This is a genomic window from Bacillus sp. BS98, assembly GCF_008432245.1.
Lineage (GTDB): Bacteria > Bacillota > Bacilli > Bacillales > Bacillaceae_G > Bacillus_A > Bacillus_A toyonensis.
Genome location: NZ_CP043830.1, coordinates 2,254,258 through 2,311,928, shown reverse-complemented (window position 1 = coordinate 2,311,928; position 57,671 = coordinate 2,254,258). Strand labels below are relative to the sequence as shown.

The 57,671-nt window shown below is 32.4% G+C and carries 53 protein-coding genes and 1 pseudogene (2 of these 54 only partly in view); 16 read left to right on the top strand and 38 right to left on the bottom strand.

Going from position 1 to position 57,671, the window contains the following annotated elements:
- Both F0362_RS11965 and F0362_RS11960 read left to right on the top strand, forming a co-directional pair.
- Positions 1–403 carry the 3' portion of a LysE family translocator gene (locus F0362_RS11965; protein ID WP_001121301.1) on the top strand. 182 nt of this gene lie to the left of the window's left edge, so only the last 403 of its 585 coding nucleotides appear in the window; the start codon falls outside the window, past its left edge; the stop codon is at positions 401–403.
- Positions 404–862: 459 nt separating this feature from the next.
- Positions 863–1,123, top strand: coding sequence for a hypothetical protein (locus F0362_RS11960; RefSeq protein WP_149889774.1), 261 nt, complete (start codon positions 863–865; stop codon positions 1,121–1,123).
- 247 nt (positions 1,124–1,370) lie between these two features.
- Here the strand turns inward: F0362_RS11960 and F0362_RS11955 are convergent, their stop codons facing one another.
- The 6 genes from F0362_RS11955 to gabT all read right to left on the bottom strand — a co-directional run bounded on the left by F0362_RS11955 (position 1,371) and on the right by gabT (position 8,938).
- Positions 1,371–3,167 (bottom strand): ABC transporter ATP-binding protein, encoded by a 1,797-nt coding sequence (locus F0362_RS11955; RefSeq protein WP_149889773.1) that lies wholly within the window; start codon positions 3,165–3,167, stop codon positions 1,371–1,373.
- The gene (locus F0362_RS11950) at positions 3,160–4,914 is read right to left on the bottom strand and encodes an ABC transporter ATP-binding protein (protein ID WP_000834798.1); all 1,755 of its coding nucleotides are present in this window, start codon (positions 4,912–4,914) and stop codon (positions 3,160–3,162) included. Before F0362_RS11950 ends, F0362_RS11955 begins: the two co-directional genes overlap by 8 nt.
- Before the next feature lie 222 nt (positions 4,915–5,136).
- A complete protein-coding gene (locus tag F0362_RS11945; RefSeq protein ID WP_000858459.1) occupies positions 5,137–5,733 on the bottom strand; it encodes a DUF1349 domain-containing protein in 597 nt (198 codons plus the stop codon).
- 33 nt (positions 5,734–5,766) lie between these two features.
- Positions 5,767–6,651 carry a GNAT family N-acetyltransferase gene (locus tag F0362_RS11940; RefSeq protein ID WP_000528654.1) on the bottom strand — a complete coding sequence of 295 codons (885 nt, stop codon included), beginning with the start codon at positions 6,649–6,651 and terminating at the stop codon, positions 5,767–5,769.
- A 257-nt stretch (positions 6,652–6,908) separates the two neighbouring features.
- Positions 6,909–7,601, bottom strand: coding sequence for an MOSC domain-containing protein (locus F0362_RS11935; RefSeq protein ID WP_002038647.1), 693 nt, complete (start codon positions 7,599–7,601; stop codon positions 6,909–6,911).
- A gap of 11 nt (positions 7,602–7,612) precedes the next feature.
- Positions 7,613–8,938 (bottom strand): 4-aminobutyrate--2-oxoglutarate transaminase, encoded by a 1,326-nt coding sequence (gene gabT, locus F0362_RS11930; RefSeq protein ID WP_000920471.1) that lies wholly within the window; start codon positions 8,936–8,938, stop codon positions 7,613–7,615.
- A gap of 130 nt (positions 8,939–9,068) precedes the next feature.
- Between gabT and F0362_RS11925 the strand changes: the two genes are divergently transcribed.
- Positions 9,069–9,971 carry a LysR family transcriptional regulator gene (locus F0362_RS11925; RefSeq protein WP_079519513.1) on the top strand — a complete coding sequence of 301 codons (903 nt, stop codon included), beginning with the start codon at positions 9,069–9,071 and terminating at the stop codon, positions 9,969–9,971.
- 122 nt (positions 9,972–10,093) lie between these two features.
- Here the strand turns inward: F0362_RS11925 and F0362_RS11920 are convergent, their stop codons facing one another.
- Complete coding sequence (locus tag F0362_RS11920; RefSeq protein ID WP_000039425.1) at positions 10,094–11,137, bottom strand: aspartate-semialdehyde dehydrogenase; 1,044 nt, start codon at positions 11,135–11,137, stop codon at positions 10,094–10,096.
- A gap of 105 nt (positions 11,138–11,242) precedes the next feature.
- Between F0362_RS11920 and F0362_RS11915 the strand changes: the two genes are divergently transcribed.
- A complete protein-coding gene (locus F0362_RS11915) occupies positions 11,243–12,133 on the top strand; it encodes a LysR family transcriptional regulator (protein ID WP_002038649.1) in 891 nt (296 codons plus the stop codon).
- A 71-nt stretch (positions 12,134–12,204) separates the two neighbouring features.
- Here F0362_RS11915 and F0362_RS11910 read toward each other — a convergent pair whose 3' ends face one another.
- The 3 genes from F0362_RS11910 to F0362_RS11900 all read right to left on the bottom strand — a co-directional run bounded on the left by F0362_RS11910 (position 12,205) and on the right by F0362_RS11900 (position 14,621).
- A complete protein-coding gene (locus tag F0362_RS11910; RefSeq protein ID WP_000853589.1) occupies positions 12,205–12,810 on the bottom strand; it encodes a PRK06770 family protein in 606 nt (201 codons plus the stop codon).
- Between the two features lie 255 nt (positions 12,811–13,065).
- Positions 13,066–13,725, bottom strand: coding sequence for a DEAD/DEAH box helicase family protein (locus F0362_RS11905; protein WP_000862575.1), 660 nt, complete (start codon positions 13,723–13,725; stop codon positions 13,066–13,068).
- On the bottom strand, positions 13,725–14,621 hold the full coding sequence (locus F0362_RS11900) for a CPBP family intramembrane glutamic endopeptidase (protein ID WP_149889772.1): 897 nt from the start codon (positions 14,619–14,621) through the stop codon (positions 13,725–13,727). The genes F0362_RS11905 and F0362_RS11900 overlap by 1 nt, the downstream gene beginning before the upstream one ends.
- A gap of 381 nt (positions 14,622–15,002) precedes the next feature.
- On the opposite strand from F0362_RS11900, the gene cspD reads away from it, so the two are divergent.
- Both cspD and F0362_RS11890 read left to right on the top strand, forming a co-directional pair.
- Positions 15,003–15,206 (top strand): cold-shock protein CspD, encoded by a 204-nt coding sequence (cspD, locus tag F0362_RS11895; protein WP_000176365.1) that lies wholly within the window; start codon positions 15,003–15,005, stop codon positions 15,204–15,206.
- 86 nt (positions 15,207–15,292) lie between these two features.
- Positions 15,293–15,478: a cold-shock protein gene (locus tag F0362_RS11890; RefSeq protein ID WP_000286203.1), complete on the top strand. Its 186-nt coding sequence runs from the start codon at positions 15,293–15,295 to the stop codon at positions 15,476–15,478.
- Positions 15,479–15,515: 37 nt separating this feature from the next.
- Here F0362_RS11890 and F0362_RS11885 read toward each other — a convergent pair whose 3' ends face one another.
- Complete coding sequence (locus F0362_RS11885; RefSeq protein WP_000231763.1) at positions 15,516–16,067, bottom strand: GNAT family N-acetyltransferase; 552 nt, start codon at positions 16,065–16,067, stop codon at positions 15,516–15,518.
- A gap of 338 nt (positions 16,068–16,405) precedes the next feature.
- On the opposite strand from F0362_RS11885, the gene F0362_RS11880 reads away from it, so the two are divergent.
- Entirely contained in the window at positions 16,406–16,954 is a 549-nt protein-coding gene (locus tag F0362_RS11880; RefSeq protein WP_000275259.1) for a hypothetical protein, read from the top strand.
- Positions 16,955–17,014: 60 nt separating this feature from the next.
- On the opposite strand, the gene F0362_RS11875 is transcribed toward F0362_RS11880, so the two are convergent.
- From F0362_RS11875 to F0362_RS11860, 4 genes are all read right to left on the bottom strand, one after another.
- The gene (locus F0362_RS11875) at positions 17,015–18,415 is read right to left on the bottom strand and encodes a protoporphyrinogen oxidase (protein WP_149889771.1); all 1,401 of its coding nucleotides are present in this window, start codon (positions 18,413–18,415) and stop codon (positions 17,015–17,017) included.
- Between the two features lie 209 nt (positions 18,416–18,624).
- Complete coding sequence (locus tag F0362_RS11870) at positions 18,625–18,774, bottom strand: aspartyl-phosphate phosphatase Spo0E family protein (RefSeq protein WP_000424361.1); 150 nt, start codon at positions 18,772–18,774, stop codon at positions 18,625–18,627.
- Between the two features lie 169 nt (positions 18,775–18,943).
- On the bottom strand, positions 18,944–19,891 hold the full coding sequence (locus F0362_RS11865) for a hypothetical protein (RefSeq protein WP_000428913.1): 948 nt from the start codon (positions 19,889–19,891) through the stop codon (positions 18,944–18,946).
- Between the two features lie 33 nt (positions 19,892–19,924).
- Complete coding sequence (locus tag F0362_RS11860; protein ID WP_306472061.1) at positions 19,925–20,518, bottom strand: helix-turn-helix domain-containing protein; 594 nt, start codon at positions 20,516–20,518, stop codon at positions 19,925–19,927.
- A 138-nt stretch (positions 20,519–20,656) separates the two neighbouring features.
- Between F0362_RS11860 and F0362_RS11855 the strand changes: the two genes are divergently transcribed.
- Positions 20,657–21,544, top strand: coding sequence for a DMT family transporter (locus F0362_RS11855; protein ID WP_000842529.1), 888 nt, complete (start codon positions 20,657–20,659; stop codon positions 21,542–21,544).
- 42 nt (positions 21,545–21,586) lie between these two features.
- Here the strand turns inward: F0362_RS11855 and F0362_RS11850 are convergent, their stop codons facing one another.
- The 3 genes from F0362_RS11850 to catA all read right to left on the bottom strand — a co-directional run bounded on the left by F0362_RS11850 (position 21,587) and on the right by catA (position 24,069).
- Positions 21,587–22,096, bottom strand: coding sequence for a GNAT family N-acetyltransferase (locus tag F0362_RS11850; protein WP_000405100.1), 510 nt, complete (start codon positions 22,094–22,096; stop codon positions 21,587–21,589).
- A 159-nt stretch (positions 22,097–22,255) separates the two neighbouring features.
- Positions 22,256–23,200, bottom strand: a complete 945-nt coding sequence (locus F0362_RS11845; RefSeq protein WP_002043377.1) for a GNAT family N-acetyltransferase — start codon at positions 23,198–23,200, stop codon at positions 22,256–22,258.
- A 221-nt stretch (positions 23,201–23,421) separates the two neighbouring features.
- Complete coding sequence (catA, locus tag F0362_RS11840; RefSeq protein ID WP_149889770.1) at positions 23,422–24,069, bottom strand: type A chloramphenicol O-acetyltransferase; 648 nt, start codon at positions 24,067–24,069, stop codon at positions 23,422–23,424.
- Between the two features lie 303 nt (positions 24,070–24,372).
- On the opposite strand from catA, the gene F0362_RS11835 reads away from it, so the two are divergent.
- On the top strand, positions 24,373–24,555 hold the full coding sequence (locus F0362_RS11835) for a DUF4021 domain-containing protein (protein ID WP_000543745.1): 183 nt from the start codon (positions 24,373–24,375) through the stop codon (positions 24,553–24,555).
- Between the two features lie 47 nt (positions 24,556–24,602).
- Here F0362_RS11835 and F0362_RS11830 read toward each other — a convergent pair whose 3' ends face one another.
- Positions 24,603–26,834, bottom strand: coding sequence for an MMPL family transporter (locus tag F0362_RS11830; protein ID WP_149889769.1), 2,232 nt, complete (start codon positions 26,832–26,834; stop codon positions 24,603–24,605).
- 121 nt (positions 26,835–26,955) lie between these two features.
- Between F0362_RS11830 and F0362_RS11825 the strand changes: the two genes are divergently transcribed.
- Positions 26,956–27,579, top strand: a complete 624-nt coding sequence (locus tag F0362_RS11825) for a TetR/AcrR family transcriptional regulator (RefSeq protein WP_053446411.1) — start codon at positions 26,956–26,958, stop codon at positions 27,577–27,579.
- A 123-nt stretch (positions 27,580–27,702) separates the two neighbouring features.
- Here the strand turns inward: F0362_RS11825 and F0362_RS11820 are convergent, their stop codons facing one another.
- Both F0362_RS11820 and F0362_RS11815 read right to left on the bottom strand, forming a co-directional pair.
- Entirely contained in the window at positions 27,703–28,356 is a 654-nt protein-coding gene (locus tag F0362_RS11820; protein WP_000401505.1) for an MBL fold metallo-hydrolase, read from the bottom strand.
- Between the two features lie 66 nt (positions 28,357–28,422).
- Positions 28,423–28,830 carry a GNAT family N-acetyltransferase gene (locus tag F0362_RS11815; RefSeq protein ID WP_001065229.1) on the bottom strand — a complete coding sequence of 136 codons (408 nt, stop codon included), beginning with the start codon at positions 28,828–28,830 and terminating at the stop codon, positions 28,423–28,425.
- A 533-nt stretch (positions 28,831–29,363) separates the two neighbouring features.
- On the opposite strand from F0362_RS11815, the gene F0362_RS11810 reads away from it, so the two are divergent.
- Together F0362_RS11810 and F0362_RS11805 are read left to right on the top strand one after the other, a co-directional pair.
- Positions 29,364–29,804, top strand: coding sequence for a MarR family winged helix-turn-helix transcriptional regulator (locus F0362_RS11810; RefSeq protein WP_000018437.1), 441 nt, complete (start codon positions 29,364–29,366; stop codon positions 29,802–29,804).
- A 33-nt stretch (positions 29,805–29,837) separates the two neighbouring features.
- The gene (locus F0362_RS11805; RefSeq protein WP_000237906.1) at positions 29,838–30,659 is read left to right on the top strand and encodes a class I SAM-dependent methyltransferase; all 822 of its coding nucleotides are present in this window, start codon (positions 29,838–29,840) and stop codon (positions 30,657–30,659) included.
- Positions 30,660–31,088: 429 nt separating this feature from the next.
- Here the strand turns inward: F0362_RS11805 and F0362_RS11800 are convergent, their stop codons facing one another.
- The 12 genes from F0362_RS11800 to F0362_RS11740 all read right to left on the bottom strand — a co-directional run bounded on the left by F0362_RS11800 (position 31,089) and on the right by F0362_RS11740 (position 50,660).
- Entirely contained in the window at positions 31,089–31,586 is a 498-nt protein-coding gene (locus F0362_RS11800) for a DM13 domain-containing protein (protein ID WP_000824730.1), read from the bottom strand.
- Between the two features lie 76 nt (positions 31,587–31,662).
- Complete coding sequence (locus tag F0362_RS11795) at positions 31,663–32,742, bottom strand: sensor histidine kinase (protein ID WP_001239398.1); 1,080 nt, start codon at positions 32,740–32,742, stop codon at positions 31,663–31,665.
- On the bottom strand, positions 32,739–33,452 hold the full coding sequence (locus F0362_RS11790; RefSeq protein WP_000746049.1) for a response regulator transcription factor: 714 nt from the start codon (positions 33,450–33,452) through the stop codon (positions 32,739–32,741). Before F0362_RS11790 ends, F0362_RS11795 begins: the two co-directional genes overlap by 4 nt.
- A 292-nt stretch (positions 33,453–33,744) precedes the next feature.
- Complete coding sequence (locus F0362_RS11785; RefSeq protein WP_000811547.1) at positions 33,745–35,961, bottom strand: binary toxin-like calcium binding domain-containing protein; 2,217 nt, start codon at positions 35,959–35,961, stop codon at positions 33,745–33,747.
- A 266-nt stretch (positions 35,962–36,227) separates the two neighbouring features.
- A complete protein-coding gene (locus F0362_RS11780) occupies positions 36,228–38,633 on the bottom strand; it encodes a PAS domain S-box protein (RefSeq protein WP_000584266.1) in 2,406 nt (801 codons plus the stop codon).
- A gap of 270 nt (positions 38,634–38,903) precedes the next feature.
- Positions 38,904–39,311, bottom strand: a complete 408-nt coding sequence (locus F0362_RS11775) for a hypothetical protein (protein WP_000866988.1) — start codon at positions 39,309–39,311, stop codon at positions 38,904–38,906.
- A gap of 477 nt (positions 39,312–39,788) precedes the next feature.
- Positions 39,789–41,603: an acyltransferase family protein gene (locus F0362_RS11765; protein ID WP_000165414.1), complete on the bottom strand. Its 1,815-nt coding sequence runs from the start codon at positions 41,601–41,603 to the stop codon at positions 39,789–39,791.
- A gap of 831 nt (positions 41,604–42,434) precedes the next feature.
- Positions 42,435–43,832 carry a hemolysin BL regulatory component HblB gene (locus F0362_RS11760; protein ID WP_149889768.1) on the bottom strand — a complete coding sequence of 466 codons (1,398 nt, stop codon included), beginning with the start codon at positions 43,830–43,832 and terminating at the stop codon, positions 42,435–42,437.
- Between the two features lie 325 nt (positions 43,833–44,157).
- Entirely contained in the window at positions 44,158–45,285 is a 1,128-nt protein-coding gene (gene hblB / locus F0362_RS11755; RefSeq protein WP_000977258.1) for a hemolysin BL binding component B, read from the bottom strand.
- 36 nt (positions 45,286–45,321) lie between these two features.
- Positions 45,322–46,542: a hemolytic enterotoxin HBL lytic component L1 gene (hblD, locus tag F0362_RS11750; RefSeq protein WP_000714444.1), complete on the bottom strand. Its 1,221-nt coding sequence runs from the start codon at positions 46,540–46,542 to the stop codon at positions 45,322–45,324.
- Between the two features lie 61 nt (positions 46,543–46,603).
- Positions 46,604–47,923: a hemolytic enterotoxin HBL lytic component L2 gene (gene hblC / locus F0362_RS11745; protein ID WP_002105282.1), complete on the bottom strand. Its 1,320-nt coding sequence runs from the start codon at positions 47,921–47,923 to the stop codon at positions 46,604–46,606.
- A 1,507-nt stretch (positions 47,924–49,430) separates the two neighbouring features.
- Positions 49,431–50,660, bottom strand: a complete 1,230-nt coding sequence (locus tag F0362_RS11740; RefSeq protein ID WP_001097923.1) for a helix-turn-helix domain-containing protein — start codon at positions 50,658–50,660, stop codon at positions 49,431–49,433.
- Between the two features lie 511 nt (positions 50,661–51,171).
- Between F0362_RS11740 and F0362_RS31395 the strand changes: the two are divergent.
- A pseudogene (locus F0362_RS31395) lies at positions 51,172–51,315 on the top strand (hypothetical protein); the annotation flags it as partial.
- Positions 51,316–51,954: 639 nt separating this feature from the next.
- On the opposite strand, the gene F0362_RS11735 reads toward F0362_RS31395, so the two are convergent.
- The 4 genes from F0362_RS11735 to F0362_RS11720 form a co-directional block, all read right to left on the bottom strand.
- A complete protein-coding gene (locus F0362_RS11735; protein WP_149889767.1) occupies positions 51,955–52,425 on the bottom strand; it encodes a DMT family transporter in 471 nt (156 codons plus the stop codon).
- Positions 52,426–52,441: 16 nt separating this feature from the next.
- A complete protein-coding gene (locus F0362_RS11730) occupies positions 52,442–53,137 on the bottom strand; it encodes a Crp/Fnr family transcriptional regulator (RefSeq protein ID WP_000431587.1) in 696 nt (231 codons plus the stop codon).
- Positions 53,138–53,156: 19 nt separating this feature from the next.
- On the bottom strand, positions 53,157–53,582 hold the full coding sequence (locus F0362_RS11725; RefSeq protein ID WP_000676419.1) for a DMT family transporter: 426 nt from the start codon (positions 53,580–53,582) through the stop codon (positions 53,157–53,159).
- A 175-nt stretch (positions 53,583–53,757) separates the two neighbouring features.
- Positions 53,758–54,240 carry a DUF2798 domain-containing protein gene (locus tag F0362_RS11720; RefSeq protein ID WP_001143399.1) on the bottom strand — a complete coding sequence of 161 codons (483 nt, stop codon included), beginning with the start codon at positions 54,238–54,240 and terminating at the stop codon, positions 53,758–53,760.
- Between the two features lie 223 nt (positions 54,241–54,463).
- Between F0362_RS11720 and F0362_RS11715 the strand changes: the two genes are divergently transcribed.
- A complete protein-coding gene (locus F0362_RS11715; RefSeq protein WP_001001042.1) occupies positions 54,464–55,066 on the top strand; it encodes a DUF2441 domain-containing protein in 603 nt (200 codons plus the stop codon).
- 33 nt (positions 55,067–55,099) lie between these two features.
- Positions 55,100–56,041, top strand: a complete 942-nt coding sequence (locus tag F0362_RS11710; RefSeq protein ID WP_002093760.1) for a nucleoside hydrolase — start codon at positions 55,100–55,102, stop codon at positions 56,039–56,041.
- A gap of 166 nt (positions 56,042–56,207) precedes the next feature.
- Here the strand turns inward: F0362_RS11710 and F0362_RS11705 are convergent, their stop codons facing one another.
- Positions 56,208–57,074, bottom strand: a complete 867-nt coding sequence (locus F0362_RS11705) for an MBL fold metallo-hydrolase (protein ID WP_001184102.1) — start codon at positions 57,072–57,074, stop codon at positions 56,208–56,210.
- 155 nt (positions 57,075–57,229) lie between these two features.
- On the opposite strand from F0362_RS11705, the gene F0362_RS11700 reads away from it, so the two are divergent.
- Positions 57,230–57,671 carry the 5' portion of a ZIP family metal transporter gene (locus tag F0362_RS11700; protein ID WP_000440622.1) on the top strand. Its footprint extends 296 nt past the window's final position, so only the first 442 of its 738 coding nucleotides appear in the window; its start codon is at positions 57,230–57,232; its stop codon lies beyond the right edge, outside the window.

Sequence of the window (57,671 nt, the reverse complement as noted above, 5' to 3'; positions counted from 1 at the left end):
ACTTAATATCTTACCCATAATCGAATTCCCTTTAAAAGTTTTAGGTGTAACATACATGTTATATTTAGCTTTTAAAATACTCACTAGTAAAGGCAGTACGAATCCCAGTGAAAAAGATAATAAAAACTTATTTACAGTGGGGATTTCTCTTCAATTCGTTAACCCTAAAGGGATATTATTCGGACTGACTGTAGTATCGACTTTCATACTCCCTTACTACAATTCATATTCAAGTTTTCTACTTTTTTCATTATTTCTAGGTGTAGTCGGTTTAATGAGTACATGTAGTTGGAGTTTATTTGGTTCAATATTCCAAAAATTATTAATAAAACATAACCAATTATTTAACATCATTATGGCCGTTTTATTAGTCTTCAGTGCCGTTTCAATCGTTATACACTAGTTCAATGCTCATTCTAATTTTAGATTTTTGTACTTTTTCATACCAATCTATATTTCCTAATCTTTGTCCTTAATGTCATAAATATTTAGTTTCCACACCCATCTGTTTTTTATTCACATACTGCCCTTAACTAACTACTTTTCTCTAGTAGAACTTTGATATGGGAATATTGTTGTACACAGATCCGCCCTTATTTATTCTCGTATTACCAGCCTATAACCTTTCATACCGTTTCATTGAGCACCTGATGCTGGATCGGAAATAAAGTATGGTAATCCCTTTAAAGTTTTTTCAATTCTAGATTATCTATCTTCTAAAACAAAGTACTCAAAAAAGAAAACCACAACTTAAAACATTAGTTGTGGTTTTCTTTTTTCGTAATATTCACTTTAAAGTCTATTTATAATAATACTGAAAAATACGGTATAATATAAGTTACTGTTCTTTGGGAGGGTTATAATGTCTGATAAGTATAAAATTTTCATTCTTATTGTTACCGCATTTTTTTCTTTCTTTTCCTTAATAAAAGATTTCCGCAACACTTCAAAAAGTTTCTTTTGGGGTAGTTTTGTAATTCTTACAAGCTTCATAATACTTTTAACACTCGTTTTAGATTTAACTCAAATACTCCTATATTCAACGCAGATAGCGCTTGAGATTATTACAATACCACGTAAACTATTTCTACCATCTGTCACTGAGGCCGCTAGTTTTTACTAACAACTCGTAATTCTAAAAAAACACATAAATTACATACCTGAACAACTGTATATTCTACCCTTTTTGTAACTTAACTATGTTTAATCCGCATTTTTGCAACCTCAAACGCTATTCATATGTTTTACCAGAGATTCAAGGTGATACTGTCAAAGTATTTAATGAAAGACTATTGGGTTTAGCAATGTTTACAATCATTAAAAATGCGGTTTCTCTTTTCTACAGAAACCGCACCACATGAATATTATTATTAAATTTTAAACTGACTCGTATACAATTCAAAGTAAAATCCTCGATCTTCCATGAGAGATTCATGATTCCCTCTTTCTAAAATACTCCCATCCTTTATAACTAGGATTTGATCTGCCTTTTCAATCGTTTTGAGTCGATGAGCGATTACGAAACTCGTTCTACCTCTCATTAAATTGTTTAATCCTGCTTGAATTTGCAATTCTGTTCTCGTATCAATATTAGATGTCGCTTCATCAAGAATTAATATGTCCGCATCTGCTAAAATTGCCCTTGCAATCGCAAGAAGTTGTTTTTGTCCTTGACTTAAATTCGATCCTTCTGAAGCAATCTCTGTTTCATATTGTTTCGGTAAATGTTTAATAAAAGAATGTGCCGATGCAGCCTTTGCTGCATTGATTACTTCTTCATCACTTGCATGTAATCGTCCATAACGGATATTATCCATAATTGTCCCAGCAAATAAATACGTATCTTGTAAAACTACTCCTATTTTACTTCGTAAAGAATTGATATCATAATCTTTTATATCTTTTCCATCAATATGAATTTGTCCTTGCTGTATATCATAAAATCGAGTTAATAAGTTTATGATTGTTGTTTTTCCCGATCCCGTTGGACCAACTAAAGCAATTGTCTCTCCAGGCTGTGCCTTAAGACTTACTTCTTTTAAAATTGTTTTATTCTCCACATAACCAAACGAAACATTCTCAAGTTCAACATGCCCATGTATATTTTGTACAACGAATGCGTCTTTTTTATTTTGAATTTCTGGTACCTCATCCATAATTTCAAAAACACGTTCTCCACCCGCAACTGCCGCTTGAATCGTATTCATTAACGTTGCAAATTGACTTAGTGGTCTTGAAAATTGACGAGAATAATTAATAAACGCCGCAATGACACCTACTGTTGTCATACCGTTTAATACCATAACGGATCCAGTCCCAATTACAAGCCCCATTCCTAAGTTATTAATAAAGTTCATACTCGGAAAAATAAAAGCTGAAAATGTATCAGCCTTCGTTGCTGAAATTCTTAGTTGTTCATTAATTTTATTGAAATTTTGTACGGTTTCTTTTTCTTTCCCGTATAACGTTGTAACATCCGCGCCTGTTATAGCTTCTTCAATAAAACCATTTAATTCTCCTAAATCTTTTTGACGCTTTGCAAAGTTTTTACCACTATATGCAACAAGTTTTTTTGTAACGAAAAACATAATAGGTACTGTAATTAAAGTTACAAGTGCCAAAATCCAATTTAATGAGAACATCGCAATCGTCACACCTATAAAGGTTAACGCTGATGAAATAATCTGTACGACACTTTGCGTCAACGCTTGATTTAAATTGTCAATATCATTTGTCACACGGCTCATTAAATCACCTTGAGAACGTACATCAAAGAACCGTAAAGAAAGCGTTTGGATTTTCTCAAATATATCTTGTCGTATTTTTTGAATTGTCTTTAATGCAACATTAATCATGACATACGTTTGTAACCACGTTAAAAGCACCGTTACACCGTAAATTGCAATAAGTAACATACATATTCTTGCCGTACCGTTTAAATCTTTCGGTACAATATATTGATCTATAATTACTCCCATAAAATATGGACCTAATAACCCAAGTAATGTCGTAACAAATACTAGAAATATAACGAACATTAGAGCAGCCTTTTCATACCCCATATAGTTCCAAATCCGCTTTACAGTACCTTTAGTATTTTTAACTTTTCCACTCTTAGGCGAGTTACGTCCACCTTTATTAGCAAATTGTCCTTGAAAATTACGCATGTTCTTTCCCACCTTCTTTATGCAAATTACCACCTTGGGAAAGATAAATTTCCTGATATACCTCACATTGTTCTAGCAGTTGTTCATGTGTACCATCACCAACTAATTCACCATTATCTAATACGAGAATTTTATCAGCATCTATTATAGATGAGATTTTAGAAGCAATTAATAATGTCGTTGTTCCTTTATATTCTGTTCTTAATGCCGATTGAATGTTCGCTTCTGATTTCGCATCAACTGCTGATGTAGAATCATCTAATATAAGAATAGATGGTTTTCTCACAAGCGCTCTCGCAATGGATACACGTTGTTTTTGTCCACCTGATAAATTCGTCGCACCTTGTGTTAAGTTATAATGATACGATTCTTCCAACTTGTTAATAAACTCAGTCGCACACGCAGATGAAGCTGCTGTTTCCAATTCATCGTGTGTTGCATCTTCTTTACCGTAACGTAAATTCTCTTCTATACTTCCTGAGAACAACAATGCCGTTTGAGGTACAAAACCTATTGAAGCACGCAATTTTTGTAAATCGTACCTCTTAACATTTATTCCGTCAATACAAATTTCACCTTGCTCAATATCATATAAGCGTGGTAGCAGTTTAGCTAAAGTAGACTTACCACTCCCTGTAGAACCGATAATTCCTACTTTTTCACCTTTACGTATGCTGAATGAAATATCTTTTAAAACGTATTCATTATTTTTCGTATAACTATAACTAACATCTTTAAAATCAATATTTCCTTCGATTTTCTCAGGTTCAATTGCGTTAGCTTCGTTCATAATATCAACTTCAGTATTTAAGACTTGTTGTACACGATCCGCAGATGGAAAAGCTCGAGCAATTTGAATAAATACCATACTAATAGACATAAGTGCCATTAAAATGATATTCAAATAGTTTATAAATGCTAAAATCGCACCTACTTGAAGAGTTCCATTAAATACTTTTTCTCCACCAATCCATAGTGTTGCGACAATCCCACCACTTACAACTAGCATAATAATTGGCATCATTAAGGAAATAAGTTGCACAGCTCGAATATTTATCTTCGTTAAATTTGTATTCACATTTCCAAACTGAGAAATTTCATATTTTTGTCTTACATACGCTTTTATAACACGTACACCAGATAAATTTTCTTGTAACTTTGTATTCACTTTATCTAATGCTTCTTGCACCTTTTTAAACGTTCCACTCGCTTTACTTGCAATTAAAATAATCGCAAGTAATAAAATTGGTACAACTACAAGTAATATTGGAAATAACTCCCTCGCTGTTACAAAAACAATAATTATACTTCCGATAAATAACAAAGGGCCACGAACGAGAACACGTAAAGTCATCGTCATCGCCGATTGAATTGATGTAATATCATTTGTCACAATCGTTAATAATTTTCCGGTTCCAAATGTATCCCGATTTTTACTAGAAAATGTTTCTATTTTTGTAAACACATCTTTTCGTATGTCTGTAGCGAAATTTACAGCTGCTTTTGTAGAATACATCATACACCCAAGTCCTCCAACTAACCCAAGTGCCGCTGCTCCTATCATAAGAAGCCCCATTTTTATTACATAATTCAAATCCCTATTTGCAATCCCAACATCAATAATATGTTGCATAATAGTCGGTTGAATTAAGTCCATCGCAACCTCAAGTACCATAAATAGCGGTCCAATAATAGCGAAGAACATGTATGGTTTTAAATACTGTAATAGCTTGCGAAATGATTTCATACATAATCTCCTTTTTCCATGAAATTACCACTGAGTAATTCATACCCCTCCTTATTTAAACCCTATAGTTTGTAATTTCTTCTTTACTTTTATTATATTATGCAAATTAATATTTAACATTATTAAATGATAAGCATTAATGACTTTTCGGTCAATAAATGTGCTTTATAAATATACAAATACAAAAACCGCATTCTTAATGAAAAGAATGCGGTTTTTTATCTATATTTCTTCAATTGTAAAATCGAAAAACTCAGTCTCAAATCCTTTATTTTTAGAAGGACTACACGTGTAAAAGCCTATTTTAACAGGCTCATTCCCTATATCCTCCATTAAATGAGCGATTCTTATTTGTTCCCATCGCTGACTTATTTTCACATATATTGAATAATCACCGCGTTTTCGAATAATTCGAAAACGCAGTTGTTGCTTAGCTGCTTCAGTTGGATAATCTTGCGTTGACCAGTCAGAATATCCATTATTCGTTACGACAGCACCTAAATGAGATGGCCCCTCAGGGATATACTCTAAAGAAGTTTTTAACCAACAGTTCTCCGAAATCATAACAAAAAGACCTGCTTGATCGTATGTCGCATTTGGACTCATACGTAACTGAACTTCAGCCTGAAAATCTGTCATAATCTCATTATAAAATACATGACCATTCATTATTTCAAAGCCATAATGTGTTTTCAGCCAAAAATCTGTTTCTGCCTTCGAATGGACAATGAATGTATGATTTTCTTCCAGTTTGTAATATTTAGGTACATTCATTACGGTAAGTTGCTCAATATGATTTGGTATATATGATGTTTTCATAATTCTTCCATAAAAAAGCAATTAAATTAATATTTAAAACTCGGTTAACACCGGGAATTTATAACCTTTAAAATCTAATTCCTTATTACTTCGAACCATTAAATACTTACTAGTCTGTAATTCTGTATATTGTACATCATCAATTCCTAATTGATCTGGGCAAAAATAAAATTCAATCTCCTTAAATTCCCCAGAGATTTCCTCACATAATTCATCTAAAATCGGAAGTACCGGAGCAAACACTCCATATAATTTTAGTTTTTGATTTTCTATTGTAAAAACAATCAACGTATCTAATTTCTCTGAATAATATAGGTTTTCATTCCATGTTGAATCATACATATTTAAATAAAACGAAGAGCGGTAATTTAACGTTGAAAATGTATTAGAAAGCCTTTGGCCATTTTCAATCATCTCATGTATTAATTGTCTATCCTCTTCATTATAAAAATCTAACTTTTTAAGTTGAGAATCTTTATCACTCTTGTTTTCGTATGATAGTTCCATCAAATATTCTTGCACAATTTGAAAACCAAATGGTTTATATAGTTCTGGATTTTCAGTAAATAAAAGCGCACACTCACATTGCTCATCAATTTCTTCTATCATCTTACTAAACAATTGTTTCATTAACCCATGTCGACGATGATTCGGATGTGTCATTACCGATTGAATACCCACTGCATTTATTTTTTCACCATTCATTAAAAGCGGAAGTGAAAATGCAGCAACATTCGCAATCACTTTGTTATCTTGTAAAAATGATAAAGCTTTATATGTATAATCCCAATATCCTTTCTCCGTAAAATCACGTAATGTTTGACTCTCAATACCAAACACTTCTTCAAATAAAGGAAATAACTGCTCTCTTTTCGGTTCTTCTATTAGAAGATTTGCAAATTTTTCAACATTCCCCATGTTGTCCCTCCATACTTCAATTCCATAAAATTATATATGGTTATATGACCTGACCTTAAAATAATAGGTCTTACAAATCAATATACTATCATAAAATATAAAAAAATAATCCAATTAATTTTATGTTTTCACAATTAGAAAAAAAGTCGAATAAAAAAATATTAAGATTTTTTTATATTAATAAGGTTATTATATAAAAACAGTGCTTTCTAGTTAGTTTTTACTATTAGAAATGCACTATTTATAAAAATATTTTTTTATTCTTTTATTCCTTCAAGCCTCTCCTTCGTATTTATTTCTTCTCCCCTCAGTCGCTTTTCAAATGTCTTTCTCCAACTAGTAGAAAGTGCATGTACTTCTAAAATTCTCTTTATCCCTTCTATATTTTGTTTTTCCTTATGCATAATACGATTAGCAAACGCTACTGTAATACTTATTGGATCAGACTTCAGCAACTTTAACGTATCAACTGGCGATACCCACCCTTCTTTTAATACACGAAAATAAAATCCTGTATATCCTGTTTCTTGAAAATACAGTGGTAACTTTGGAATATTGTATTTCTTAGCTAACTTAAAACAAGGTTGCCTTGGTTGCGTTACTTGTACTATCGCTTCTCCGAGCTCAAACGTATCACCGATACAAACATCCTCTTCACGCATACCACTTACTGTTATATTTTCTCCGAATGCTCCATATTCAAGGTCTTGATTCAATGTTTCTTCCCAATAACTATAATGTTCACCCGAATACACACAAACCGCTTTATCCACCCCTCCATGATGAACTAAATCCGCCTGACCATCACCTTTAAATTTTAAAAATGATAAATATATAGGTTCCTTTGTTTTCGTTTTATTTATACCCGTATGAATTAATTTTCCTCCATACATAACTTCTTTTGGGAATCCTATATTTAGTGATAGTACCTCATATAATTTATTCATCATAATTGCCTCTCTCACTTTCCGCACAATTTTTTAAAAGATTGATTTATTATTTCAAAACCTTTATCAATTTCTTCATTTGAAATAACTAGAGGCGGTAAAAAACGTAGTACATTATCAAATATCCCTGCCCCAATACTTATAAGCCCATTCTTCCAGAATTCATCAATTAATTGTACTGTTAGTTCTTTTGCTGGTTCTTTTGTTATACGATCCGTTACAAGTTCCATTGCAACCATTGCACCAATTCCACGAACGTCACCTATGACTTCGTATTTTAATTGCATTGCATGTAAATGTGACATTATTCTATTTCCAATTTGTTGAGCTCTTTCAACTAGGTTTTCTTCTTCCATAATTTCAAATACAGCAAGACCGGCTGCGCATGATAACGGACTTCCTGCAAAGGTCCCACCGATTTGACCCCTTCCAGGAACATCCATAAACTCAGCGCGCCCAACAATCGCACTTAATGGTAAGCCTCCAGCTATTGATTTTGATAATGCAATAATGTCAGGTTCTATATTAAAATGTTCCGTTGCAAACCATTTTCCAGTTCTGCCAAATCCAGTTTGCACTTCATCCATGATCATTAAAATTCCATATTGATCACAAATTTCCCGGATTCGTTTTACAAATAAAATGGAAGGAACAATAAATCCCCCTTCTCCTTGTACTGGTTCCATTACGATTGCCGCTACTTTTTCAGGTGATACTTCCTCTAAAAATTTTTCAAACTGATAGATGACTTGAGAATCCACTTCTTCAGAAGAAACTCCTTCTGCAGCTCTGTAATAGTACGGATACGACAATATATGCATGTCTGAAACGAACGGGCCAAATCCTGCTTTATATGGGTTTTCTTTCGTTGATAAAGACATCGTCATTAATGTTCTCCCATGAAATCCTCGTTCAAACGAAATTACTTTACTTCTCCCTGTTACTTTACGTGCGATTTTTACAGCATTTTCAATCGCTTCCGCACCACTATTTGCAAACATCGTTTTTTTCTTACTTGTTCCTGGTATTTTTTCATTAATTTTCTCTGCTAAAGCAATATAGTTTTCATATGGAGTTACATGAAAACAAGGATGAATAAATGACTTTGCTTGTTCTTGTACCGCTCTTACAACTTTCGGATGACAATGACCAACATTTTGCATTCCAATACCACCAGCAAAATCAATAAACTGATTCCCATCTACATCTGTAATGATCGCTCCGCTAGCTTTTTTTACATATAAAGGTGTTAAATGATATATTCCTGTCGGTACAGCCTCCTCATACCTTTTTTGAAGTACTTTTGAATAACTGCCTGGTAATACGCTCGATTTCAACAATTCCTCTTCACCTCATCTAATCTTTATCATCAATCTATTTCTAATAAAGTGATTATAAATCGCACAAAACCATTGTTCAATTCAATTATTTATATAATAATGATAGGTATATCCTATGATTAAATTTGAGGTGATTCCAATCGAATTACGACAATTAGAATACTTTTTAGCTGTTTCGAAAGAATTGCATTTCACAAAGGCAGCCGAAAAATTAAACATTTCCCAACCTTCACTAAGTCAACAAATACGTGCGTTAGAACATGAAGTAGGAATGCCACTTTTCGATCGAATTGGTAAAAAGATATCTTTAACTGAAGCAGGAAAGATTTTATTATCACATAGTAAAACCATTTTTCATGAAGTCGAACAAGCCCGTTCTGCTATCCAGGACTTAAATGGATTACAGTACGGATCCTTAACAATCGGCTCATTGTTAACCGTTGTAAATTATTTACTACCGCCAACCCTTTTACACTTCAATACTCTTTATCCAAACATTGAGCTTTCTGTGTTAGGACTTCGCACAGGAGAAATTCGCGAAAAATTGTTTCAAAACGAATTAGATATTGGTATTACATTTCTCCCGGTACAAGATAAAGAAATTGTTTCTATCCCGCTATATAAAAGTGAACTTACATTAGTTATTCCAATCGGTCATCCTTTAAGTGAGCTTGATCACGTGTCTATTAAAGAATTACAGAACTACCCTTTAATCCTTCTACCAAAAAACTTTTATTTAACAGAACTACTTACGACCTATTGTCAAAACTTTAGCTTCAAACCAAAACCAATTTTAGAAATTAGTACGATGGAATCTTTAATTCAAATGGTTTCAAAAGGTATGGGAATTACAGTGTTACCCAAACCGTATATAGACTTTTTGCAAAACGAAAACATTCAAGCTATTAAAATAGAAGATCCTACTCCAACTATAGATATAGGACTGATTTATAGAAAAGATAAATATATGTGCGCTGCAACTCGAGAATTTATTGAGCAACTAAAAATAACAGTACATTCTTTACAAAACTAATGGATATTTATAAAAACACTATAAAAACTAATTCATTTTAAATTCTCACTAAAATAAAAACTAGGATACTTTTACAATCAATAGTTTCCTAGTTCTTATAATACATGTGTAACTCTATTATGCTAAATGATTCCCTTTTCCACCAACGTCTCTGCGATTTGAACTGAATTCCAAGCCGCACCTTTTAACAAATTATCGGAAACGATCCAAAGATGGAATCCTTTTGGCGTATCAGGGTCTTTCCTAATTCTTCCGACAAACGTATCTATTTTCCCTTCTGCATATAATGGCATTGGATACAGCTGTTCACTAGGATTATCTTGTAAAATAACACCTGGTGCATCGAGCAGTACTTCTTTAATTTCTGTAACAGTTGTTTCTTTTTCAAGTTCTATATAAACTGATTCTGAATGACCTGATACAACTGGAACACGTACACAAGTAGCTGCCATTTTCAGGTTTGGGTCTTCTAAAATTTTCTTCGTCTCTTGAATCATCTTTACTTCTTCAAAAGTGAAATCATTATCAGTGAATATATCTACTTGAGGCAGTACATTAAACGCAATTGGATAATGCTTTTTATCTTTTTTCACTGGTAATATAGCACTCTTCACTTCTTCACCTGTAAGCATCGACTTAGCTTGTTCTTTTAATTCATGAATCGCATGAATTCCAGAACCTGATACAGCTTGATAAGTGGAAACGATAATTCGTTCTAAACCGAATGATTTTCGGATTGGCTGAAGAGCTGTTACCATCTGTAATGCTGAACAATTCGGAACTGCAATAATACCGTTATGCTCCTTTAAAGTGTGTGAATTAACCTCTGGAACAACGAGCGGTACATCGTGCACCATTCGGTACTCACTTGTGTTATCAATTACGATTGCGCCACTAGAAACTGCGTGATTTACAAATTGTCTAGACACTTCTCCTCCAGCACTGAAAAAGGCAATATCTACACTTTCAAAACTAGTTGTTTTTGCCTCTTGTATTGTAATCTCTCGCCCTTTAAATTGTACTTTCTTACCAGCAGATCGTTTTGACGAAAGGAATGTAACTTCAGCTATATTAAACTTTGTTTCTTGTTCTAACAGTTCAATAATTTTCTGACCTACTGCACCTGTAGCTCCAACAACAGCTACATGATAGCTCTTTTTACTCATTTTTTCTCCTCCAATACTGCTTACATGAATTTCCCCACAACATAATATTAAAAGAAATTTAATCATTTGAAAAATTGAAATACATGATATAATCATTCACAAATCATGATATTAAAAGAGGGGTCACTTATGGAAATGAGACATGTTAAAACATTTTGTGCCATTGTTAAGCATGGCGGTTTTTCTAAAGCTGCTCTTGCATTAGGTTATGCGCAATCTACTGTTACAGGGCATATAAAAGCATTAGAAAACGACTTACATATCCCTCTTTTCGATCGATTAGGGAAAAAAGTACTTCTTACAAAAGCAGGTCATCAATTTCATCCTTATGCATTAGAATTACTTGCTATTTATGAAAAAGCACAAGAAATCCCTCAAAATAATGATTATTTGGAAGGGACGTTAAGTATTACATCTAACGAATCGTTAGCAGTGTACCGTTTACCACAATTATTACGTACTTACAAACAGCAAAATCCGAAAGTAAATATCGTTCTTGAGACTACTACAAATGAACATGCACTGAAAAAGCTACATGAAGGAGAAACAGATGTTATCTTCTTAATTGGTGAAAGTATAGCACATAACGATTTTATTATACGTACTTTTTGTAATGAAACATTCGGATGGATTTTACCTATTCATTCCCCCGTACAGGAAAATCCATTTCGTTTATTACAGGATACTCAGTTTATTTTTACAGAACAAAGCTGCGGTTATCGACCAATGGTCGATCGTTTTTTGCGTCAAAGCGGAAATATTCTAGAAAAAACATTTGAAACTTCTAATGTTGAAGTCATTAAACAAGCTGTTATGTGTGAATTAGGAATTTCAATTCTTCCTTACATCGTTGTACAAGAGAATTGTCAAAAGGAACAAATACGTTTTCAACCTATCGAAACTCCAGCCGTTATTCAAAGTCATGTAATCTATCATAAATCTAGATGGATTTCCCCGGTACTACAGTCGTTTCTTTCCTTACTAGAGCGAGGCTAAATTATTAAAAATGTGCACAAAAAAAGAGTAACTGCCTAAAAAGCACTTACTCTTTTTCATTGATAAGTATATTATTTGTTAGCCTGTCCCCCACCTGCAATTAATTTACTACCTGAATATGTACCTTTTTGCATAAACACTTGATTAATTAATTCTTTTTGTTCAGCTTGCGACATTATTCCTTTTCCTTCTCCTAAATTCCCACTTTGCAATTTCCAAATTTTATTATGATCCACATCAACCTTTTCATATTTCCCTTGTTTCCATCGTTCTAAAATATCCACATATGTATTTTTTTGTGCAACATCATTACTATTTATAATTTCAAGTAAACTTTCAATACGTTCTTGTGTGATAAAAATATAGCCCCATTTTTGTTCAGCTTTCGTTTTTTGGTGTGCCATTTCATGTAACGCTGTCTGTATGTTCTCATCTGTCCATTTAAAATTTTTATTAAAACCACTATTAGGTAATGAATGATTGCCATTTTCTAAAAGCTTCGCATCTTCGGCTTTTACATTACTATCAGCTAGCACTTCTACTGCCGGAGCTGCTGGCGTTGACTTTTTCGCAACTGGTTTACTATTATTCAAATAATAAAGCATACCATATGTTAAACCTACTCCGATTACTGCCATACCAGCTATAATACCGATTATTTTAAATAGTGTTTTCATCTCGCTTATTTCCTCCCAAATATCTCTGTTCTTACTACCTCATTATTTCTTATATAAAACAGTTCCTTCATTCAAAATAGTTCATCCCATCCCCTACCATATTATTTATATATATTTCCTTATATTGTATTTCTTTTTTTGTAAAATTGAAAGATTATTCCGTCAAAATCCAAAAATATTCTACAAAATTTCCCTTTATATTTATATGGAAACAAAAAACAACGAGCGCCTTCTACAACACTCGTTGTTTTTACTTTATGCACGATTTTCTTTTAACCACTCCGTAATAGCATCTAACCTCGAAACATCAAAACGTCTATCTTCACATACGTTTAAGCTGTTTAAACTTTTCACAATTTCTAATTCATTCGACTTTATACTTTTTGCTTCAATCAATTTACAGTACCCGTCTGTGACGGTATTTAAATTTTCATAATAACACTGCAACGATTTTGATATATGTAAATGTTTTTCAAAGTTTCTTCTGCTTCTCGTCTCATCAAATTCTTTTCGTTTTCTAGGTTCTTCATCATTCGTGTACAAATAAAAATATTGATCTGGAAAACCAATTTCCCTATTTATCATCTTTTCTTTATAAAAGTTTTCTATTAAAGATAAAGGCTGATTAAATATATCAAAATGAAAACACCAATTATAACTAAGTGGCTGATATATATCCCCATCAAGTATTACTAATTCATATTGCTGCGATTTTTGCACTGCCATATTCCAGCGCTCTACTTGTTTTTCAAAATACCATGTTCTATGTTCATTTTTTGGTCTTTCAAATAAAAAATTCACTTCAGGTATAATGAAGGCTCCATAATTGTTTTCTAGTTCACGGCATGTTGTACTTTTCCCAACAGCACTCGCTCCCTCAAACGCTATAATCCCCATAGTTTCTCCCACTTTCATTAACTAAAATCTCGTTGTTTCGCTCTTCTCCCCCATAACTGTCTCCATAAAACAATTGAAGCGATAGAAAGCATTATTGTTGTAATAATACTACCTTCAATCCCAAATGAGCCTCCATGAAGGACTTCATTTCCATTTTTTACAGGTTTAAATAGTGGTGTTGAATATATCGTCATTCCACTAACGGCAAAGCCATAAACGTTATATTGTGCCCAATTCCAAATGGAATGCCATGCACAAATCCCCCAAAGACTACTGTCCTTTAAAACGTAAAAAGCTGCAAATACGCCAACTAATATTATATTCGATATTGAAAGAATTGTAATTCCTGGATTAAGCAAATGAAGAAAACCAAATAAAAAGGACGTCACAACAATTCCAATCCATATACGGCTTCTAACAGAAAGAACTGGGAATAACCAACCTCTTACAACAATTTCTTCAGTGGCCCCTTGTATTAAAAATGCGACTAAAGATCCTACAATACCAAATATAACTGTCATCGTAATTTCTTGCATTTGTAGTTTTACATTTCCTGTTAATATGAGTAAAATTACTGGTATCGAAATGAAAATACACCCTATTAGTGCCCCTCTCAAATACTTTCTCATCCATTGCTCATTCCAAAAACCAATAGATGAAAACGACCTTTTCTCTACAAATTTAATCCATAAAAACACAAAAAATATAGCCCCGCCAAACGTTAATATCATCTCAATATTGCTATAAATTTCCTTCATAAAAGTTGTTTCTGTTTTCGGTAAAAACAGCATAAATAACATAAACAATTCACCTAAAGTTAAAAATACAATTGCAAGTATAACAGCAAAGACAGGGTGAACTTTCCTTCTTCCTTCTTTTGCTGCTTCGATTATTTTAAATTGTTTATTTTGCAATATTCATCCTCCTAATTATTGTAATCATCTTTATTCTTAAAAAATATACCGTTTCCTTTAAACATACTTTTTTATATAAATGATTTCTGTTTGGAATACATTCAGATTAGGAATAATATATAAATAAAAGAGATGTCTTTGTGCGTTTTACCATTATCGCCCAAATTACTCACTGGTATTACCAGCACTTGCTATTTCACACCATTTGTTGTAAGATAGTAATTAAGGTCAATTTAACAATATATTTTCTTTGCATATTATCAAGTATCAATCAGGACCATTTCGTACTCCTTATGGATTTTTGATAATATGTGAACTTTTATTTTCATTCAAATAAGGCCGATCATATTGTAATCTTTTTAAATTTTAGGAGGCATTACCATGACATTAACAGGTAAAGTAAAATGGTTTAACAGCGAAAAAGGTTTCGGTTTCATCGAAGTTGCAGACGGTAACGACGTATTCGTTCACTTCTCAGCTATCACTGGCGACGGCTTCAAGTCTCTTGACGAAGGTCAAGAAGTTAGCTTCGAAGTTGAAGACGGTAACCGTGGACCTCAAGCTAAAAACGTTGTAAAGCTATAATTCAAACAATAAAAAGGTTGTTACCAGCTCGGTTAACAACCTTTTTAATATATAACTAAAATTTTTTACATAAAAGGAGTGGTTACATGTATCGCAATCGAAAGAACGATGTAGCAGAAGTACCACCAGAACAAACACCTGTTTGGGAATGTGAATCAGAGGATTGTTTAGGATGGATGAGAAAGAACTTTTCATTTGAAGAAGAACCTAAATGCCCTTTATGTAAAAGTAGCATGAAAAGCGGAGAACGTTTATTACCTAAGTTAGGTTAATTTTACTTAACCCCTCTTTTAATAAGAGGGGTTTTTATTAAATATTTAATTCCTCTACATCTGTTCGCACTATAGAATATAACAATGCATCGTGTTGTTTATTTCCTTGATGAATATAGCCGCGTAACAAACCTTCCTTTTGAAAACCTATTTTAGATAGCATTTTACAAGAAGTAACGTTTTCAGGATATGTAATAGCTCCAATTCTATATAAACCTAAATCTTGAAATCCATAATGAATGATTTCCCCGGCTGCTTCCGAAGCATATCCCTGCCCCCAATAACGCGGATGCAAATCATACCCTATTTCAGATCGTTTACTCCATAATTGTAAATTATTCAACCCAATTGTCCCAATTAAAGTGTTTGTTTCTTTTAACACAATCCCCCATCGTATTGCCTTTTTCTCAAAGTAATTTTTCGAAAAAGATTCAATCATACGTGAAGCTTGGCCAAATTCCGTAAAAGAATTCATACCGTAATAACATGTAACTTCATCCAATGAAAAGATTTCATATATTTTTTGACAATAAGATTGTTCTATTTCAACTAAACGCAAGCGCTCTGTTTCTAATATAGGGAATACCACAGGATCACTCCTTTCTCTCTACTAATTTATTATAGCAGAAAAAATATTCATAATTAGGCAAGTCCTCAATGTCCCACTAATCAAATATTTCTAATGACTCTTTTCCTTTTTATTCTATAACAAGTAAGAGTATACCTTCTTACTTGTTGATTACCGCCTTGGTCATATAATGTAATTTATATTTTGCTTATTTCGCTTTACATAATACCAATATCCCTCCAGATACATCCGTTCGCTCATTATAAGAATAATTTCCATTCTAAAACAACAGACTAATTCATACATTAATGTTAAAATATAGAAAATATTCCATTCTATTATGGAGGTGTAAAAATTCTATGTATATATTCATCAGCTTAGCCCTCTTACTCATTTTGCTTATTTTTTTATTCGCAAAAAAATTCACACCAAACTCATCCATGATGACTAACTTTAAAGGAAATAGCTTTAAGACATTTTCAATTGGTATATTAATCGCTGCCACACTCTCTCTTTCATATGGAATCTATCACGCAGCAACATATCAACCTAGTTATTTAGATATTAAATTACATAACCAAAACTACACCGTTTTCGGTAATGTGGGCGAGTTCGGTTATTTCTCAGCGAACTTACCGAAAAAAGATGTAGAAGTTGAACTGTATTTCGCCTCTTGGGAAACATTACAGTTTAAAAATCCAGAAATATTCATAGATTATCCTTCAGGCAAACAAGAATTTTGGAGGGCAAGTATAGTATCAATATCCACAAATAAACTAAAAGAAAAACACAACATAAAAGAAATTTATCAACTCTCACCATACTCATTTAAAGAGTCTGGAAATATTACATTAACAATAAAAGAGAATAATGGAAGAACTAAAAAAGTTTCCATTCAAGTGAAATAAATAAAAAACTGTCCCTCCAGTAGACTGAATGGACAGTTTTTACATATGTATTCTATATTATTATTTTAACTCTTCACTTAATGTAGTTATTATTTCTTTGGCCGTATTCTTCCCGTTTCCAATACATGCACCAATTCCAACACCGTAATATGAAGCGCCAGCTAAATATACATTAGGATATAGAGCAGTCAATTTTTCATTTAATGCTTGAACCGCTTGATTATGTTCTAAATGATATTTCGGCATTAAATCTTTCCAATTTGTAACTTCAACTACTTCTGGTTCACCTTTAATTCCAAGACTCTTTTCAATATCATATAAAGCGACTCGTACTAATTCTTCTTCACTATAATTTTTGATCGTTTCATATATCGGATTGGTACTCTTATAAAACATTCTTACTAAAAGCTTTTGTGTACCCGATGTATGTTTCCACTTCCGGCTTGTCCATGTACAAGCATCACAATGTAAATCACTGTTTTCTGTTACGATAAACCCTGTACCGTCCGCCGGTAGTTGTTCATCTGGAATGTCAAAACCTAAATAAATACTAATAAGTGATGAATTTTTAAATTTATTAAAATGCTCGTTTAACTCATTAGATTGTAATAAAGTTTGTGCTATATCATGCGGAGCTGCTAAAACAACATAATCAGCTTGGATTGATTCCTGATTTGCAATAGAAATCTCATATTGATCTCCTCGTTTACTTACAGCCGTCGTTACAGCACCTTTTTTTATGACAGTTTCAGTTAACTTTTCTTCTAAGCGATTAATTATCGTAGATAGTCCACTTTTAAATGATACAAACTTTTTATTTCCTGCTGATTGAAATTGCTTTTTATTCTCTTCAAAACCTTTCATAATACTTCCATATTTATTTTTATAATCAAGTAAATACGGTAATGTTGATGCCATTGTAAGCTCATTCAATTTACCAGAATACACGCCTGAAAGTACCGGCGCAATTTGTCTTTCCACTAACTCTTTTCCTAAAAAGCTTTCTAAAAATAGAGCAAGTGATGTATCTTTCGTAAACTCTTTATTTTTCGTTATAAAATCTTTTAAAGCAACAATTTTCCCTTTCGTTGAGACTAGCGTACTGCTAAACAACGACTCGACACTCATCGGAATACCAAATATACTGTCAGAAGGAATTGGGTGTAAAATATTATCAGAATATATGTATGAAATACCCGTTTCGTTATATACCATTTCTTCTTCTAAGTTTAAATCTTTTACAAGCGGCATAACATGTTCATTGCGAGCAACGATAGAATCCGCTCCTGATTCCATAATAAAATCCTGTTCTTCAACACTATGGATTTTACCACCTAAAGACTCTTCTTTCTCGACAAGGATTAAATGTAAATCGATATTATAATCCTTTTTTAATTTTTCTAAATAAAACATAGTAGAAAGTCCCGTTATACCTCCACCGATAACAACAACTGTTTTCATATGTGCTGCGCTCCTAACCGATACAATTAATCATTCTTTTATTATTATACCCAATACTCCTTACATTCGACTAGCGGCTTGCGCATTCTGTAAAAAATTTGACACTATATACGAATACATTTATATACATTTAATCCGTACATAACCATCATTGTAAATGAATATATAAAAAAGAACTATAACATTTACAAATCACGTCATAGTTCTCTCTATTTTAAAAACATAAAGTAATTGATCAGTTTGTCTATTTCTTGACTTAATGCCAGTACTTTTTCATGTTGAATTCCATAATCCGATACTAAATATAAAAGTTCTTCTTTTTTTATTTCAATTACCTTTTCCAATTTTACTAGTTCCATGTCGATTTACTTCTCTCCAAACATAAAATGTATGTTATTTAGTATAGCCTACTTACATAATTAGTAAAAGTAAAATACACATGTAAAATCTTACATATTTGAAAAAACAATATGCTACTAACAAAAAAAGAAACTTATATCCTCCCTTTTTACAGATTATTAAAATTCATTACGAATGAATAACATACCGGAATTGTTCTAAGGTTATACCTTTATATTCCGGAGCTCTCTTTATATGATCAAAATAACTATATGAGAATTTGAAAACATGTCCAAAATCCCAATCAAATTCACTATAGTCCTTTAGCCAAAATTGATTTTCAGTTGGTAATACGTGAGCACGTTTAGATTCAATTAAAGGCAAATGATCTATAGGAGAATGTAGATTTATTTTAGTATTCAGCATAAGTTTTTTACTAGCACGCAGTACGTATACTAGTTTTAAAAGCGGACGTATCCCTCGTTGAAATACATCTTTATGTCCTAAATCATACATTATATTAATTGCGTGGGAAAAAGTAAGCATATGGCCAATTAAATCATGATGTGATTCTGCTCTATAAATAACCTTAAACTCCGATAGTTCATTTAAAATAAACTTAGATAATTGTTTTGGATTTCTTAATTCACTTTGTATCTCGTCATATATACTTAATTGTTTAACTTCTTTCGTCGTAAAACCAATCCACGATCTACCAGGAATTGTTTTTTGAAATGATAATATAAGATCAGTTATCCCTTCTATCGCTTGATTATTTCCCCATTTTTGTAGCTCTTTCATAGCTAATAAACTTAATGCCGCATAAATGACGTTATGCCCGACCCAATGAAGTTCATCAATTGTATATTCCAATGATTTTATTATCTTTTTTTCAGCACTTTGAAAATCAATTTCTTCTTTACTATCGATGATTTCATCTAAGTTTTTCTTGTTCAGCATCATTTTTGTATGAGAATGCATATTACGAGCTATCTCTTCTTCAATATTATTATCCTTCATGAAAAAATAACTAGCAATTGCCGCTGCCCCGTAATGTGCATGCCAAATATCCTTTGTTTGTTTTTTGCATTGAGAAATAATTGAAAGGCCGCCTTTTAACAAACTTTTATTTTCCATTTTCTATCCCCCATAATAAAACTCACTTTATATTCATCCTAAAGATGGCGTTAATACAAATAAAATGTGATTCGATTCATCACTTTTATTCAAAAATCGATGCTTCACGTTTGGTGGGATACGTACAACATCACCTTCTTCTAAAAAATATTCTTTTCCTTCTAATTCCACATAAACTTCCCCTTTCATGACAACCGCAATCTCTTCCTTATCTTCATGTGAATAGTGACTTTCCGTTGTGCTTGCTTTTTTATTTAAATCCATCATTAACATTTCAATACGTGCTTTCATAAAATCAGGTGTTAATACATCATATACAATGTGATCATTATTTTCCCGATATACTTTTTTTCGATCTTTTTTCTTAGAAATGAGTGAGTCTGTATCAATATCATTAATAAAAAGTGTAAATAGCGGCACATTTAATGCTTTCGCAATTAATTCCAATACATTTAAAGAAGGATTAGCATGTCCTCTTTCAATTTGGCTAATCAGTGACGTGCTGATCCCTGCATACTCAGCAAACTCACGAATTGTCATATTATTTTTCTTACGATAACTTAAAACAGTTTGTCCAAGTCGATAGTGAATCAAAATAACTACTCCCTTTCGTCCATCATAATGTATGTTTCATTCCCTTTGTGCTGACTTACTAAACAAGGGCAAATAATCCTTTTCTATCGTCTTCGAGACTTATATACTTACCTTTGTGCATTATATCGCATTAAGTATATTATAATAAACACTCTATCGGAGGGACAGACTTTGAAATCATCTATTTTTTCATATTTCATCTTATTTTTCGGTGTATTCGCCTTATCAACTTCAGCAATTTTTGTGAAATTGGCAGATGCTCCTGCGGCAATTATTGCTTTTTATCGATTATTATTTGCTACAGTAATTCTGTTACCGTTATTACTATTTAATAAAAGGAATCGAAACGAACTAAAAACATTATCGAAAAAACAATGGGGATTCGGATTTCTATCCGGGCTATTTTTAGCTACACATTATGTACTATGGTTTGAATCATTACGATATACTTCCGTAGCAAGTTCTACAGTTATCGTAACGTTACAACCTTTATTTTCAATGGTTGGTGGTTACTTTTTATTTAAAGAGAGATTTACGAAAGGAGCGGTTATCGGTTGCTTCATTGCCATTTCAGGAAGTATCGTCATCGGTTGGCAAGATTTCCAAATTAGTGGCGACGCTTTATACGGAGATATTTTAGCATTTATGGCGGCCGGCATTATTACAGCTTACTTTTTCATTAGTCAACACATTCGTAAAGATTTATCTCTTATACCATATTCGGTAATTAGTTATGGAAGTAGCGCATGCTTTCTCGGTATATTTGCTTATATGCAGCAACAATCTTTCATTCATTACGCTACACAAACTTGGTTGTCCTTTATTGGACTAGCTTTCATTGCAACGATTTTAGGACAAACGATATTCAATTGGTTATTAAAATGGATGAGCGCTACTGTTATTTCAATGAGTATTTTAGGTGAAACAATTGGTACTTGTGTTCTAGCATATTTTATTTTGAGTGAAACCATTACTTTACAACAAGCACTAGGAATTTCAATTATTTTCATTGGATTAACATTATTTTTATTACAACCGAAACTAGCGAATCGCAAATGACAATTAAAAAAGCATGACATTGATTTGTCATGCTTTTACATATTAATTATGTACAATTAAACCATCAGGTCTAAAACGACTCATCATAATTTCATTTATAAACTTTCCGTGAGCCTTTAAATTCCCTACCTTTACCCCTTCTACTACAAACCCAAATTTTTCATATAGATCTTTTGCTTTCGGATTCGTTTCTAATACACCAAGTTCTACTCTCTCTAACATTAACCAATTATCAGCTAAATCAAGCATTTTTGTAAGAAGTGCTTTGCCAATACCTTTATTATGATATTCACTGTCTACCCCAATAAATAAATCGCCTGAATGAGATCTTCGTCCCGGACTTTGTGTTAAGCCAATAAACCCTACTACTTCCCCGTCATATTCTGCAACAAATTCAAATTGATTTGGTGCTAAGTTTCGAATTCTATTTTCCATAGCGTCTACACGCATGCTAGGTAAGAAAACCATATAAGGTAAAACCTCATCCTGTATACATATACGATGAATTGCTCTAGCATCTTGTATTTCTACTGCTCGTATGTTGATTTCCATATTCCTCACCCTCCATATAAATAGAATTATATTATCATTCTAGAAACCTATATTAAATCATTCCCCACATGTATTTCTTTATGTTATTTCTACATAATTATTTTGGTATAACACTTAGTTTCCAAACACCTTATCCTAACAACCTAATAACCCTATACTTTAAATTTTCACCTTATTATATAGCTCAAGCAAATTCTCTATTGGAATACCATTTATTTTCATACCAGTTACATCACAATTTACTATTTCAATATTTTTCAGGTTACTATTATGCATTGTACTACCTTCCAAATCACAGTTTTCAAATGAAAGAGGTTCCTTCTCATCTCCAAGACTTGTATTTTTGAATTGCACTCCACCTAATGTCACCAAATTAAATGTACTACTAGAAAGATTTAAATCTGCATATGAAGACCTTCTAAAGTTTATATTCCTAAACTTTGATTGACTTACATTACAATTACTCATATTCATATGCATTATATTACTACCAACAAATGCACTATTTTTTAAATTTACTTGATAATATTCTGTATGAACCAAATTACAGTTTTCGTATTGACCATTTTTCATATCTTTATTTTTAATTAGGTTCTCTTCACCTGCACCTACATTTTTTCTTTTTACATAGCAATACTCATCTTCAGATTTAAAAATGATTTCATAGCCCATTTTTTTATAAAAATGATGATTATTAACTTGTCTACTAGATGTTTCAAGATCCCAAATCCTTATGTTCGGAAATTTTTCTTCTATTAACTTAATAATCCTTGATCCAATTCCTTTTCCTTGAAGAAAAGGCTCTACAAAAATACGATCGATTCTTCCGTACGATTTACCAGAGATCGTAACTATAATTCCCCCGATTATTTTTTCATCCATTATCACTTTGTAAGAATCCAATTCTTCAATTGAATATTTCATCATTTCAACTGAAGAATATCCTGGCGGTTGAATGTTATAATCAATTACATCATATTGGCCGCATAACCACCGCTTCGCTTCTTCGTCAAATGTTCTTTTCATTATTTCTGTTAACTTTTCAGCATCTAAAATTGTAGCTTTTTCTATAGATATTATTGTCATTTTTGTGTTCCCCTTCATTGTTACAATCTCATAACTTTTGTAATCTATATAGTTATAAAATAAAGAAAATTAAAATCAATCACTCTCTTTACTATTAAACTACAAATCAACCTATATTTTCCACTGTTACTTAGTATGAATGAATAAAAAGAAGAGAACATGTAATATACACATGTTCTCTTCTTTTTATTTTACGCTTATTCATTTTCAATTTTATATAATTAAAAATTTGATATTACTTAAAGCCATTCGTTACATGTATTAACTAGTTCCTGTAAATCCTCTATAAAACGACTCGCATGATATCCATCACAAACCGCATGATGTACTTGCAATGAAAAAGGTAGCATTACCTTGCTTCCATCATTGAAATATTTTCCGCAAGTTATAATTGGTAATAGAAAATCACCATCATTATTAATATTTAAATTAAATCCTGTAAAACTAGTCCAAGGTATCCCAGAAATCGGATAAACATTTGGCGGAATATTTTCTTTCGGGAAGAGACCATGAACATTAGCAAAACATTTCATATCCTCTTCATAGTTTTTATAGAAAATGTGGAAATCACTAGAATAATCCGTCCATATACTTGAAAAAGATTTATCACCTTTATGAAAGATTGTATAACTAGGTATCATTTCCTCCCAATACCCTAAAACTCCTTCATCATTAAAACATGTTCGAAATTCTTTATGTTTATTTATCATTCTAGAAATTATATAAATACAAGTCGGATAAAATTTTATTTCCTTTTGATGTATTTTCTCTAGCATCATCGTAATATCAACATTCGCTGTCATACTAAACGAACACTTTAATTTTAAATAATGTTCAAAATACTGCTCTCTATTCCAATTTTCTCTGTCAATTACATGAAACTTCATTTCATTAGCCTCCTAAAATTTCATTTTTATTTTAGAAGGCTAATTTCCTTGTTTTCACCACACTTGTTCACTCCTTATAGTTTACATTTATACTCACGTTTTTATTTAATTATATAACATTTGCAAAAATCCATTCACATATTTCTTGCAATCCATCCACATACTATTAATAATGTGAAACTTTAATCAGTGGGGGGCAGTTGATCCCCCACCTAACCTTCTTTGTTTTTGCCGAATTTTGAGGTGGAGGTCTTACTGCCCGTTAATGCGGGATAAATCAAATGACGTTTGGAGGATTCAAACATGCATGATAAAAATGAAAATAAAAAAGTAAATGTTATCGAAAACACTACATCTATTCACAATAATAATACTGCAAATCTAACTAGCGAAGAACAAGCAATGAACGGCTTATACGGAATGCCCGAAACAACCATTGAAGATGCTGATCACGCTGTAACTGATGATTTGACTTCAAAAAATTAATGAACTACATAGAAAAAAGCCAAGGAAAATATCCTCGGCTTTTTTAACTATGCATCCACTTTTTGTATTTCTTCACTCTTTTTTGAAAGTTTCCCTGGCCAAAAAGCAAAGCGACCTAAAACAACTGTAATTGCCGGTACAAGTAACGGTCTTACGATAAACGTATCAAGTAAAACTCCAATTGCGGTCACAATACCAAATTGAACTAAAACTTGAATTGGTAACGTACCTAACACCGCAAAAGTTCCTGCTAAAATTAAACCTGCGGATGTAATGACACTTCCTGTTTGTATAACACCATTTTTTACTGCATCCAAGTGATTTTGTGTCTTTCTGTTTTTCCATATTTCTGAAACCATAAAGATATTATAATCTTCACCTAAAGCAACTAAAAATACGAATGCGTATAGCGGTATCGCCCCTTGTATTGCCGGCGCTCCCATACCAAAGTGAAGTAATATCCATCCTGCTCCTAATGCAGAGAAGAATGATAAAACAACTGTTACTATTAAATAAATCATCGCTACAATTGATCGTAAGTAGACAAGTAATAGTAAAGCTATAATACTAATCATTACTGGAATAATAACTGCTTCATCACGTTCCGTAATTTGTTTTGTGTCATATAGTGACGCTGTTTCTCCACCAATCCACAATTGACCTTCAACATCATTAATCCCCGCATCTTTTAATACTTTTTCTACACTATTTTTCAATTTAGGGATTTGATCTAGCGCTTCAATTGCGTACGGATTTTCCGCTAAAGAAACTTCATACATTTGTATTTGTTTATTTTCTTTTCCCTCTTTTGGCTCTTTCACTGTATTTACAAAAGAAAATTTCTCTATCTCTTGTTTAATAGGAAGCTCTTTTCCTTTCGTATTAACAACAACTTTTACTGGCGCTAGTTCTCCAGCTGAAAAATGATCTCTAATTAACGTAAACCCTTCACGTGAAGGCATATCCTTCGGAAACGATTCTAAAAGGTCATATGTGTATTGAATACGTGGTACGAATGAAGCTAATCCACCTAATACAAACATAGTTAGCATAATTATTGTCCACGGTCTTCGTACGACAATATCTCCAAGTTTATTACTAAAGGAGCCTTTTGATTTTTTAACTTCTATTACTTTCTGTTTCTTTCTTGCAAACTCCTCATTCATCGCAGTTGTTCTTGGTATAAACGGGAAGAATGCAACTCTGCCGAAAATTAATAAAAATGCAGGAAGAATTGTTAAAGCAGCAACCCCCATTATGAATACAGCAACACTAAATGGTACTGCAAATCGATGAAAGGCGCCGTAATGAGCAAGTAATAATGTTCCTAATCCAAGTACGACAGTTAATGCACTCATTATAATTGCCCCGCCAGATGCTTTAATCGCAAGTTGCAGCGCTTTATATTTACTTTCTTCTTCTAACAAGTACTCTCTATATCTTGAAATTAAAAATAGACAATAGTCTGTACCCGCGCCAAACAATAATACGGTCATGATTGATATCGCTTGGGCATCTACTTTAATCCACCCATGATCAGCTAAAAAACCAAGTGTAGGACTAATAATACCGTATGCAAAGCCAACAACAAGTAAAGGTAAAATTGCTAAAATTGGTGAACGGTAAAGTAAAATTAATAAAACCAATACTAATAGTACAGTAGCGACTAATAATTTCACATCAGCTTGACTAAATAAACTAACCGCATCTGTTTGAATACCTACAGGGCCAGATAATCGAACATGTAAACCAGATTCCGTTATTTTTTGTTTAAATGGATCAACATCCACCTTACTATTCACTAGTGTTCTTACATCTTCAAGATTTCCCTTTAATATATCCGTACCAGCTGATTTATTAAAGAATATCGGTGTGACAAATGATGTACCATCTTTTGATGCACTTTTTGATAATACTTGCTCTGGAATTGTATCAAATGGTGGTAACATTGATTGTTCTTTTAAAGGGCTAGCTTTTAACTCTTTATAAACGTCCTGTATAAGTTTATAGTCTTTTGACTGTAATCCACCATCTCTATGCCATACTACTAACAACGGATTTCCTGCATTATTAGGAAACTCTTTTTTCATAAGTTCTTCCGCTTGCTGTGACATAGCTGTTTCAGGTAAATTTTTCGGATTCGGTTCTTTCGTACTATTTACTTGTGGCAACGTAAATGAAAGTACTAATGTAATAAGGATCCAAACCGATAAAGTTATCCATTGCGTATTCTTCCCTGCTACAATCCTCCCTAACATATGTAACGGGTGCTTTTTCATAAAAACCCACCTTCCTTTTTTCCTACAATATTAATTATATATACTGGTCAGTTAATTAATCAAGAAAGATTAAAAATTATGTTATAATTATCTCAATAATAAATGTCAGGAGCGAATGTATTTGGAACAAAAACAACGTCCTCTCGGAAGACCTCGTCAAAATAAAAATACAAAATCTACAAAAGAAATAATTTTAGAAGTTGCAACTCGATTATTTCTTACTCAAAATTATCAAGTCGTTTCCATGGATGAGGTCGCGAAAGAATGCGGTGTTACGAAAGCAACCGTCTACTATTACTATTCTACAAAAGCTGATTTATTTACCGCTACTATGATTCAAATGATGATACGTATAAGAGAGAATATGGATCAAATACTTTCCACGAATAAAACTTTGGAAGAAAGGTTGTTAGACTTCGCTACAGTATACTTACACGCAACGATGGATATTGACATGAAGAACTTTATGAAAGATGCAAAACACTCTTTATCTGAAGAGCAGTTGAAAGAATTAAAAAATGCCGAAGATAACATGTATGAAGTGTTGGAAACAGCACTTCATAACGCGATGCAACTTGGAGAAATAAGTAAAGGCAATCCTAAATTTGCTGCCCATGCTTTCGTATCTTTATTATCAATTGGGAATTTTAAGGATGAAAATCACAATCCTATTCTTGCAAATATAGATGAGTTAGCACAAGAAATCGTTTCTTTTTATTGGAACGGGTTAGGTCATTCGTATTAAATAAATTCCCTTTAATAAAAGAGCATATTTGAATTTTTCTCAAACATGCTCTTTTATCAATTACGTGTTTTATTTATATACTTACAATTAGATTATTCTTTAGCACAAATTCAAAATTTTTATTTACAAATTTTGAATTTGTGCATTTATATTCCCTTTACTTAATCCCCCATGGTAACAAACTACGGATTCAATATCTAGATTTAAATACTTCTTCAAAGACTGTTGTGCTTCCTGAACATCCAAAGTAGTTGGAGCATGAATTCCTCCTAACATTCCATTTGCACTATACATTGAATCCCCAGCGATAAGAGTTTTACTTTGTTTCAAATATAAACTAATATGACCCGGCGTGTGTCCTGGCGTATGGAGAATTAGTATGCCACCGCAATACGGAAGTTCTTGTCCATCAATCACAGTATCACTCACTTTTCCTTTTGGTGGATTCTCCACATTTCCACCTTTCAATAAAGGTAAATCTCCTTCAATATATGGCTTATCTAGCTCGTGCGCATAAACTTTAATATTACTTCCACAATTCTGCAACAACTTTGGAAGACTACCTATATGATCTATATCCTGATGCGTTAAAATCACAGCTTTTAATTTATCAAACGATACGCCAACTCTCTCCATCTCTACTTGTATATCTTCAATTTGTCCAGGGAAGCCAGTATCTATTAATACTGCCATTTCATCATCCCATAAAAGAATTGGGTGAATAATAAATCCTTGAAATTCAAGTTGTAACATTTCTACTCCTTTAGCAATCTCCATACAGCAATTCTCCTTTATACTGAAGTTTGAAAATATGTACGAGTAAACTGAAAATATAAAGCGCCGCTATCTTTTAAGATGTTTTGTCATCCCAACAGAGAATACCTCAAACCCTATAGATTCATAGTAAGATTGCAATTTTTCCACACACATAAGTTGGGGAATAACTTTGTTTTGTTCACAGTGCTGGATTAATCGTTCCACTATTTCTTTTCCAATGCCAATGGACTGATATTTTGGCAATACACATACACCGCAAATAACGCCTGTTATTACACCATCTGATATAATACGCCCCATCCCAACTAACTCTTTATCATCAAAAGCATAAATTACATACCAACTTTGTTTACACATTTGTTCCAATTCATTCAGCGTTAAATTAAGAGAATTCCATTCTAAAGATTCATATAAGCTTAATAATCCATTGAAATCTGTTGGGTGTTTAATTGTGTAATTTATTCTATTATTCATGTAAATACTCCTTATTCCTTCGTTTGTTTGTATTTTATAAAATTCCCCTTATTAATATGAAATTAATTTAAATAAACTTCCATAAAAATAATAAAATTCCTACTCAACATAAATAAAAAGAAGTTAACCTCACCTCAGTTAACTTCTTTTATAAAAATCTATTATTATATTATCAACCAAAAATCATACAGCTACAGACGATAAGAACAAACAAAACTAATAAACCATTTGAGAAATAACCCATAGAATACTACCCCTTTATTTCATTATGTAAAAGATTTTATCATAAAATTATTTACAACATAATAACTGAAAAAGACATTACATTCATTAGTTACGTATATTTAGTAATATTTTAATTTTAGCCATATTCGCCTTTTCTAAAATCAATTCTCCTCCTCCTCTGCTTTAGTCCACATAATCTCAAAATAACAAATTAGTAAATGTTAATTTACTATAATAAGTTTAAACATTTGATTTATAGCTAAATTAGTAATAAAATAATGACTAAATCCAAAAAGGAAGCGAAAATAATGTCTCATAAAGAATTATTAAACGAATACATGAATTTATTATTAAATATGTCAGGTACTTTCAAATTTCTATCAGAAAAATCCTCTGAATTTACACATTTAGAACAACACGTAGTGGAGTATCTCGCCCAGCAAAAAGTACCTGTAAATTCAAAGATGATTGCTAATTATTTAAACATTCCTAAGCAACAATTAAGTGTAACTTTACGTAATTTAGAACTAAACGGCTATATTGTAAAAAAACAAGATACGGTAGACAAAAGAGCTGTATTAATTTCTCTGACAGAAAAGGCTGAAAAGGTACATTATGAGAGATGGAAACAAATTTATAAAAATTTCACAGTAAACCTCGAAAAGTTATCTGAAGAAGATAGGCGGGATTTAACTTACGGACTATATAAAACAAATACAATGCTCTCAAAAATGTTACATAACGACTAAATATATTGTTTATGATTAAACGGAGGATGTTTCATGGTTAAAGAGTTAGATTTACAATCAGTACAAGGTACGATGCTTATTCCCCTATGGGGACGAGCATATGGCAGCGAGAAAAATAAGGATATTTTAGATGATACAGAGGCTATTCGAATAATTAAAGAATGCGATTTTGACTTCTCGACAATAGCAAATACATTTGGCGAATACGGATGTATCACATACATTACTCGTGCACGAAAAATTGATGATACGATAAAACAATTTATAGCAAAACACCCGAACGCCACTATAGTAAATATCGGTTCAGGAGTAGATACTACTTTTTCAAGAATTGATAACGGTACAATACATTGGTATAACCTTGATTTACCCGATGCAATCTCTTTTCGCAAGACTTTAATTGAAGATACACCGAGGAATATTAGCATCACTAAATCATTTTTTGATACTTCTTGGTTTGACGATATAAGATATGATCCAAACGACGGTATTCTTTTTATATCAGCAGGTGTATTTTATTACTTTAAAGAAGAAGATTTAAAAGAGATCATAGTTGCTATGTCAAAACGTTTTCCTGGAGGAGAGCTATATTTTGATGCTGAATCAAAATTCGCACTGAACCTTTCGAATGCAACCGTAAAAAAATCTGGTAATAACGGCGCGATGATGTATTTTTATGTAAACAATCCAAAATCAATAGAAAAATGGTCTTCTTCCATAAAAGTATTAAGTTGCTCCCCTTTTTTTAAAGGTATACCTACAAATAAAGATTGGGATGGTAGTACACGTATTATGATGCGAATTGTAAACGTAATAAAGATGTTGAAGTTTGTTCATTTGCGGTTTGAAAAATAATAAATAAAGAAGGCCGCATTACATTTATATTTAGGTTATACATGTTAAACTTAAGAAAAAGGCAGGAACATATTTGATATGTTCCTGCCTTTTTCTTATGGGGTACCGATACATAGTCATATAGCTATGAAAAGCAACTACCCCAAAATAAGAAATTTAGCATCTTAACACCCCTCAAGTGGCTTCTGTATATAATACATTTTAAATTTAATTTTTCTTGATAAATCAAAGATTTCCTGGCATACTCTTAAAATTATTTATGCACGAATAAAATCTCTTCGTAAACCTCCAATTGCACTAAAATATACAAAAATTGAGAAATATGAAAAAGACACTCTTATGAGTGCCCTTCTTAGCAACTAAGTCCGCTGCAGCTTTTACCATAACCCATATGAATTTCGTCTGTAAGAGGAAATTTTAAGTTCATATTTAATTATTAAAATAAGCCGCACCAAAGTTTTCATTAAATCTTTTACACCAAACAGAAACCGAACCATATTCATTTACATCTATCCCTTCAGGAATTTCGTAGTTTTGGTCTCCTTTATTTCCCTTTAATTTTCCTAATTCAATATACTGATAGTTTTTTACGTCTTCATTATTTTTCAAACGATTTGTAGGAACTAATACAACTCGTACATCTGGCCCATTTGATGTTGCAAAATTAGAAAGTCGTAAAACACGTTTTCCATCCGCTAATTGGTGAATTTTTGCCGTTCCAGTTGTTTCATGGACACCGTTTTGAAACTGACCTTCCCTTATTACTCGATCACTTTGTTGCCTTACTTCAGTTGATTGTATCTCTGCTTGTGGCAATGATTCATTTACGTGCTTATCAATAAATAATTTCTCTGGTCGGAACAATGACCATAAAATCCCCAATACAATTATTAAACCACCTATAAGCCATACATATTTTCTTTTCATAAAGTAAAAAACCTCCTGTAACATACTGTGTAGTAGTATGTTAACAAGAAGGTCTTTCATTTTTCTAACGTAAATGTTACAAAAGTCTTTCAGCCATCTTATTTTTTACTGATGTGATGGGAAGAGTGAACCAAAATTCACTTCCCTGCTTACCATCTGCGCGATTCCTTACACCAATTTCCCCTTTGTGCATTTCAATTAATGATTTTGCAATAGCTAATCCAAGTCCGGAACCTCCAGATTGTGAACTTCTTGATCGATCTGTTCTAAAAAAACGTTCAAATACACGTAATTGATCATTTGGAGAAATTCCCATTCCTTCATCCCGCATAGTGAATTGGACCTGTTGAGTTGATTTATTTTCCACTACAGTCAATTCAATTGTTCCAGAGATAGGAGAATATCGAATTGCATTATGTAATAAATTACCTATGACCCTTTCAATTTTGCAAGGCATAATCAAAAGTCGAGGTAATGTATCAGGGACATCCAATTGCACATGGATTTGTTTGTCTCCTAATAAGACAGAATGTGACTCTAATACATCTAATAGAACTTTATCTAAATGTGTGAAACTTGGGTGAAAATCTACTTGCTCAAACTCTAACTTTGAAAGATCAAATAAGTCGTTAATTAATCCATTTAATCTTTCTATTTCTTTTAAAACCGTTGCCAAGTATTGCTTTTTTATTTCAGGATCTTCAATCAGGTTATCTTGTAATGCTTCTATCATCATTTGCATGCTCGCCATAGGTGTTCGTAAGTCGTGTGAGATATTGGTAATTAGCTCCTTACGAGAGTTTTCCTGTTCCTCTAACTTAGTAAACCCTTCTTCTAATTTTTTTGCCATCTGTTGAAAAGCTGTTGCCAATTCTTTAAACTCACGTGGTTCTTGCCCAATTATATACATCGTTTCAAAGTGTCTATCACTAAATTGTTTCGTCAATTTTATTAAATTTTGTATAGATTTCATGATAGGACGTGTCATTAACCAATAAATAAACGTTGAAATAATGAATGCCACAAATGCAATTACTGTTAATAACCGCGTTTGTTCCGGTTCAAGTAACATTTTCGTCTCACTATACCATATAGCAATTACCATAATACTAGTACTTAATAGATTCATGAGTAACAATTGAATACGTAATCTCATGTTTCATTTCCTCCATTTGGCTCAAAGCGATATCCTATACCCCAAACCGTATGAATCCAACGATTCTTTATCGTATGCTTTTCGAGCTTTTCACGTAAACGACTCACTAACACGGTAACTGTGTTTGATGCTCCTTCATGTCCAAAATCCCAAATTAATTCAAGAAGCTGCGAGCGAGAAAATACTTGTTTTGGATGCTTTGCCATGAGATAAAGTACCTCAAACTCTTTCACCGTTAACTCCACTTCCTTATCACAAACAAGTACATATCTTGTCTTTGGATATATTTTTAAATCTGGAAACTCTATCACTTCCAATAGAGATTCTTTCGCTTGTATTGGTACATGGCTTCCTCTTCTTAGTATAATTTGAACCCTTAATACTAATTCACGAGGGGAAAATGGCTTTGTTAAATAATCATCTGCCCCCATTGTTAAGCCTAAAATTCGATCCCTTTCCTCTCCCTTAGCAGTTAACATAATAATAGGGACATTTGACTGTTGACGAATTTCCTCGCATAATTCCCATCCATCTTTTTTTGGCATCATCAAATCTAATATAATTAAATCTGGTTGATGTGTAAGAAATAAATCCCAACCTTCTTTACCATTTACAGCGGTATAAACTTCATATTCTTCTCTTTCTAAATACCGTTTGCATACTTCTCGAATATTTTCTTCATCTTCTACGATTAAAATTCTTTTCTTCATATACTATCCTCACTTCTTTTTCACCAATAATGCAAAATTTATTGTTTCTATTATCCAATGAAAATTCAGAAAATAAATTTTGTAATACAGATAGTAATCTTAACATTTGATTACTTATATGACTAGATAAGTATTTAAAATAGTAGTTACTAAATTATATAAATTAAAAGGAATGAGTCCGATTCAACATCGAACTCATTCCTTATTAGTAACCTAAATTATTGTATCTAACTTTACGGATTCAATTCATTTCCGGTTCTCTTTTCAAACTTAGCAACAGAACTGTTACCGATTACTGAACTCTTGATAGATTCCATGCTATAGTATCAGTCCCATTCTCTCCATTACCATATTTCATATAATCGATTAAATATCCTACCTTTAACTTGTTACCATTAGATAGTATGTTCCATTGCTTATGGTATCCAGTGAAATTCTTTGGATATGCATGATTAAATTTAAAAGTACTTGCATTCTGTTTTTGATCTAAATGGATATAACTATCTTGAAGTTTTAAATATGCATAATCTGAATAAATAGGATTTCGAAATTTAATTAATACCTCTTCATCCTTTTTAATTGGTTTTCCAGGTTTAGGTTGACCTACTCTTTCAATAATTACATTCACTTTTTCATCGCTAGATTTTTCAGCCCAAAGATACTCCCATTTATTCCCGGCATGATGACTTCCCCAATAAGCTGTATTTCCATATGAAGCTACGGTATAAGGAACCCCTTCTGTAACAAATTCACCTGAATTATCTACTACATAATCTTCAAATTCTTTATTAGCTTTAATTTCAGTATCAATCTTTTGTGTAGGGGTTAGATTGTGTGCGTCATTGATTTCAAATGTAACTTTTCTGTGCGAAGCAATTTCAGATTTAATAGGGTGTATATTTTCTCTAGACTCATATGTAAATCCATTCTCACGTTTAACTAGTGTTACTGTTTGTGACGGAGCATTCCATTTCTTACTATAAGTAGTAGGAATCTCTTTACTCACACCAAATAAACCAGGTAAAATTGTTGCCCTAATCTTTTGCGTCACAGAATCAAAACTACCTTCTACTAATGTTGGTTGCTGTAGTTTTGCAAAAGCACCGTGTACAGAGTCTTTATGTAAATAACCGCGATTTCCCTGTCCCGCTTTTAAATCGTTCAATGCATCAGTTCCATTATTAGCTGAAACTACTGATACGTTATTAGTACTTTTAGCCTTGTTTACAATATGATTTACTTTTTTCGTATCTATATTTACATGTTGAAAAACTTCGTTATAGGATAAAACTGGCGTATCAGCAAGGGATTTGTCTTTAGGAGTATATACCCTAAACTTTGGTATATTTCCTATATCTGTTTCTAATTGTTCAGTAGCTGCATTTACTCTAGACTCATATCTCCCTGAATCCCCCAAATGCATAATTTCTTCACCTTTTTCAATAGATAAATCCATTGTACTTGTAGGTAAAACTTCAATCGAAAGAAGTTCCCCTTGTTCAACAGCTTTCAATTCATCCAAAGATAAGACAATATTCGCATCTGCTTGTCCTTCTAAACTGTCAATTACTACTTCTGTTTTATTCCGTCCACCTTTTTCTGTACTTAAATAGTTTGCTTTATAACGATCTTGTGTTGCCTTTACAGTATTAATAATTTTGTTTCCTAAACGAATATTAAAATGAGGCGAAACATTTTCAGCGGATGCTGTTCCTACATTCTTATATTCCAAATGTACCCGTAATTTTGCTGCGTTCGCTGTATCCACAGTTGTTGCAGTAGACCAATCAAAATTATTTGTATAACTCTCCGTTTCCGTAGTTGTTTTTGAATATCCGTATCCCACATTTGCTGAAACACTTCCGGAAGGAACAGGACCGGCTGCTGAGCCTTCTACACCACCTGAACCACTTAAACCTACATTAAATGAATGTTGTGTAGATACACTTTTTTCCCATCCTCTGCTGACTGATCCGCCATTATTATCCGTAATGGTTGCAATAGGAATTACTTCAATTCGTTTGACACCAATTTGCAAATTCGGCATGTTGGCAACTATCGGATTGAAATTAGTATCAGAATCGTTGTTATAATTCTCAACCTCATACATATCAGTAAAAGGATCACCATCCGTATTTGCATTCATAGGATTCGATATAAATTTTGGTTTCCCTTTATCCTTCTCGGGATCCCATGCTTTCGCTTCATTTTTTCCAGTTTGTGAATTGAATTCAATTTTATATCCATTCATCTCTAAGTCGTTAGAAATACCATCTTTATCCCAATCGTTGTTTGCCATTTCAATGTTTTGTGTAATGAGTGAACCTATTTCCCCATCAGATCCGAGCGTGAAATTCTTATCTTCTTTTTTTACATTTACATTCTCTTTGAATATTTCAACTGTACCTCCTGGATTCGGTTGTTTTACATCTGCTAAAGCAGGAGATGCTAAAGTCAGTGCCATCGATACACTACCTAATACACTAATTGCTGGCTTCAATTGTTTCATTGTTATTTTTCCTCCTTGGTTTCTAGGTCAATTAGAACACCTACTAGTAAGATTAATTTCATCATATATAACAAATCTTTCTTTTCTCTCTCATAACTGTTAAAAAAGTCTCTCGTAAATGTTACAAAACACTTACAGAGTTTTTAAAATCTATATATGAAACATTAAAAAGCCGTAATATGAAGAATCGATTACAATATATACAAAAAAACAGCTAGCCAAAGCTAACTGCTTACTAATTTATAAAATTTCAGTAAAAGAATGTTTTAATTTTGAAGCGTGCAAATTGGAAGAGTGACTTCAACTATAGTTCCCTTATTCACTTCACTCTCAATAAATACCTTCCCCTGGTGTGTTTCAATAATTTTATAACATACCATTAATCCTAAGCCGATTCCCTCTTCCTTAATACTGTAAAAAGGTTCTCCTAAGTATGGTATACGTTCTTTTGGAATCCCACATCCTTGATCGATAAAGCGAATCCTTATTTGATTATTATCAAGTTTATCAAATTGAATCAAAATTTCTCCTCCTGTTGGCATGGATTCAATTGCATTTTTTATAATATTAACAAATACTTGTTTTAATTGATTTCCTTCACATGGAATCAATGGAATACCGGGTGTAAAATCAATTCTAATTTTTATATTATTCATCATTGCTTGAGGTTGCAGTAGCATTAAAACTTGATCCATTAGCACACTAATATCATTAGGTTGTATCTTTACCACCTGTGGTTTGGCTACCGCCATAAATTCATTAGTAATACTTTCTATACGCTCAATCTCTGATGATACTATATTTATATACCCCTGATTATTCTCAGTTTCCGTTGATTTTAGTAATTGCATAAACCCTTTCATTGCGGTTAATGGATTATTAATTTCATGAGCCATTGCAGTCGCTAATTGTCCTACGACAGCAAGTTTTTCAGATTTCCGTAGTAATTCTTCTGTTTTTAGCCGTTCAGTGATATCACGAGAAATACTCAGGAAAACCTTTTTACCATTTAAGTTAAAAACACGGACACTAAACTCAGTTGTTATTATTTTTCCTGTTGGAAAAGCATATTCATCTTGTAAAGTGAAGGAAGTTTCTCCCTCTCTAATTTTTTCTAACAACCTTACAATCATTTTAGAATCTTGTGGTACTACATTTGGAAATGGTAACGAGAGCAGCTCTTCTCTACTATATCCAAATCTTTTACAACCAACAGGGTTTACCTCAATGAATCGACTGGGAACATAATTTTCATTCAGCTCTACTACATATACTGCATCAGTTGCTTGTTCGATTAGTGCACGGTACTTCATTTCACTATCTTTTAATTGTTGATGTAATTGATGTCGCTCTCTTTCTGCTTGTTTTCTTTCAGAGATGTCTCTACATATTGCAGATAAAGCTATCACATTTCCTCTTACGTCTAATATAGGAGAAACTGTCAGACTGACATCAAGAAGACTTCCATCGTTACGTCGTCTAACAGTTTCTAATCTAGTAACTACGGATTCTCCTGTTAGAATTTTCTGAATATTTTCGAGTGATTCTTCCATTAAGAAATCTGGTACACAAGGTAATCTCTTACCTATGATTTCTTCTAATGACCATCCAAATATCTTTTCATAAGCTTTATTTGCTTGTAAAATATGCCCTTCTCGATCAGATATGGTAATAGCATCTACATTATGCTTTATAAATGATTCTAGTAATTCTTTGGTAGCTCTTAATTCTGATTCTACCTTTTTCCTTTCGGTTATATCGACTGTAGAACCAACAACTTCAATAACTTGTCCATTTCGTTTAATCGGCCTAAGTGCAATAAGAATAATTGTTTTATCATCTGGCCAGGGTAATTCGAATATAATTTCTTTCCCTTCCCATGCCTGAAGATAATACTTCATCAATTGTGAAACTAAATGTGGTGGAACAATAGAGGCATCAATAGTCCGTAAGCTTTTCCCTACCACCTGTTCAGAGTAAAATCCTTTTTGATAATAAAACTGTCCATCACATAAAGTGTGTATAAAGTGCTTACCCACTTTTTTAAATTTAAAAATCCCTCCTTGAAGCTCATGTACGGTATCTGTAAGTTCTTGCTTGGATTTTTTTAATTCCCGGTTCATTTTAGATAAGTCCTGTGTTAAATAATACAATCTCTGGTAGGCTTCCATAAGAAATAGCCCAATTAAAAGTCCTAACGCTATATATAATAAGCCTCCTGTGTAAAGTAATGTAGTATTAAATAATACACCAACTAACCACTTTATTCCGACAAAAATAGAAAAATATAAAGATGCACTTTTAAAAGGATGAAGGTTTTTAAAATATGTTTTAAAAGTAAAAAATAGAACACTCATACTTAAATATGCAATCACAGGTGGCTCCCAATACCCACCAATGAAAAAGATACGCATTATAATTATGCTAATTAGTGTAATCCAACCAGCAATGCGACCAAAGTAAATAAAAGATAGAATAAGAGGAACAACTCGAAGATCGTAGGAAAATCCCATGTATGGAAAAGAAAAGAGCATCAAAGTAACTGCAATAATCCCTCCATAGAATTTTTCGAAATATCGCCTGGAATGAATCAAAAACACTTGAATAAATATCGCTGCGCTAACTAATAAAGAAAAAATAGAAAGATTGATGAAATAGTCTTTAATAATCATGTAATGTCCCTCCCTGCATTAAAGATATATTCGACATAAAAACAGAAAATCCTACAAATAATATACACAGTTCAGGTGCAAAAAAATATAATTCCGTACATGACAATACATGTAAATAGTATCATATTGATTCAAATCGAAAATCAGGGCATCTTCCATTTGAACCTGTAAATCCCCCAAAAATAAGGTGTTTATTTAAATGTTATGTACAAAAAAACGTAGGAATATTTAATTCCTACGTTTTTTATAAATTAATCAATTCCTTCACTATTACGATTCTTCTAATTCCTCAATTTCGGCTTTTCGCTTTAAAAATATTGCAATATCTTTATTCTCCCTTTCTATTAAACCAAGAGCATGTCTATCATTTAAAGCTAATTCTTTATAACCCCATATATATTGTATCGTTGTTGCTTTACTATGTTTATGATCCGCAAAATACCATTCTAAAGGTTGTAAAGGGTTCGATACTTCAAACAATTCTGCTGGGTACCATGAAGGCAAGTTTGCATTTTCACCCAAGATTAGATAGTCTAATGCTCCATTCAATGAACTAATACCATAAACCACATATTCCTTATCGGTTTCTAAATTTATAATAGAGTCTCGATTATATCCTTGATCTAATAAAACCTCTGAAAATGTATCTCCTGAATTTTTTATACACATTACCTTCACATACAAGCTCCTATCAACAAAAAATTAATTTTTAAATTTAAAATCATTAAATTCGCCTGTTCTATTATTTTTAAAATAATGAATTGCTACAAGAGTTCCATTCCTAGCCACCTTCTTTGGGTCAACAAGAATCTGTCATTGGTATTCTCGTTAGAACTATTCTTTGTGGATTTGAATTAATTTTTTTCATTGCAAGTCGTTCTTTTAATGTATTTGCAGTGCTTCTACCTGCGGAGTCTCTTCCTAATATTTCAACTTCATATTTTGTATTCTTTGTAGCCTCTTCTAGTTCCTTTTCTTTTTTTTCAGGTTTGCATATATTTCATGTCAAATTACAGAAGTGAGTCAGGCCACTCTAAATCTTAGATTAGAAGAACATGAATAATATTCTTTTTTGAATTGTAATTAAACCTCAGAGTGGCACCTCATACTCAGAACCATTTCCTTACCCAACAGAAGTTAATAAAACATATTTAATTATTGCTTCACCGCTTTGGCTACAAGTGCTGCGTATGCTTCTGCACCTACTTTGGTTAAATGCACACCGTCAGGTGCAAAGTAGTCTTTCTTTCCAGCACTTGCTGCATACCAATCAACTAGAGTTACATTCGGATATTCAGATACCGTTACTTTCAGTCTCTCATTCACGATTGATTCCCACGGACGTGGTACTCTCGTATTAATAAATATGATTTTACGTTCGTTTCCAATTACTTTTATTAATGAAACAAGTTGTTCAGTAGTAAAGGCTCCATTTGTACCTAATCCAATAATGACATAATTTCCTAAATTACCTTCATATTTTAACTGTTCAACTACCGGAATCGCTTTTGACAGCTGGCGACCAATTTGGGCATCAATCCTAATATCAGGAAAAGTATTTTTTAAATACGGAGTAATATCAATCATAACGGAATCGCCTATCGCAGTAACTGTGAGTGAATTTTTAGGTTGCGCAGAATTTACTTCTCTTGATTCCCCTTGTTTTTGAGGCGTCTCTTGATTTGGATTTTCCCAAACTGCAACTGGATGTGGCGCCGGTTGTGTTTGTGCTGCTTTTACCTTATCTTGTTGAGAGTTCTCCTTAGCCTTACTAGCTTTTGATAACCCTACGACCGCTATCGACGAAACGAATAATGTACAAATTAAAGCTAACTTAACACCTAAAGTGACATTTTGAATTCTTAAATTCTTAAACTGAATGTTCCGGAGCGCACCTTGTCGGATTGGTTTTTCAATAAACTTCCATGAAATTTGCGCAATCAATATAATCAAAAGAAATTGAAGGATTGCTCTTATTAATGAAAAATCCCCAGCATTTACCTTTGGAGTCGTCAATGTAAGAATTGGATAATGCCAGAGGTATATGCCATACGATCTTATCCCTATCCAACGTAAAGGTCTAAATCGTAAAAATTGAGCAATACGACTAGCTGGATGAGCTAGATTTGCGACTAACAATGCTGTTGCAATTGATAAGAGAACCATTCCTCCCTTGTATAGAAATGGATCATATTGATTGGTCTTCCAAAACATAACCAAAATAATAATAAGGGCAATGCCCCCCACTACATCAAGAATGAAACGCGCCTTTGGGATAATTTTATTTGCAAGTCTATTGCTTGGCCAAACTAAGGCAAGTACCGCTCCGATAAGTAAGGAAAAGGCCCTCGTATCTGTACCATAATATATTCTGCTCGGATCAGCTCCAGGTTCATACAAAATTGCCATCGCTAAAGCTGAAGCAACGGCTCCCAGACAAATTAATAAAATCATACGGGATTGTTTTTTTATGTAGTAAAGCCCTAAACTAATGATAAATGGCCAAACAACGTAGAATTGTTCCTCAACTGCTAACGACCAAAAATGATTCAATGGAGAAAGCTGGTTAAAATTATCAAAGTACGATAATTTATGATAAATATACCACCAGTTACTAACATAAAATAATGCCGCTAATGAATCTCCGCGCATTTTTTCAAGTAAAGAGCTATGAAAAACTGTAATCCATGCCAACGTTATAACGAGCATAACAAGCATTCCTGGAAGCAATCTCCTTGCCCTACTAAGCCAGAATTTTTTTAAATCAATTCTCTTATTTCTCTTCCACTCTATGGCTAGAATATCTGTAATTAAATAACCTGAAAGTACAAAAAATACAGTAACTCCTAAAAATCCTCCAGGCATCCAATTAAAATTAATATGATACAAAATAACACCTAGTATAGCTAGGCCCCTTAGACTGTCCAATCCAACCATATAACGACTATTTTTTTTAAAAGGTTTAGTCATCCTACATTCACCTCTTTTTCTTGGAAATTAGGTTAATAATAACGGCACAAAGTACTATTAATCCCCTAAAATCGTATAAGCTAAACTATTACAAACATCTTTTTGTAAGGCTCTTTTTTTTATCTTTACATGCACAGTAATTAATACTTTAACACGTTATCTGGCTCTGTTGTGAAAATTTTTAAGCTAGATGTTCTTGTTGCTCTTCCGAAAAAGAGGAATATGATATATAACGTATATTTGAACATTCCCCTGCAAAATAACGTTATAAAGAAGGGCTACTGGTTATGAGCAGCCCCTCTTTTACCTTACTTCACATATACATATGTTTCATTTGAAATCACATTTTATGTCTTGCCCTTACTGTCGTGTATTTTATATTGCAGCGAACCTTGCATCAGAACAATATGTGTTCTGGTGCAAGGTTTTTTTAACTAGAATAAATTCTGGGAAAGCAAATAAGGAACATGATAGATGTGATATTTTAAAGAAAAATAATAGTAGCCATTTGCTACTATTATTTTTTTCTTTAAGTTATCATAATATGCCTGAAATTCTAAAGGGACGTGGTATGTCAATTCATCTAACAACCATTATGTGCTGAGTTCGTAAATGCGGAAATTTCATTCGTGATTTTTGAAAAATAAAACAAAAAAGAAAAACTATCTTTGAAAATGGATGAAACCTACATAAATGTCAACTAATCTATGTACGAATTCCTTTGCTTTAGCTAGGGGTTCTAGGAAATAAGGAGCCATATGCCGGTCAATTTTTCAATTAACTTGGTGTCTAGTTTAGTGTACCATCTCCAATTAATACATTTTTTCGGGTTCAGTTCATTATATTTTCTACTTTGTCTTTATATACAACATATTCTTTTCCATCCACTACTGCTACCACCGCAAATTCATCATTTGGATTGAATGAAAGCCAGTCAGCCCACATGCTTGTATTAGCACCTCCACTCCACATATGATGAACAGTGTTTTTAGTTAAATTCATAACTTTATAAGACGCATTTGGTGCATTTGTTCCAGTCTTTATTTCAAAAGTATATGCGTTATGGATTTTTTTATAAAAGTAAAAAACGTTTGATGGACGAAGTAGATTCATAAAATCTTGTTCTTTCTTCTCTGCAATTTTTATGCCTTCTAGTAATGTGACAACATCTGCTCTTAATGTTTTCCAACTGTCTTTAGCTGAATTCAAGTTAGGCTTTAAAAATTTATATCTATTTTGATCAGCTTTTTCATCAACTTTATCAATATGCCCCATTACGCCCGAATATTGAGAGTCTAAATCATCCCATTGTGTGGACATATAAGTAAGAGCAGTAATAGCACTATCAATCGTACTATGCATATCACTAATATTATGAAATGCAACTCCGACTACACGATTTAATGTAATTTTATAATCTACAGTTTTACGTAATTCTGCTAAAGCAGGCTCTAATCGACCTAAATTATCTCTAGCAGTACCTATCATTATGCCACCAGAAATAAGCGTGGGGATAAAAGGGACTTTCACCATTATTAACCCATCAGATTCTAATTTCTTATAATAGTTTACTTGTCCTAAAACTTCATCTAAACGCTTTTGATCAGTCTCTACATCAGCTCCTTGGTTTTTTAAAATCGATTGCAAGGTCTCTTTATGGCTTCCAAATACTCTAACATCTTCTCCAATAGCGTTTTTAAATTTAATTAATTCTTCTATTAACGCTTTTGCGGACTTTTGGTTTCGTTGAATCCCCACCCTTAAATCTGTAATCCCCTTTTTTAAAGTATCCCCATTTCCATTATTGATCGCCTCTACTAATGTTTCATAATAATTTTCAAACTTTGTATCGTATTCAATAATGCCGGTCAATGTATCTAAAAGCTGTTTTTTTACTTTTGTATTCCATGTAACAGCATGTGCTCTTGCATTCTTTTGATCCTGTACAATTTTACTAGGTAAATCTGCATACCCATTAATAGAAATCCCTTCAAAACTCACATCCGGATTATTAATTAGCAAATAAGAATATTCATTCATAGCCTTTGCAAATAACCCAGCATCTTGTACAGTTTTTTTCATCTTTTCTTCATTTGCTGAAAGAGACATATCTCCAGTGTTCGTTTGTTCAGTTTCAATTGCAAAGGTTGCTATTGGTGTGAGTGCATAGGTAGTTGTCATAATTAAAAATGCTGATACAGCCAGTATTTTATAAGGTTTTTTTTTCATCTTTTCTTATTCCTCCTGTATAGAGTATGATTTCAAGTCCTATTCTTATTAAAAGAAGATGTTGTTGCATAGATTCGATATTATTAAGCAAATCTATATAACCTGTCTCCTATTGATCGATTCTGTTACAAATTTTTAAAAACAAGTAAACTACATGGCTATCTTTTTATTTGGATACAACTTATATATAAGTGAAAGGCGAAGTCTTTAATGAGACTCCGCCTTTTTAATATATAAGGATTTATTAATTACCGCTTTACTGTTTATCAGTGTAATCATAGACTCTCTATGTTATGGGTCACTTTGCAACAGAATAAATATTTCCCTATTTTTGTGGAGTAACAGTTTCCACTTTTAATTCCTTTATCCCCTCTTTTAATGTAACAGCATCTGTTCGTAATGTTTTCCAACTATCTTTCGCTGCATTTAAATTAGGTTTTAAGAATTTAAATTTATTTTGATCCGCTTTTTGAGCTGCATTCTCAATATGGCCTAGAACGCCCGAATATTGAGAATCTAAATCATGCCACTGCGTTGACATATAAGTAAGAGCGTTAATAGCATCATCAAGTGCCTTGTGCATTTCATTAATATTACTATAAGCAACTCCAACTACACGATTTAATGTTACTTTATAATCCACGGTCTGACGTAATTCTGCTAATAAAGGCTCTAACTTACCTAAGTTGTCTCTTGCTACTCCCACTATAATACCGCCAATTATTGGTAGACCCAAAATAGCACCCTTCATTACATTAAACCCATCAGATTCTAATTGTTTATAATAGTTTACTGATCCTAATACTTCTTCTAGACGCTTTTGATCTGCATCAACATCTGCACCTTGGTTTTTTAGAATCGACTGCAAAAGATCTTTATTGCCTCCAAATGCTCTAACATCTTGTCCAATAGAGTCTCTTAATTTAGTTAATTCTTCTATTAATTGTTGTGCGTACTTTTGGTTTTGTTGAATTTCACCTCGTAAATCTGTAATTCCTTCTTTTAAAGTTTCTCCATCCCCTGTATTAATCGCCTCAACCAATGTTTCATAATAATTGTCGAACGTTGTATCATATTCAACAATACCAGTCAATGTATCTAAAAGCTGTTTTTTTACTTTCGTGTCCCAAGTAACAGCATGTGCTCTTGCATTCTTTTGATCTTGTACGATTCTACCAGGTAAATCTACATATCCATTAATAGTAATTCCTTCAAAATTTACATCAGGATTCTTAATTAGCATATAAGAATAGGCATTCATAGATTTTGCAAATAATCCAGCCTTTTGCAAGGTCTCTTTCATTCTCGCTTCATTTGCAGAAAGAGCCGTATCTCCATTGTTCGTTTGTTCAATTTCACTTGCAAAAGTTGCTACTGGTGAGACTACAGAAGTTGCTGTCATAGTTAAAAGAGCCGATGCGACGATTAGTTTGTACGGGATATTTTTCATCATTTTATATTCCTCCAATATAAGTTTTCATTTTCAGTTCTATTCCTGTTTAAAAGCGATGTCTTTTGAAATGAATTCTGCATCTTTATGAATATCATTCCAACTTTCTTTAGCAGCTTTTAAATCATCCGGTATTAAAGAGAATTTGTGGTCTTGCATAGAATCGATATTATCCAGTAAATCTGTATAATTTGCGCCCATTGTATTCCATTGCTTTTGAATATTTGTTAGAGACAATATCGCTTGATCTACAGTCTGGTATAGATATGCCAATGTTTCTTTCGCGTTAGTAAGCGAAAGAACTGCTTGATTAGCACGATCTGCTTTCATACTTAATTCCCCGATTTTGTTAGAAATTTCGTTATAGGAGTCCATATGCTTAGATGCCGTGACACCAGCCGCAGTTCCTAGACCGATACCAGCTGCTCCAAGAGCTGAAAGTCCACCAACAACAGCCGGTGTTGCTGTACCACCAGTTACAACAATTACAACTGCTCCTCCAATAGCTGCAATAACTAAAATAGCTGCTCCCAATCCACCACCAATTGACCATGCTAATACATCATCAAAATGTTTTTTCTGAGTAGAACGAAGTTGCTCAATTTCAGCTTGAAGTTGTGGAATCGTTGCTTGTTGACCTGCTAATATTGCAGTTAATCCACCTTTCCCATCTGGACCACCAACATTATTTTTAAAATCTGTAGAATTTTGATATAGTTTCCCTTTGAAGTCTTGTAGCATCTTAATTACATCTGTTACCTCTTTTGAATTTGTATTAATTGTTGTAATTAAATCATTTATGCCCTCTTTTAGACCTGCCTTATCTTTCTTTTGTACAGTATCTACTAATGTGTCGTAATAATTTTGAAATTGTTCATCGTAATTTACAATATTACGAGCTGTTTTTTGAATCTGTGGCTTCGCTGTATCTAACCAATAATTCGCATTGATTCGTGACAGTTCTTGATTAAGGTGAATATTTTTGAGCAACTCTCCTCCTTCTGATCCTAAATCGATATTAGATAAATTTACATTCGGTTGCTTAATCATTGTTTTTGCGTACAAATCCATTACAAGAATATGAGACCCTGTTTCAGCCAATGCTTTCTTCAGTCCCTCAGGACCTAAAACATAATTGCCTACTTTTTGTTCTTGAGCGGTCGTTTCTTGTGCAAATGCATGAATAGTGTTACCAGTAGTAGCAGTTATAACCGTTGCCAGAGTGGCTAAAGTTAGCACTTTGAATGGGAATTTTTTCATCACTTTTCTCCTTTTTTCGCTAGATTCCTAGAATTTTCATAGTTTTTCCAAAAACGTAATATCAAAATTTATATACCTGTTCTTCAAGGTAACTTATTACATTTTTTAATTGTCTTAATGTATCTTTTTGAGACTGCTCGTTAGTTGCATCAACATTAGTAGATAATTTTGTAATATTATTTTTTATTTGATCCAAATCTTCTTTATAGCGCTTTAGTAGGTCAAGTTCTACATCTACTTGATTTGCAAATGTATGCAAATCATTTTGTGAAAGAAGAAGCATTGATTTTTGCAAATCTGCTATTGATAGTTTCGTTGTTAAATCATATATTTTTTGGTTTTGTTTCTCTAAGTCATCTAAATATGATCGCTGCTCTGCTGTTAGTTTATTTACTTCTGCGAAGACACCAAATGTTTTCTTAATCTTTTCAGTATCAATGGCTTTCATCAGGTCATATTCTTGCGTTTTTGCAGCTGCAGCTGCAGCTATTTCACCTTGTTTGCTTTTCTCAATTGCTTCACGAGCTGCCTTTTTGGCCGATTCAATCTCTAGAGCAGTTTTACCTTGTTCTGTCGCTTCTTGCGCTGCTTTTTTCTCCGCTTCTAGAATAGAGTTGTTAATTTCTTTTCCTTTGTTATACGCTGCCATCCCCGCTTGAGCAGCCGGTTCAATAATTTCTTTTGAAAGACTATAAATTTCTTTGAATATAGCAAATCCCTGCTCATTTAAAGCTCCTGGTATTAATGCAATTTGTTGTAAATCATTTTGAATTGCTTTTTTGGTATTTAATATTTCATTTTTTAACTGATCTATTTTTCCTGTTCCATCTGTACCTAATATGCCTTGCGCAGTTGCCACATTAGTATCGAAATCTTTTAATTTTTTATCAAGCTGTAATTTAAGATCAGTTAACTCATTAATTTGTCGTTGCGCATTTTCTTGATTCGTCATAGCCATTTCTTGAAGTACTTCAAGTCTATCCACAAAACCTTCTCTATCTTCTTTATTGTCTACATACGATTTTAATGTCGGATAATAGCTATTAAATTTTGTTACAAATCCTTTGCTTTTTGAATTTAATAGAATTAACTGTGGATAGAGTTCCGATGACCATTCCTTCATATCTTGTTTGATTAGGAATTGATTTGTATTTAAAGCTGGGACTTCCTCTAGCTGTACATTAGGACTCATTAAAGATTGATCAATATACGTTTGGATTAATTTAGATTGCGCACCTAATTTTCGTAATGATGAAGAAATATCCATGTTTTCCTGTTGAGTTTCTGCTTGAACGATTGGTGTTGCGAGAGTATTGATAGGAATAGTCGCTCCAGTTACAATGGATGTTATTAAAAATCCTGTCATTATTTTATTCTTCATTCCGTACACTCCTTTACCATTTTTTTCTATAAATTGATTCATATAACTTGTACGACCTAGCACTAGGCTCTCTCTTTGTACACGGATGAGGAAAGAGAAGTCTTTCAGATAGGGTGTTATCCTTATTTTTTACTTCTAATAGGATGTAAGAATTTTACTCATCTCTCATTTAGATACTCTATTTTTCAAAATAAACAATAAAAATTCATCAGCTATATTTGAATTAGACACCCAATGGGTAGTAAAATATTAATTCTCCCATAGAGTTGCGGTTTAACTTACAGAACCGCGAGGATAGATAAACCAATGCTGACAGTTAATCCTGTTTTGACCTTGTTTAATATCAATTACATAATATGTCTCTTAGTTTTGTCAGCAAGAGCCTTACAAGACTACAAAAGATGAACTTATACTGTACATTGCTTATACTTTTATTGCGGAATAAATTCACTTTTGTTATGCAAAAACTTAGAACACTTTTATTACAAACTTGATCATTTTGAGATTCTAGGTCTCTCGTTAATTAACTGATTATTAAGAAAATTATTTTCGACATAATGTTACTTACAACTTCGCTATACTCCTATTAGCGTCATCTTCTCCTTTCTCTCTGGTCATACCAGTTATGTTGTTCATTAAAACATTAAATTTTTAATGCGTAAATAGCAAAATTTTGTCGATTGTACTCAATAATTTAACTGTTAAGTAAAAATACGAGCCAAAAATATTATACAAATATAATTAATTAAAAATTTCACCTCTGTAATTGTAATGATTACAAATTAATATATATAAGGTTACAAAATAACTATTTTAGCTTAACCAAGAAATTATATTTTAGAAAAAATACTTATAGAATAATTTAATAGGTTTTTTTATACTTTTTTACCTTTATTTAGTTATGTATAATTGCATAAAACATAGATATATCATGTGATATATGTTACATTATTAATTTTTACGAAATATACCCTAATATCAACATTAATAAATATTTAAAATGGAGATATTAATCTATAAACTTATCCATCGTTATAACCATAGATTTTAAAATATAAAATAGCTGCAAAGCTTTCTTAAAAATCCTTTGCAGCCTTCTGTTTTTTTGTTTTCTTTAGAAAAATAGTGTTTCAAGTTAACAATATGGTATAAACATTTCCATTGTGCTTTTGCTTGGATATATGTTTCATGGACTCTTCAAAAGCTATTTGTTTGAGCTGACGTCAGACTCGTTTGTCTAATTCAGAACTATACTGATAAATCCAGCGCCTAATTATTATTTAAAAAATAGATAAGCTTCGTTTCTCCATTATTTTTGCCAACTCCTGAAAATTGAAACTGTTCCGCTAACAAGATAATATCAGGTTGATCATACGTCTATTTGAATACAAGTTCCTTATCTAAACAAATCACACACTTTTTCTAGAGTAATAAGCTCAGTATTTTCAAGTTTTAGAGATTACTTACACCTATTTTTAAGTTTTTACATTGAGACCAGATAACAAGCCTATATTATTGTATATTTTTCACGGTACTGTCTAGGGGTCATGCTAGTAATTTTTTTGAAAACCCTCGTAAAATAACTTTGGTCATTAAAGTTAAGCCAAGCACAGATATCTGATAGCGAATAAGTAGTTAGAGTTAATAATTTTTTTGCTTCTTCCACTCGTTCCCTTTGAATATATTCGCTTAAAGTAATTCCCATTTCTTTTTTAAATAGTTTAGACAGATAAGTAGGGGTAATTTCCAAATGATTAGCAAGTTCATTGAGAGTTATTCCATCGTAAACATTTTTATTAATATGTTTCATACATGTAGTAACCGCGTATGAATACTTTTGTGCATTGAATTCTTTCACACGATCTGCAAAGGTACGTAAAGCGTCTCCTGACAATCGCTTTGCAGATTCTACGTTATCTAATTGTTCCAGAGTTTGTATATATAAAATACTATGAGCAAAAGCAATATCTGGTGGCAGGTTCCCTTCTATCGCATATCGAGTAGCTAAGGTAATCGCAATAATTCCAAGGTTTTTTTGGTTCCTGAGCGGATCCTCTATTAACATCAGTTCAACATCCTCTTGTGAAACTGCATACATATACTGTATTAACCTTTTTTTATTTCCTTCTTTGATAGTCAAAAAGAAATCATTTACTAATGCCATGTTGTGAGTTTTAGGTTTGTTTTGTCGGCGTTTTAAAATATATAAATCAGGTTTCACAATTTTATTAGGAACTTCCTCTAGTACTTTATTTTTTTCTAAAACAATACCCACATCTAACTTTTCATTGAAAATCATGTAATGTAATAAAATTCCCATATCAATTAATGTAGTTTTTTCAATCTCAGATAAACACTGATAATAGGCTAGTCTTTCTTGAATTTTATCATTTGATTTAAATTCTTTTTGAAGTTTTATGGTCATATCATCTGAACCTTTTGGATGTATAGTGGGACCGATAATAATAGTCCCTTTAATGTGATCATGATTTTCTATATGTATTAGAACAAAATTTTCAAGATAGCTGTTACATCTGAAAAGTGGTAAGTTAAAGGGATCGTTTTCTTGATAAATATCACTAAGATGTTCTTCTTTTGAAGAATAAAAAGGACTATAAACATCATCAGATGTAGAATGATATAAAATTTTTTTGTCTGTAGATAAAATATGTACAGGGGCATTAAATGCTTTATGTGCAAGATCACACAAGTGTTGTATATCGATAGAAGTATTCATTACATTCTCCTTTTAAGTAAATTATTTGATAAATTTCCTCATTGTTCCTTTTATAGTTTCATAATATATATTCTGCTAGGTATAATTCACGACAAATAATACTATAAAATATCAAATTAGTACAATTCACGACAAAATATTACTATATCTTTTTTATGAAAATCATATATTATTTAATTGTAATTAGCATCTAAATATCAGAGTAGATAAGAAAATGAAATGAATGAAGGTCATTTCTTAATTCTACAAGATCTAATCATTACACTTGAGAAAACAGTGAAGAACATACAAAATACAGTGGTACTCCATGCGAGGACCAAGCTGGAAAAAAGATTCAAAATACAGCGAAAGTAACAAGAGATACTGTGCCACCACAAAAACCAACAATCAAAATTTCAATTCAATTACTTGTACAAATTGAATTCCAAAAATAGATAATGCTCATTTAAATGTAAAACTGAAAACCTACTGTGTTTCAAATTTTAGACAAAGATAACAAAAAGTCGGGAAATTAACGACAGAGGACAATGATAAGACTATTTATGAACCACTATGCTTCGGAAAGTACACGTTGGAAGAAATTCAAGCACCAAATAGATCTACGTTATTTAAAGATCTAATTGAGAAAAGAATCTTATCATCAGTACAAAAATAAAAAAAGAAAACATAAAAAACGAATGGAATATTTAAAATTCTGGCGATATAGGGACAACTATTTTTATCTAATCCCCACAATATTACTGGTCCCAACATTAGTTTTATTTTCCACAAATGAGGAAGAAATATATAGATTTCAAAAATACTAGGAATTGCAGGGGAGATAGAACATATGAATAAACTTTATTTATATGTTGTTCATCTTTGTATTATTAATCTTTATGCTACCTAGCTTTCATACCGCACCACATCAACATATTCTTAATTTTCCACTTTATTTTTAATTAAGAATCAAAATACCTTTAAATGAAGTTATATTATAGTTTATTAAATACTATAAATAAAAACAAAATGCTATTTAAACACCCTCTGACTACTCATATGAGGTTTTTCCCCTAATGATACCTATGGTATTAACTCCACTTTAAAGGATCGTTTTAAAAGAATTTGAGAAGCCATTTTTCTAGTTCACCATCAAAATTCTTGAAATTTATGTAAAAAAGAACCCGTTTTATATATAGTTTCTTTTTTCATTTCTTTAACTTAGTCTAATCTATATTGCCCAGTTAATTGTTCCTCAGCCATTCGAGCTAAGTGTAATTATTCTAATCATTAACACCTTTTTCCTTTAAATTCTTTAGACCCTATCCTTGTTTATATGAATAGCTTTCTTATTCGAAAATAGATTTTTAAAAATTCCTCCCCCTACAATTAATACACCTATTCCAACTAATTTATTTATTTGTATTGGAACGCTCTCCATTCCAAACAATCCGAATGTATCAATACATAATGCAACAACTAATTGTGTAATAAGACTAATTAACACCGTATACGCTGGACCTAAACTCTTTATTGCACCCATTATACAAATAATTAATCCAATGCCAAACAATCCGCTTATATAAAACAAATAATTTGTAGTGTAAAAATTAATGCTAATACTTTTCTCTGTTATGATATAAAATAGACCAGAACTTATGAGACCTATTCCAAGAACACATGCAGTTGTTAACCACTGTCCTACACATTCATTGACCTTTGTGTTAAAAATAGATTGTAAGCTAATTAATACTCCAGCAAATATAGCTAAACTAAATCCAATCAAAATATTCCTCTCCCTTTCATTGCTCATATATATTATCTTTAGCAACTTCCTTCATTCTAGAAAAATCTTTAATTACGATAACTCCATTTTTCTTTTCAATTAATTTTTCTTTATTTAATTTTTGTAACACCCGAATTACGTGCCTATAACTTACTCCTATAAAATCAGCAATACTTGATATGGAAGTTGCATCTAAATCCTCTTTATACATATTTCCGTTACTATCTGTTGAAATTGATAGTAAATAACTAGCTACACGCACTTCTACTGGATAAAGTAAATTTAGAGCTGTAAAACGGGTCGATATTTTTAACGTGTTCGCAATGTTTTCAAGCAAGAAGTTCATAAATATAGGATCATGTAATAACTTGTTTCTAATAACCGTATTAGAAATGGAGATAGCTACAACATCTGAACAAGCTTCAACGACATTATGAGTCTTGCTTTTTTGTATCAATTCAAGATCACCAACAACCGCCAATGGATTGATAAAGCGAAGAATTAGTTTCTTTCCTTCTGGTGTAATCGTATAAACTTTTACTTTACCTTTCACTACAAAATATAAACGATCCATTTCGTCATCTATATTGCAAATAAACTTGCCTTTTTCAAAATGATTTATTTGAAAATAAGCTGTATCTATTTCTGAAAAAATCTCAAATATTTTATTAGTTTTCAAATAATGAATAATTAAATCTGATCTATTCTCCATTCTCATTTCCTCCTTCTATTCACATATTAAATATTACAATCCCTATAATCATTACTATTGTTCCCACAATATGATATCTCTCCATCTGTATCTTTTTTATATGGAACAGTCCTTTTATTTCAATGAAAGTTGCTGTTAACAATTGAGCAACCATAAGTGTGCCAGCTGTCAATGTAACCCCCATTGAATATATCGCCATAGTTTCTGCACAAATAATGAATCCACCAAATGCACCGGCTACTAAATATGTTTTTTTCACACCCTTTAAATCCGTTACTTTCTCTTCTTTCTTTAACAAAAATATAGTTATTGCAATAAGGAACCCAATTAAATGCGTTATAATACTCGTTGACCATATGCCGATATGTGAACTAAGTTTCGCATTAAAGGTTCCTTGAAGTGTTATACATACACCAGCAAAAACAGCAAATACAATGCCTTTCAAAAAATCATCTCCTAATTTTTTATTTCTAACTTAATTAAAAGCTATGACCCTAAAAGGCAAAAGGACAAATGTCACATCACTATGAAAATAATTAGAAATGAACAAAAAACACATCTCAAAAATTTGAGATGTGTTTTTATATTTTTATTAATATATAATTTTTTACATATTATAACTACGCTACATTAACAGTCTTCTTCATAACAAACTTCGCAAATAAGAAACGCACAAGCGGCCCCATAATAATTAATTGTAATGGATAAGCCATAATGAAATTTTTAATAAAAATTGAAAAATAACTTGAAACAAATGATTCCCCTTGTAGTCCACCATGTAAATACATCATAGCCATTCCGTAAAATGACATAAAGAAAACCATTCCGATTACCATAGCTGTAGCCATCGCTACTATAATATTTATTTTCTTCGATTTATTAAACGGTATCGCGAATACAATTTTTTTCGCACAAGGTCCAACGATACATATCTCAATTAATAACGCAATCATAAATCCAATTAGTAGTTCTAATGCGATCTCCTTAATATGAATTGGCCCTCCTGCTCCGTTCAATAATAAATTGTAAAACGTCATTACGATAACCATCCCTAGGCACATCATCATACCGAATTGGAGGTTTTCCTTTCTTGTTGTTGGCAACTTTCATCATCCCTTCTCTTTGAGTCTTTGCCATTATATCGATATTGGAAACTCCTTCGTAAGTGAACATTTTGTGAACATTTCGAAAGCGTTTACGTGTATTTCTTTCACTCTTCACTCTAATCTTCCCATTCTATAACTGTATGCTTATAAAGGTTTTATATATTTCAATGTTGAATTACTAAATTTAACATTGAAATATATTACTACTAGGAGGATAACTATGAATGAAGCAGAATTTTACGCATATCACATCGTTACAAAGAAAAAAATGAATATCGGACAAATCATTCATTTTGATAATAATCAAACTAACACTTTATATCACTTCTTTTTTGAAAGAGAACACTTAAATGCTACTGGCGAAGATTCTATTCAAATTTTAAAAAGCAATTATATAAATAACGAACTACATATAAATAATGAAAACGCTCAAGTAGTTATGAAATATACGGATCAAACAATTAGAGCCGTTAGGGAAACGATTGTCGAAATGGTTAGGCTTCAAGAATATCCTGAATACCCTTCAAGGTTATCTTGCTTATATGCTTCTAAAAGCTATGAAGATGCTTTGAAATGGAAAGCGTTATTTGATTCTTACAACCGAGATGTTTTACAGATTGTTAAGCTACTAGTGAGTGGAAATTCTTTTGAAAGCGACGGAAATCTTTTACCAAAAGAAGATGGTATTTCTTTCTCCAGAAAAATTGAACAGGCTAGAGACTATTGGAAAGGAAATAGCAAAAGCGAATTACCTGAACTACTGATTAATGGGAAAATTCAGGTGGTGGAAATTATCGATGATTTTTCCAAAATTAAAATTTAATTCTTGGCTAAATATTAGAGAATGGAGATTACAATGATGAAAAAGGTGTACTTCAATCATGATGGTGGTGTAGATGATCTAATTTCACTATTTTTATTACTCCAGATGGGTAATGTCGAACTTACAGGTGTTTCAGTTATCCCTGCAGATTGTTATTTAGAACCCGCAATGTCTGCAAGTCGTAAAATTATTGATCGCTTCGGCAAAGGTAATATCGAAGTAGCAGCGTCAAACTCTCGTGGAAAAAATCCATTTCCGAAAGACTGGCGAATGCATGCATTTTATGTAGATGCTTTACCCATTTTAAATGAGTATGGAAAAGTTGCAACACCTGCAGCAGCCAAACCTGCGCATCATCATTTAATAGAAACTCTTCTACAAACGGAAGGAAAAACAACTTTATTATTTACAGGGCCGCTAACTGACCTAGCCCGTGCATTATATGAGGCTCCTATAATCGAAGATAAAATTGAACGTCTCGTTTGGATGGGCGGTACATTTCGGACCGCAGGCAATGTACATGAGCCGGAACACGATGGAACGGCTGAGTGGAATTCGTTTTGGGACCCTGAAGCAGTAGATCGTGTATGGGAGGCGAAGATTGAAATCGACTTAGTAACACTAGAAAGTACAAATCAAGTTCCGTTAACAATAGACATACGTGAACAGTGGGCAAAAGAGCGTAAATATATTGGTGTTGATTTCCTTGGTCAATGCTATGCGATGGTTCCTCCTCTCGTTCACTTTTCAACGAACTCTACTTACTATTTGTGGGATGTATTAACCGCTGCGTTTGTTGGGAAAGCTGACCTTGCAAAGGTACAAACGATTAAAAGTATTGTTCATACATACGGACCTAGCCAAGGGCGTACAGTGGAAACTGATGATGGGCGACCTGTAAATGTCGTTTATAATGTAAACCACAATGTTTTTTTCAACTATATAACTGACTTAGCAAAGAAAGCTTCCACTTGAAATTCTATCTATACGAAAAATAAATAAAGTCGTATAACTTCAGATGATAAGCCTGCAAAAAAACTCAAATTGGTTGCGGCTTAATATTTACTTATTAAAAAGAGTATTGAAGTAAACTTCAATACTCTTTTTGTACAGTTTAAGGCTATTTGATTAGAGTTGCGTTTTACTGGCTAACCATTTCATAACCATTTACAAAATACGTTATTGTTTCTAACTCATCTTCATTTAATTCTCTATCTAGCTCTTGTTTATACGCTGCCTTTATCTTCTCTTCATCGCCTTTATGAGCTTCTGTGTATGTTCCTACTGTTTTTAGCAATTGTATTTCTTTTAAAAACTCCTCCCGATTTATAGCTGTCCCATGAGAAAGAATATATGTCTCAGCATCAAATTTTTCTAATTCATCTATTAATGTAACCGTTCGTTTCGTCGTATAGTTCCACTTCGAAGAAAAAATATCTGCATATATACAGTCTCCTAAAAACAATATCTTTTCTTCTTTTATATACATAACAACAGAGTCATGTGAATGATCTCCGCCCACATGCTTTAGCACACATGTCACTTCACCAAGATCTAATTCAAGTTGATTCTGGAATGTTAAAGTTGGAGGAATAATTTTAATATTTCTCGCTTTTTCATTAAACTCTTTTTTGATACACTCCGCACAAAATTCAATTTCAGTACCCTCTTTTACACGTGTGTCCAACGCTTCATCTGTCCATTCATAAGAAACAAGTGTACTCATCTCTTTTTTCGTTTCAGAATGTGCAATAGACAATGCCTCTTGTAGTACAGGTAATCCAAAAATATGATCCCAGTGCCAATGCGTTAGTGCTACGAAATCAGGACTCGATACATTCTGTTCTTTTAGCATTTCTAAAAACAATTGTGCATGTTCTTCTGAATTCCCTGCATCAATCATTAAAGTTTTTTCTTTTCCAACGACCATTCCTAATATAGGTCTATCTGTTTCAGAAACAGGTGTCATATACCAAAATGAGTTTCCTATTTTTTTAATTTGCTGCATAATCAATTCCCCTTTTCATATTCCCACTTAAATTTAATATATAAATTATAACGAATTGCTAGTTTTTTCTCTATACTCAAACACAATTACTTGGACTAATCCAACTTAACTTTTCGTAAGTTAAAAATAAGGGACTACAATCGGAGTGTGATATTATGGAGCGTTTATGGATTCCAATGATTGTAACATTTTTTTCGTTCGGTGGATTACTATTAGGAGGTGCTGTTGGAGTTGCAACACGTCAACTAATTGAAGAAAAAATGCATCGTTTATATGCATTATGTGGTGGTATTTTGCTTGGCCTTTTATCCCTTGAAATTATTCCTGAAACATTTTCAAGCTATGAAATGATTGGTCCTATACTTGGTATAGCTATCGGTATTTTAGTTATGAGCTTATTAGATAACTATTGTCACCATCCAATGATACATAAAAAGGATCAACAAGCATGGCAAACATTCCTGTTTCTCTCTTTCGCTATATTTATTCATAATATACCGAGTGGATTTGCGTTAGGCACAGCTTTTATTAATCATGCTGACTCAGCCATCCCCTTTTTAATAGCAATCGTCGTTCACCATATTCCAGAAGGATTAG

Coding starts and splice junctions, on each gene's coding strand:
- F0362_RS11945 (WP_000858459.1), bottom strand. CDS start 5,733: ATGAAAACATCATATATACCAAATCATATTGAGCAACTTACCGTAATG.
- F0362_RS11760 (WP_149889768.1), bottom strand. CDS start 43,832: ATGAAAAAAAAACCTTATAAAATACTGGCTGTATCAGCATTTTTAATT.
- F0362_RS11815 (WP_001065229.1), bottom strand. CDS start 28,830: ATGAATAATAGAATAAATTACACAATTAAACACCCAACAGATTTCAAT.
- F0362_RS11845 (WP_002043377.1), bottom strand. CDS start 23,200: ATGAAGGGGAACACAAAAATGACAATAATATCTATAGAAAAAGCTACA.
- F0362_RS11960 (WP_149889774.1), top strand. CDS start 863: ATGTCTGATAAGTATAAAATTTTCATTCTTATTGTTACCGCATTTTTT.
- F0362_RS11890 (WP_000286203.1), top strand. CDS start 15,293: ATGTATCGCAATCGAAAGAACGATGTAGCAGAAGTACCACCAGAACAA.
- F0362_RS11730 (WP_000431587.1), bottom strand. CDS start 53,137: ATGGAGAATAGATCAGATTTAATTATTCATTATTTGAAAACTAATAAA.
- F0362_RS11905 (WP_000862575.1), bottom strand. CDS start 13,725: ATGAAAGTGGGAGAAACTATGGGGATTATAGCGTTTGAGGGAGCGAGT.
- hblD (WP_000714444.1), bottom strand. CDS start 46,542: ATGAAAAAATTCCCATTCAAAGTGCTAACTTTAGCCACTCTGGCAACG.
- F0362_RS11955 (WP_149889773.1), bottom strand. CDS start 3,167: ATGCGTAATTTTCAAGGACAATTTGCTAATAAAGGTGGACGTAACTCG.
- F0362_RS11835 (WP_000543745.1), top strand. CDS start 24,373: ATGCATGATAAAAATGAAAATAAAAAAGTAAATGTTATCGAAAACACT.
- hblC (WP_002105282.1), bottom strand. CDS start 47,923: ATGAAGAATAAAATAATGACAGGATTTTTAATAACATCCATTGTAACT.
- F0362_RS11830 (WP_149889769.1), bottom strand. CDS start 26,834: ATGAAAAAGCACCCGTTACATATGTTAGGGAGGATTGTAGCAGGGAAG.
- F0362_RS11870 (WP_000424361.1), bottom strand. CDS start 18,774: ATGGAACTAGTAAAATTGGAAAAGGTAATTGAAATAAAAAAAGAAGAA.
- F0362_RS11850 (WP_000405100.1), bottom strand. CDS start 22,096: ATGGAAATCAACATACGAGCAGTAGAAATACAAGATGCTAGAGCAATT.
- F0362_RS11705 (WP_001184102.1), bottom strand. CDS start 57,074: ATGCAGCAAATTAAAAAAATAGGAAACTCATTTTGGTATATGACACCT.
- cspD (WP_000176365.1), top strand. CDS start 15,003: ATGACATTAACAGGTAAAGTAAAATGGTTTAACAGCGAAAAAGGTTTC.
- F0362_RS11820 (WP_000401505.1), bottom strand. CDS start 28,356: ATGGAGATTGCTAAAGGAGTAGAAATGTTACAACTTGAATTTCAAGGA.
- F0362_RS11810 (WP_000018437.1), top strand. CDS start 29,364: ATGTCTCATAAAGAATTATTAAACGAATACATGAATTTATTATTAAAT.
- F0362_RS11805 (WP_000237906.1), top strand. CDS start 29,838: ATGGTTAAAGAGTTAGATTTACAATCAGTACAAGGTACGATGCTTATT.
- F0362_RS11880 (WP_000275259.1), top strand. CDS start 16,406: ATGTATATATTCATCAGCTTAGCCCTCTTACTCATTTTGCTTATTTTT.
- F0362_RS11875 (WP_149889771.1), bottom strand. CDS start 18,415: ATGAAAACAGTTGTTGTTATCGGTGGAGGTATAACGGGACTTTCTACT.
- F0362_RS11795 (WP_001239398.1), bottom strand. CDS start 32,742: ATGAGATTACGTATTCAATTGTTACTCATGAATCTATTAAGTACTAGT.
- F0362_RS11715 (WP_001001042.1), top strand. CDS start 54,464: ATGAATGAAGCAGAATTTTACGCATATCACATCGTTACAAAGAAAAAA.
- F0362_RS11920 (WP_000039425.1), bottom strand. CDS start 11,137: ATGAGTAAAAAGAGCTATCATGTAGCTGTTGTTGGAGCTACAGGTGCA.
- F0362_RS11785 (WP_000811547.1), bottom strand. CDS start 35,961: ATGAAACAATTGAAGCCAGCAATTAGTGTATTAGGTAGTGTATCGATG.
- F0362_RS11910 (WP_000853589.1), bottom strand. CDS start 12,810: ATGAAAACACTATTTAAAATAATCGGTATTATAGCTGGTATGGCAGTA.
- F0362_RS11790 (WP_000746049.1), bottom strand. CDS start 33,452: ATGAAGAAAAGAATTTTAATCGTAGAAGATGAAGAAAATATTCGAGAA.
- catA (WP_149889770.1), bottom strand. CDS start 24,069: ATGAAGTTTCATGTAATTGACAGAGAAAATTGGAATAGAGAGCAGTAT.
- F0362_RS11740 (WP_001097923.1), bottom strand. CDS start 50,660: ATGAATACTTCTATCGATATACAACACTTGTGTGATCTTGCACATAAA.
- F0362_RS11800 (WP_000824730.1), bottom strand. CDS start 31,586: ATGAAAAGAAAATATGTATGGCTTATAGGTGGTTTAATAATTGTATTG.
- F0362_RS11765 (WP_000165414.1), bottom strand. CDS start 41,603: ATGACTAAACCTTTTAAAAAAAATAGTCGTTATATGGTTGGATTGGAC.
- F0362_RS11865 (WP_000428913.1), bottom strand. CDS start 19,891: ATGGAAAATAAAAGTTTGTTAAAAGGCGGCCTTTCAATTATTTCTCAA.
- F0362_RS11935 (WP_002038647.1), bottom strand. CDS start 7,601: ATGATGAATAAATTATATGAGGTACTATCACTAAATATAGGATTCCCA.
- F0362_RS11915 (WP_002038649.1), top strand. CDS start 11,243: ATGATATTAAAAGAGGGGTCACTTATGGAAATGAGACATGTTAAAACA.
- F0362_RS11940 (WP_000528654.1), bottom strand. CDS start 6,651: ATGGGGAATGTTGAAAAATTTGCAAATCTTCTAATAGAAGAACCGAAA.
- F0362_RS11710 (WP_002093760.1), top strand. CDS start 55,100: ATGATGAAAAAGGTGTACTTCAATCATGATGGTGGTGTAGATGATCTA.
- hblB (WP_000977258.1), bottom strand. CDS start 45,285: ATGATGAAAAATATCCCGTACAAACTAATCGTCGCATCGGCTCTTTTA.
- F0362_RS11780 (WP_000584266.1), bottom strand. CDS start 38,633: ATGATTATTAAAGACTATTTCATCAATCTTTCTATTTTTTCTTTATTA.
- F0362_RS11950 (WP_000834798.1), bottom strand. CDS start 4,914: ATGAAATCATTTCGCAAGCTATTACAGTATTTAAAACCATACATGTTC.